This is a genomic window from uncultured Eubacterium sp. (assembly GCF_934525195.1).
In the GTDB taxonomy this organism is placed as follows: Bacteria; Bacillota; Clostridia; order Oscillospirales; family Acutalibacteraceae; genus Eubacterium_R.
In genome coordinates this window covers 1-57671 of the sequence record NZ_CAKSZA010000004.1, presented here as the reverse complement: position 1 = coordinate 57671, position 57671 = coordinate 1, and the positions used below count along the sequence as shown (strand labels likewise).

Genomic DNA, 57671 nt, shown 5'->3' with positions numbered 1-57671 from the left:
CACCAAAAGAGCTTCCGCCTTATGAGGAGGGAATGAAAACCATCGGCGTTGAGCAGTGGTATATTGATTCCTGCTATAAAATCAAATATATGTTCCCTAAGGCTCACGCTGCGGCTTATGTTATTGCCGCACTTCGTATTGCGTGGTATAAGATTTATTATCCCGTTCAATTTTACAGTGCGTTCTTCACCGTTCGTGGCGGTGCAATTGATGCCGTTGCGGCTGTTCAAGGCAAGGACGCCGTAAAACGAAAGATGAATGAAATCAAGTTAAAGGGCAATGAGGCAACCGCCAAAGAGGAATCTCAATATGTTGTTTTGCAGATTGTAATTGAGATGCTTGCCCGTGGTTATGAATTCTTGCCGGTTGACCTTAATAAATCCGATTGGCGAGTTTATAAAATCGAGGACGGAAAAATTCGACTTCCGTTTTCTGCTATTGACGGCATCGGAGAAACTGCGGCACAGGCTATTGCCGACGCTGTTCAACGAAATCCTGACGGCTTCGTTGCTTCCGATGACCTTGCAAATGAGCCGGGTGTCGGCAAATCGGTTGTTGATGCACTTCGTGCGGCAGGTGCTCTCGGTGATTTGCCCGAAACAACACAGATTTCTTTGTTCTGATTTTTACTTGACAAGTGTGCTTTATTATGTTAGCATATTAGCGTACTAAAGTGAACTATAGGAAAGGACGGTATTTCCACGGAAATATCACACATTATTATGAAAAGATACTCAAAGATTACTCCGCAGGGCAGCCGAGATTATCTGTTTGAGGAGTGCGACGACAGAAGACGGGTCGAACACGAACTTTCTGTTTTGTTCAAGGAAAATAATTACAGAAAGGTAATTACTCCCGCTATTGAATACTTCGATGTTTTTAAAAGCGACAATGTCGGCATTGAATCGGAGATGATGTTCAAAATGTCTGATTCAAAGGGCAGAACAACCGTTCTTCGCCCCGACAACACTATGCCTATTGCCCGTATGGTCGCAACACGGTTGCACGATGAGGAGCTTCCTGTCAGGTTGTATTACAGTCAGCCTGTTTTCGTCAGGGCAAAGGATTTGGCAGGCAGACCGAGTGAGATTGCTCAAAGCGGTGTTGAACTCATCGGTGACGGCTCTTTTGATGCGGATATAGAGATTGTCAAAATGGCGGTTGAAAGCCTGAAAAAATGCAACCTCAATTCATTTAAACTTGAACTCGGCAATGCGGCGTTTTTCAATGTCGTTCTCGGCAAAATGAATATTTCGCCAAATGACAGAGCGGATGTTGTCAACTTTATCGAGTCAAAGAACTATGCGGCTCTCGGTGATTTGCTCGATAAAATCGGTGACACCGCCGAAACAAGAGTAATCCGCAGATTGCCTCGTCTTTTTGGCGATGCATCTGTTATTGATGAAGCAAAAAAACTATATTCCGATTCTGCATTTCAACAGGCTTTGTTGTATCTTCAAACTGTTTACAACAGGCTATGTGATGAGGGATTGAAAGATTACATCATTCTCGACCTCGGTCTTGTAAATCGTTCAAATTATTATACGGGAATTATATTTCACGGCTACGCCGAAGGTTCGGGCATTTCAGTTCTTTCAGGCGGTAGATATGACAATCTTCTCGGCGAATTCGGTATGCCTGCTCCGGCTATCGGCTTTGCTGTTGAGGTGACTGCTTTGTGCGAGGCTATGCACGAGGTTATCAATGTTGAACGACCTATCCGTATTGCTCTCACAAAAGGCAGATTGGAGCGAAAAACCGTTGAACTGTTCAAGACTATGGGACTTGACACAAAGGAACTTGAAAATAAGGGCAGACGGCTTATTCTCCCTGTGGATAAATACGAAACCGTGCTGTCAAAAGCACCAGATGTAATCACTTATGTTGAGCACGGCGTGTGTGACATCGGCATTGTCGGCAAGGATACAATCGTTGAGCACGGCTCATCTTTTTATGAGGTTATTGATTTGAACATCGGCAAATGCAAATTTGCCCTTGCTTGCCCAAAGGGGACAGATTTCTTTTCGGGTTATAAGCGAAAAACCGTTGCATCAAAATATCCAAAGGTTGCAAAGGAATTCTTTGAATCAAAGGGTATGGATGTTGAGGTTATCAAGATTGAGGGCAGCGTTGAACTTGCTCCGCTTTTGGGGCTTGCAGACGGCATTGTTGATATTGTTGAAACAGGCTCAACTTTGAAAGAAAACGGTCTTGAGGTTGTTGAGGATATTTTCCCGATTTCCGCAAGAGTGATTGTAAATATGGCTTCAATGAAGCTTCGCAAGACTGAAATAGAAGAATTTTTGAACGATTTGGAACTTGCGTCCCGTGTTTGATAGGAGAAAAAGATGAAAATTACAAAGGCAAACGGCAAGGCAGAATATGCCGTTATGGAAAATCTGAAAAAAAGAATTGACGAAACTGACGAAAAAATCGTTGCTATCGTTTCAAATATTATAAATGAGGTTAAGGAGAACGGTGATGACGCCGTTCGAGAATTCACGGTTCGTTTTGACGGCGGTGTTCCTAAAAAGACTGTTATAGAAAAAGATGAACTTCAGGAATACCTCAATATGGTAGATGATGACTTCAAGTCTGCCATAATCAAAGCAAAGGATAATATTTATGATTTCCATCTCCGTCAGGCTCAACAGTCTTGGATGACCACCAAGGACAGCGGAGTTATTATGGGACAGAGAGTTCGTGGACTTCACAGAGTCGGCATCTATGTTCCCGGCGGCACAGCGGCTTATCCGTCATCTGTTCTGATGAATGCAGTGCCTGCCAAAATTGCAGGAGTAAAGGAAATTATTATGGTAACTCCTCCTGCAACCGACGGAAATCCCGACCCTAATATTATGGCTGCCGCTGCTGTTGCAGGGGTAGACAGAGTATTCCTTGTCGGCGGTGCACAGGCTGTTGCCGCACTTGCTTACGGAACGGAAAAAATCCCAAAGGTAGACAAGATTGTCGGACCCGGTAATATTTTTGTTGCAACCGCAAAAAGACTTCTTTACGGTGTGGTTGACATTGATATGGTTGCAGGACCGAGCGAAATTCTTATTGTTGCCGATAAGACGGCGGATCCTGCTTTTTTGGCTGCCGACCTTATGTCACAGGCAGAACACGACAAAATGGCTTCTGCAATTTTGCTCACCACTTCAATTGATTTGGCGAGAGCAACCGTTCACGAGATTGAAAAGCAGGTCAAAGACCTTGAGCGTCAGGAAATCATCCGTGAAAGCCTTGAAAATTACGGCGAAATCATTGTTTGTGACGATGTTATGCAGGCAATCGACTTTGCAAACGAGCTTGCTCCCGAACATCTTGAACTTTGCGTAACCGAACCGCTTAAATATATCGGCAAGGTTGACAATGCCGGTTCGGTGTTCCTCGGCAATTTCTCACCTGAACCGCTCGGTGATTATTTTGCAGGTCCAAACCATGTTTTGCCGACTTCGGGCACTGCAAGATTTTTCTCACCTTTGGGTGTAGACAGTTTTGTAAAGAAGTCGTCATTCATCTATTACACCCCTGCCGAGCTTCACGAGGCAAAGGACGATATTATCAAATTGGCTGAAACAGAGGGGCTTACGGCTCACGCAAATTCAATCAAAGTTCGATTTGAATAATTAACTTTTTTGTACATAAACGATTTTTTAGATAATTAAAAGGATAAAATTATGCGCACAGCATCAGTAGAAAGAAACACAAAAGAAACACAGATTAAGGCGGAACTGAACCTTGACGGCGGAGAGGTTTGCATCTCAACGGGCATCGGCTTTTTTGACCATATGCTCACAGCTTTTGCCGTTCACGGCGGATTCGGATTGAAACTTACGGTAAACGGTGACCTCGTTGTAGACACTCACCACACCGTTGAGGATACGGGCATCGTGCTTGGTATGGCGTTCAAGCAGGCGCTTGGCGATATGAGCGGAATTGAACGCTACGGCTCGTTTTTCATTCCTATGGACGAAAGTCTTGCACAGGTGTCGCTTGATATTTCAAACCGTCCGTTTTTGGTGTTCAATGCAGATTTTAAGCAGGAGAACTGCGGTGATTACGAAACCTGCGTAACAGAGGAGTTCTGGCGTGCTTTTGCCGTAAACGGCGGTATCACACTTCATATCAATGTGCTTTACGGCTCAAATGCTCACCACGAGATTGAAGCGATTTTCAAGGCAGTTGCTCACGCAATGAAAATTGCCGTTTCAAAAAATGTTGACGGCTCTGTTTTGTCAACAAAAGGAGTGCTTTAATGATTATTTTTCCCGCTATTGATATTATAGACGGCAAGCCTGTAAGACTGTTCAAGGGCGATTTTGCAACAGCCGAGCAGGTTGCGGATGACGTGCTTGAAACCGCAAACGGCTTTGTTCAGGCAGGTGCAAAATGGGTGCATATGGTTGACCTTGACGGCTCACTAAAAAAAGAAAGGGTCAACTCTCAAACCTTTGTTGATGTTGCCGCTCAAACTCCGCTCAAGGTAGAAATCGGCGGTGGTATTCGCACAATGGCAGACATTGATTTTTATGCGAACAACGGCATTTCAAGAGTGATTTTAGGCTCTGTTGCCCTCAAAAATCCTGATTTGGTGGAACAGGCGGTTAAGGAATTTGGCGAACTTATCGCAGTCGGAATCGATGCAAAAAACGGCTTTGTCGCAACTGAGGGTTGGACGGAAGGTTCGGACACTCATTACATCGACCTTGCAAAGCAGATGGAGGCAATGGGCGTTAAGACCATTATTTATACCGACATTTCAAAGGACGGTACGCTCAGCGGACCGAATGTTGAACAGCTTACAGCACTCAACGAAGCGGTTTCTTGCGATATAACAGCTTCGGGCGGTGTCACAAATATTGATGATATTGTGGCTTTGAGGGATAAAAATCTCTATGGTGCGATTTGCGGAAAATCGATTTATAAAGGCACTTTGGATTTAAGACAGGCTGTGGAGGTTTGCAAATGATGGATTTGGACAAGTATTTTAAAAAGAGCGAGCTTATTCCTGCAATTGTTCAAGAGGAGTCAACGGGCGAGGTGCTTATGCTGGCTTATATGAACAAGGAATCTCTGCAAAAAACTATTGAAACAGGTTACACTTGGTTTTGGTCAAGAAGCAGACAGAAACTTTGGAACAAGGGCGCAACATCGGGACATTTGCAAAAAATCACCGATATAAAAGGCGATTGCGATGATGACACTTTGCTCATCAAAGTTGTGCAAACAGGCGCTGCTTGCCACACGGGAAATCACTCGTGCTTTTTTAACAATATAGATTTTAACAAAGCGGATTGACAGGAGAAAATATGGACTATATCAGAAACGATTACGAAACAATCCTTGCAAGAAAAGATGCAAAAGAGGAAGGCTCTTACACTTGCTATCTTTTTGAACAGGGACTTGATAAGATTTTGAAAAAAGTCGGCGAGGAAAGCACAGAAATGGTTATCGCCGCAAAAAACGGAGTTAAGGAAGAAACAGTCGGCGAGATTTGCGACCTTATTTATCACACACTTGTTATGATGGTGAATGAGGGAATCAGCGTTGAAGACGTCGAGGCTGTTCTTCAAAAGCGTGCTGAAAAAGCGGGCAATTTAAAGAAATTTCATAAGGTAGACAAGAATTCATAATGGCGATTAAAAGATGGGTAATCAGACAGGCTGACAAGGAGCGTGCCTCCCAAATCAGCGAAAAATTTAATATTGACCCATTTGTTGCATTTTTGATGGTATCAAGGGGAATTGTTGACGACTTGGATGTTGTCAACTTTATGGCAGACGAATTTATGCTGTCATCTCCGTTTGATATGGCAGATATGGACGAGGCTGTTTTCACCGTGAGTGAAGCGATAGAAAACGGCGACAAAATCTGTGTTTACGGCGACTACGATTGCGACGGTGTTACATCCACAACTTTGCTTGTGGATTTTCTGCGTAATAAAGGGGCGGATGTTTGCTACTATATTCCGAGCCGTGACAAAGAGGGTTACGGTTTGAATATGTCTGCAATCGACACTATCGACTCTTGGGGCGTAAACTTGATTATAACCGTTGACAACGGAATCAGCGCATTTGACGAGGCGGAGCATATTTATGAACTCGGTATGTCACTTGTGATAACCGACCACCATCAACTTTCGGACGGCAGGCTTCCTGTTGCGGAGGCTGTTGTCAATCCTCACAGAGAGGAAAACACGATGGATTTCCGTGATTTTTGCGGAGTCGGTGTTGCGTTCAAACTTGCTGTTGCAATGGACGAGGATAACATTGAGGAAATTGTTGAAAACTATATTGACCTTGTTGCAATCGGCACAATAGCCGATGTTATGCCTTTAAAAGAGGAAAACAGAGCGTTTGTCCGTCGAGGAATTCAAAAGTTGAACACCAATCCTCGCAAGTCGCTTGCACCGCTTATCGGTAGAAATTCAAATGCTCTCACTTCGCAGGATATAGCGTTTCAGATTTGTCCGAGAATTAACGCAATGGGCAGAATGGGTGACGCAAAAAGAGCGGTTGATTTTCTTCTTTGCGATAATGCACAGGAGGCTGTTTCCGCTTGCAATAGCCTTGACGAAGAAAATGCAAATCGTCAAAAAATCGAGCAAGAGATTATTGATGATGTAAAATTGCAGATTAAAAAGAATCCACGGCTTGTGTCATCTCCTGTTATTGTTGTGGCAGGAAAAGGATATCACCACGGAGTAATCGGCATTGTGGCGGCTCACATTTTGGAGCAATACGGCAAGCCGACATTCATTGTCGGTATTGATGAAAACGGCGTTGCACGAGGCTCTGCAAGAAGTGTTGAGGGTTTCAATATTTTTGAGGCATTGTCTGCGTGCAGTGATGATTTGGTTCAGTTCGGCGGTCATCCTATGGCGGCAGGTATCACCCTCAATGAGGATATGATAGAAAAGTTTTCGGCTGATATAAACGAGTTTGCAATAAAAAATTATCCTGTTATGCCACAGGGTGAACTCACTCTTGATTTCAAGCTTGCACCGTCATATCTCAATGTTGACCTTGTTGACTCTCTGTCGGTGCTTGAACCTTACGGCACCGGCAATCCGCAGGCAGTTTTCGGAATATACAAATTGAAACTTTTGAGCGTTACTCCGCTCAGCGAGGGCAAGCATATTCGCCTTGATTTGCAGAAAAAAGATACAAAAATCCGTGTTGTCAAGTTTTCAACACCGTATAGTGAATTTCCGTATAAATCGGGCGATGAACTGAATTTGGCTGTCAAGGTGAGCAAAAACGCTTATAACGGCAAAATGTATTTGTCTGTGCAGGCGGTTGACATCCGTCTTTCGTCATTTGATGAGGAAAAGTATTTTGCCGAAAAATCGCTGTATGATTTGTACAGATACATGGGCAGGGTGGACAAATCTCTTTATCCCACAAGAGAAGAATGTGCCCTTGTCTATAAGTATTTGAAGAAAAATAACGGCTACCCTTATTCGCTTGAAAGTCTGTATTTCAGGCTTCAGGACAAAGTGACCTATGGCAAACTTATGTTTGCAATCAAGGCATTTTCGCAGGGTGGGTTGATAAATTATAAAAAAGGAATAACCCTTAATATTGTTAAAGAAAAAGTAAATCTTGAAGAAACTCCGATTCTTAAAGCTTTGAAGGGAAGATTGAACATTGAGTGAAGAAGTAAAAACAACACAAGATAAAAAAGAAGAAATAAAATTAGAGGATTATGACGATAAGTTTGACGAGTTCTTTGAGGAAGTAAAAAAGAATCCGAATTATAACAGCGAGCTTATCTTAAAGGCTTACAAGTTGGCATATGAAGCGCATAAAAATCAGCGTCGCCGTTCGGGCGAACCGTATATTATGCACCCTGTTGCCGTTGCAAAAATTCTCTTTGATTACGGAATGGACAACGAGTGCATCATCGGTGCGCTTCTTCACGACGTTGTTGAGGACACAACATATGACCTTCCGTTTATTCGTGAAACTTTCGGCGAGGATGTTGCCGTCCTTGTTGACGGTGTAACAAAACTCGGTAAAATTCCGCTTTCTACCAAGGAGGAAGTGCAGGCAGAGAATATCCGCAAGATGTTCATTGCGATGAATCAGGATGTTCGAGTTATCATTATCAAGCTTGCCGACCGACTTCATAATATGCGCACTCTTCAGCATATGCCTCCTTATAAGCAAAGAGAAAAATCACTTGAAACTCTCGAGATTTATGCTCCGATTGCTCACCGTCTCGGTATCCGTGCGGTTAAAGAAGAACTTGAGGATTTGGCAATTCGCTACCTCGACCCTTATGCTTATAAGGAAATCGAGAACTCTCTTTCTATGAAGCAGAATGAGGGCAAGGAATTTCTTGAGGAAATCAAGGCTCAAATCAAGAAAAAAATTGAGCCGATTATGCCGGGTGCTCAAATTACATCAAGAGTAAAATCCGTTCACGGTATTTTCCGTAAACTTTATATTAAGGGTAAAACTTTTGATGAAATTTATGATATTTATGCTGTTCGTATTATTGTGGATTCTATGATTGATTGCTATAACGCTCTCGGTATAGTTCACGATATGTTCACTCCGCTTCCGGGAAGATTTAAGGATTATATCTCAACCCCTAAGCCTAATATGTATCAGTCGCTTCACACCACCGTTCTCAGCAAAAAAGGTATTCCTTTTGAAATTCAAATTCGTACTTGGGAAATGCACCGCACTGCTGAATACGGTATCGCAGCTCACTGGAAATACAAAATCGGTAAGGGCGGAGAGGATAATTTTGACACCTCGCTTCAATGGATTCATCAGGTGCTTGAAAATGGCGACTCTGCCGACAATGCCGAAGATATGGTTATGTCAATAAAGGGCGACCTTTCTATTGACGAAATCTATGTTTTCACTCCGAGAGGCGATGTAAAGTCGCTTCCAAAAGGCTCAACTGTTATCGACTTTGCTTATGCAATTCACTCGGCGGTCGGCAACAAAATGGTCGGCGCAAAGGTTGACGGTAGAATTGTGCCGCTTGATACCATAGTTCGCACAGGTCAGGTTGTTGAGATTATCACTTCAAAACAACCGGGTAAAGGTCCGTCAAGAGATTGGCTAAAGATTGTAAAAACGGGTGAGGCTCGCTCAAAAATCCGTGCTTGGTTCAAAAAAGAAAAACGAGATGAAAATATTGTTCAGGGTAAACAGGATTTAGACCACGAATTCAAAAAGAATTATATTCGTTTTGAGGGCGACAAGTACGAAGAGTTCGTCAAGAAAATTTCGGAGCGTCAGCATTTTGACTGCGTAGAGGATTTCTATGCCGCAATAGGTTACGGCGGTGTGCAGATTACCCGTCTTATGCCGGGCATTAAGGATGAATATAACCGTAATTGGAAAGAAAAAGCTCCTGCTCCTGCACAAACAACCAATACAGTATCTAAGGTTAACCGTGAGCCGAAGTCATCGGGCGGTGTTGTTGTTGAGGGTATCGACAACTGCCTTATCAATATGGCGAAGTGTTGCAATCCGCTTCCGGGTGAGGAAATCATCGGCTTTATTACAAGAGGTCACGGCTTAACAATTCATTGCAGAAACTGTAAAAATGTGCCTGTCGATTTGGAAAACTGTGCCGAGCCTGAACGCTGGATAAAAGCTCATTGGGACAGCAACATCAAGGTTGAAGCTCGCAGTTCTCTCAACATTTATGCTATCGACCGTGACGGAATGGTGCTTGATATAACAACCACAATAGCAAGTGCCCATGTCAAGATGAACGCAATCAACGCCCGTCCTATCAATGACGGCAATTGCCTTACGTCGATAACAATTACAGTAAATAATAAGGAACATCTTGACGCAGTTATCAGGCTTCTTAACAAGATAGACGGTGTTTATCTTATTGAGAGAAGCGACCAGTAAAATATAATTTCGGAGAAAAATATGAAAGCAGTAATTCAACGAGTAAAATATGCAAGTGTAAAAATTGACGGAGAAACTGTCGGAGCGTGCAACCAAGGTTTTATGATTTTGTTGGGCGTACAGCAGGGTGACACAGAGGAGAACGCAGAAAAACTCCTAAAAAAAGTGCCGGTTCTTCGTATTTTTGAAGATGAAAACGGCAAAATGAATAAAAGCCTCCTCGATGTAAACGGCGAGGCACTTGTTGTGTCGCAGTTCACGCTTCTTGCCGATTGTTCACACGGCAGACGACCGTCTTTTATCAATTCCGCTCCGCCTGATATTGCGAATGCTCTGTACGAATATTTTGTTCAGGGAATGAAAGACGCAGGCGTTTCAAGAGTGGAAACAGGTGAGTTCGGCGCAGATATGGCGGTTGAACTTCTCAATGACGGTCCTGTCACTATTCTTCTTGATTCAAAGGAGCTTCATTAATGAAAGTTATCAGCGAAAAATTCGGCTCAATGGATAATAATTGCAGTCTGATTATTGATGAAAAAACAAATCAATCCGCTTTGGTGGATTGCAACGAATTCAGTCAAAAAATGATTGATATGATCGGTGATACCGACCTTAAATATATACTTTTGACCCACGGCCATTTTGACCATATAATCGGTGCAAGGGACACAAAGGCTAAGTACGGCGCAAAGGTCGTCATCAGCAGCGAGGATGAGCCTATGCTCTCATCTTCAAAGCTTTCTCTTGCGGCGTTTTGCAATGCTCCTCAAAATGATGTTGAGGCTGATATTATTGTTTCTGACGGTGACGAAATCACCCTTGGCGACACCGTGATAAAAGTTATGTCAACTCCGGGGCACACTTTGGGCAGCGTTTGCTATATTGCAGAAAACTGCATTTTTTCGGGAGATACTTTGTTTTATTGCTCCTGCGGAAGAACGGATTTTCCGTCAGGCTCTCCCGAACAAATGATGTCGTCACTCCAAAAGTTAAAGGCTCTTGACGGCGACTACAAAGTGTATACGGGCCATAACAACCTTACCACACTTGATTTTGAACGAAAAAACAATCCGTATATGAAATGATTTTATGATAATTAAGAATATAAACCACAACGCATCCTATCACACAGAAAAAATCGCAGTTATGTTTTTCCCTTTGGAAAAGCTGAAGTTTGACGGCGACGATAATGTTGTGATAGAAACCAAAAAAGAAAATAATCTCCTTTCGGTCAGAGTAAAAGCCTACTCACGGTTGCTCGAAAAAACATATGAGCTCAAAGAAAATGACGATGTAACTCATTCGTTGTCAATCTTGCTCTATGATACTTTGAGCGAACTCACAGGCTACACACTCCCTTGGGGAATACTTTACGGAGTCCGTCCTGCAAGGCTTATGCACTCAACTGTTGAAAAAATGGGTGTTGACAATGCGGTCAAAAAGTTCCTGTCCGACAAGGTGGAACAGAAGAAAATTGACCTTGCTCTGTCTGTTATGAAACGGGAAAATAAGATAATCGCACTATCTCGTGACAATTCGTTTTCGCTTTATGTGTCAATCCCGTTTTGTCCGAGCAGATGTTCCTATTGTTCGTTTGTGTCACACAGCATTGTAAATGCAAAGGACTTGATTGCTCCGTATGTTGAACTGCTTTGTAAGGAACTTGTGCATATCGGCAAAATTGCAAACGACCTCGGATTGAGGCTTGAGTCAATCTATTTTGGCGGCGGAACTCCCACAACTCTTTCTGCCGAACAACTCGATATGCTTCTTTCAACAATTGAGGGCAATTTTGATTTGTCAACTTTGAGGGAATACACGGTTGAAGCAGGCAGACCCGACACCGTGACAGAGGCAAAACTCAACGCTCTTATGTCGCACCATGTGTCAAGAATAAGCATAAATCCGCAAACTTGCAATGATGATGTGCTAAACGCAATCGGCAGACGGCACACTTCTTCCCAAACGGTAGGAGCCTACGAACTTGCACGCAAGATTGGGTTTGATAATATCAATATGGACTTCATCGCAGGGCTTAATACCGACACTCCGGAGAGTTTCAAACGAAGCATTGACACAGCCGTGTCGCTTGCTCCCGAAAGTATCACGGTGCACAATTTGGCGCTGAAATCCGCCGCTTTCCTGTGTACCGAAAATGAATTTTTCGATTTGACCGAGCGTAGCAACGCTTCAAAAATGGTGGATTATTCATACAAAACTATGATTGAAAACGGCTATAATCCGTACTATATGTACCGTCAAAGCAAGTCACTCGGCAACCTTGAAAATGTCGGTTATGCAAAAGACGGCTTTGATTGTTTATATAATGTCTTTATGATGGACGAAACGCATACGGTGCTTGCCGCAGGTGCAGGAGCGGTCACAAAACTCAAAAATCCGCAAACTGCTCATATTGAAAGAATATATAATTATAAGTATCCGTATGAGTACCTCAACAATTTTGAAGAGGTTTTATCACGCAAAAAAGGTATAATTGATTTTTATAGTGAATAAATTTGTATAGATACACTTATGACAGTATGTACAAATTTCACTAATAATCACATTTGGTATTGCATTAAATTACATATTGTAATATAATGATATCAAAGAGGTGTAGTTATGCGAAATTTTAACGATGTATTGAATTCTGTTGACGAAGCTATCAATAACGCAAAAAAGAATGGTTCTATTGACGAAGTCATCAACAAAACAAAGGAATATGCCAAAAAGAGTGCACAGGCAATAGAAATTTCCCGTAAAAGAATAGAACTTCTTGATACAAAGACCAAGCTTGCCAAAGCATACGAAAAATACGGCAAACTTCAGTTTGCTGTTTATGACGGCGGTGAAGTCAGTCAGGATGACCTTGAGGCAACATGCGAAGAAATCATTATGCTCAAAAGTCAGTCGGAGTTTTTAGAGGCTGAGATTGAAGCGTTTAAGGAAGCGGTTGCGGCTCAGGTTGATGCCAAGGTTAATCCGAAAAAAGACGAAGATGTTGTTGTTGACGACATCAATGTAGAAGTTGTTGATTCCGAATCCGAATAATATACAAATATTTTAGACGGTGTATTTGCACCGTCTTTTTTTGTTGGTGATTTTGTGTCCTTAAAGAGTAAATATCTTTCATCGGCTTTTGTTTTGCTTGTGTCCACGGTGATTGTCAAGGTTATCGGAGCGGTGTATAAAATTCCGTTGACCGCATATATCGGCGGAGTCGGCAGGGGATATTTTGCCTATGCCTATAATCTTTGTTTGCCTGTTCACGCAATTACTATGGGTGCGTTCCCGATTGCATTGTCAAAACTTGTCAGCACCTACAATTCAAAGGGCGACACTCAAATGGTGTTGTCGCTTAAAAAAGGTTCACTCGGCTTGTTTACCGTTGTCGGTGCTGTCGGTATGCTTGTTTTGATTTGTGTCGCAAAGCCTTATTCCGATTTGATTGCTCATTCACCAAAGGCACTTTACACCGCCCTTGTGCTCGCACCGTCTGTGCTGTTTTCCTGTATGGGTGCGTCTTATCGAGGATATTTTGAGGGCTTTTTGAATATGCTACCGACTGCTGTCAGTCAAACGGTTGACGCACTTTTCAAAATGATTTTCGGTTTGCTGTTTGCAAAGTATTCAATGGCATATCTTTTTAAGGAGTATTTGCTGTCGGGCAAGGTGCTTGGAGAATTTGTGATAAATGACGAGGTAGCTTTGTCGCTGATTTATCCTTACACATCGGCGTTTGCAATGCTCGGTGCAACCTTGGGCGCTTTTGTCAGCCTGTGCTTTTTGTGTGTCTATTCAAAAATAAACAGCCCGAAAATTGCCACTCCGCTTGAAACTAAAACTGCAACTAAGGAACTTTTGATGTTCTCATTTCCGATTATGGTCAGCACGGGCGTGCAAAGTGTCTTTCAATTTTTGGACACCGCATCAATTCAAATTGCCATTGGAAAAATTGATTTAATTGCGTTGAAAAATATGTTTTCTCAGTCGTTGAATATAGTCAGCATTTCGGATGCAGATTTGCCTACTTATGTATATGGTGTGTTTTCCGCATCACTTGATTTCAAAAACTTAGTACCGGGTGTGACTATGGCTCTCGGTGTTTCTGCCGTTCCGGCAATCAGCAGAGCCTTTGAGCAGGGAAGCGGTCAACGATTGTCGGCGTTGGTGAATTCTATATACAAATACACCTCCTTGCTGTCGCTTCTCGGCGGTGCTGTGCTTTATCTTTGCAGCGAGGAAATCCTAACACTTTTTTACGGCAAAAACTCGTATGACATTGTTGTTTCGTCAGTCAATTTGGTCAAGTATTTTGCACTTACGGTTGTGCTTTATTCGCTTGCGGGCACAGCGGTTTTTGCCGTTCAGGCTATCGGATGTGCAAAAAAATCAATTGCGCCTTATATTGTTTCGGGTGTTGTCAGGTTGGTACTAAACTTTCTGTTGGTGTCCAACGAACGCCTTGTTTTGTACGGTGCGGTAGTTTCGGGTGCGGTCGGATATGCGGTGATTACCGTTTGGAATACAGTTGTTTTATGTAAAAAAGCGAAAATTAAATTTGACTTTTTGAGGTCAATGATTTTCCCGACGGGAATTTTTTCCTTCACTCTATACTTAAGCAACTTACTTTTTGGTCAAATATCCCTGCCATCTTCGATAATTGCCGTGATAATAATTAAATGTGTGATTTATGTCGTTTTATTCTGTATTTTGTGTTTTTTGTGCGGTATGCTGAATTTTAGAGAGTTTTTTTGTTATCTTGTTTCTAAAAAAATTAGTCTAAAACCTTGAAAAACCCGCATAAATAGTGTATATTACTAAAAGACACATAACGAGGAAATGACTTATGGCAGAAGAATTTGTATTGAAAGATAAATATAATATGGATGACTTTGTTGCCATTATCAAAGTTCTTCGTGCACCGGGCGGTTGCCCTTGGGACAGAGAACAAACTCACGAATCTATAAAAAAGAATTTTATAGAAGAAACCTATGAGGTTGTTGAAGCAATCAATAAGCAAAGCCCCGATATGCTTCGTGAAGAACTTGGGGATGTTCTTTTGCAGATTGTGCTTCATACCGAGATGGAAAGTGAAAAAGGCAATTTCACTTTTGATGATGTTGCAAATGACATTGTGCAAAAACTTGTTGTTCGTCATCCTCATGTTTTCGGTGAGGTTGTTGCAAACAATACTGCCGAGGCACTCAATAGTTGGGATGCCGTAAAACTCAAAACTAAGGGACAAAAAAATCAAACAGAGTCTATGCTCAGCGTGCCTCGTGAACTTCCTGCACTTATGCGTGCACAGAAAATTCAGCACAAGGCGGCAAAGATTGGCTTTGATTGGGACGATGTCGGCGGTGCGGTCGATAAACTCTATGAAGAGATTGATGAGTTAAAAACAGCAATGGAACAAGGCAAAAGGCTTGATATTGAGGATGAATTCGGAGATGTTCTTTTTTCCTGCGTAAATATTGCTCGATTTATTGACGTAGACAGCGAGGAGGCACTTACCGCAGCTTCTGACAAGTTTATGTCACGCTTTTCACTGGTTGAGCAAATGGCAAGTGAACAAGGAATAGATATGAAATGTTCATCAATAGAAGAACTTGAAAGGCTTTGGGACAAGGCTAAGAAAATAAAAAATTCCGAGAAATCGGTAATGGAGGATTAATTATGAATAAAACTGAATTGGTTGCAGCTGTAGCTGCAAAGGCAGAATTATCAAAGAAAGACGCAGAAGCAGCAGTAGCAGCAACATTTGATGCTATCACAGCAGCTCTTGCAGAGGGCGACAAGGTTGCTCTTGTTGGCTTCGGCACATTTGCAGTTAAGGAAAGAGCAGCTCGCACAGGTCTTAACCCTCAGACAAAGGCTAAGATTGAAATCCCTGCATCAAAGGCTCCAAGCTTCAAGGCAGGCAAGGCACTTAAGGACGCTGTTAACGCTTAATTATTTGCAATAAAATTCAAGGTGTCTTTCGGGACACCTTGTTTTATTTAAAGGAGTATTTTATGCGACTTGATAAATATTTAAAGGTATCTCGCATCATAAAACGCCGAACTGTTGCCAATGAGGCTTGCGATGCAGGCAGAGTTGAGGTCAACGGAAAGGTGGCAAGAGCATCGTATGATGTCAAGATCGGCGATGTCATAAAAGTGTCGCTCGGCTCGAATGAGCGTGAGTATGAAGTGCTTGAGGTTCTTGAGCACGCACTGAAGGAAGATGCCGCAAAAATGTATAAATCATTGTAATTTTTAGAGTGCAGAAGTTCAATCTGTACTCTATTTTTTTATCAAATTTGAATATTGTTTAATGCACAGATTATGTTATGATGTAATTGTTCGAACAAATATAATATTTTCGAGGTAATTATTATGAGCAACAGATATGAATTGAACAAGAATCTTGCACAAATGCTTAAGGGCGGTGTAATTATGGATGTTACAACACCTGAACAGGCAAAAATTGCGGAAGAAGCCGGCGCTTGTGCGGTTATGGCACTTGAGAGAATTCCTGCCGATATTCGTGCCGCAGGCGGTGTTTCAAGAATGAGCGACCCAAAGATGATTAAGGGTATTCAGGAGGCTGTGTCAATTCCGGTTATGGCAAAGTGCCGTATCGGTCATATTGCGGAAGCACAGATTTTGCAGGCAATTGAGATAGATTATATTGATGAAAGCGAGGTTTTGTCACCTGCCGATGACCTTTATCACATTGACAAAACCGAGTTTGATGTTCCTTTTGTTTGCGGTGCGAGAGATTTGGGCGAGGCACTTCGCAGAATTGCAGAGGGTGCTTCGATGATTAGAACAAAGGGCGAGCCGGGCACAGGAGATGTTGTTCAGGCTGTCAGACATATGAGAAAGATTAATGCCGAAATGCGCCGTGTTCAGTCGCTTCGCAAGGATGAACTTTTTGAGGCAGCAAAGGAATACAGAGTGCCTGTTGAACTTATCAATTATGTTCACGAAAACGGCAAACTTCCTGTTGTAAACTTCGCCGCAGGCGGTGTTGCAACTCCTGCCGATGCCGCACTTATGATGCAACTCGGTGCAGAGGGCGTTTTTGTCGGTTCGGGAATTTTCAAATCAGGCAAGCCTGCAAAGAGAGCAGCCGCAATCGTAAAGGCTGTTACTAACTATAACGACCCTCAAATCCTTGCTCAACTCAGCGAAAATTTGGGCGGAGCAATGGTCGGAATTAACGAAAACGAGATAAAAATCATTATGGAGGAAAGAGGACAGTAATCCTCTGAATAATTATGAAAATCGGAGTTCTTGCGTTGCAAGGTGCTTTTGAAGAACATATCAAAAAACTGCACGAACTTGGGGTTGAAGCATACGAAATTCGACAGCTCCGTGACCTTGATGAAAGACCCGACGGTTTGATTATTCCGGGCGGTGAAAGCACGGTTATGAGCAAGCTCCTCGACGACCTCGGTATGCGTAACAAGGTGCTTGAGTATGCACACGGCGGAGTGCCTGTTTTCGGCACTTGTGCGGGACTTATTCTGATGTCTAAGGAAACGGGCGACCCTCGTTGCACAGGACTTGGATTGATTGATTGCACGGCAAAACGCAATGCCTACGGCAGACAGCTCGGAAGCTTTGATACCGTTGATGAATTTGGAAATTTGGGCATAATTCCTATGGTGTTTATTCGTGCACCGTACATCAGTAGAGTCGGTGATGGGGTTGATGTCCTTGCCACGGTGAATGAAAAAATCGTTGCCGTGCGTCAAGGAAATTTCCTCGTGACGGCTTTTCATCCCGAACTGACTGACAATTTGTCGGTTCACAGATATTTTATTGATATGATAAAAGCATAAATGAAAGCAAAAAAATAAGACCTGACTTGCAATTGAGTCAGGTCTCAGACTGTCGATAAAGCCTCTGAAACACGCCAAAATATAATCAACCGAATTATGCCTCCTCTTTTAGTAAAAGGGGAGGTGGCAACACGAAGTGTTGACGGTGGGGTTTTAAAAATGCCGTAGGTATTGAACCTACGGCATTTTTGGCGTTTTTCGTTTTTTGCGAACAAGCGGTACCATCGTACAGCAATGTTCGCAAGAAAACGAAATTCAGAACCTTTCTCAACAATCTATAGCGTGTCGAAAAAATATTTTTTCGACACGCTATAGGTATTTTTTATTCACTTTTTGTTGAGTGATTGATTGCTTCTTGTTCTGCAAGTCTGTCTGCACGCTTGTCTGCAAGTTCAACAATCATTTGTTGCTGAAGTTTGCCGTAGATAGGGTAGAAGACAAATGACAATCCGTAAAGTCCTCTTGCAAGAGCCGGCAAAACGCAGAATATTGTCCAAATGCCGTTGAGCATTTTGGGGTCTGTTTGTGGAATTGCATTGCCGAGTTGATCGGTAAGCGGTATGTAGTTAATCCAAGTAAGTACCATACCCGAGAGCCAGCCTGTAACCGATGTTGCTAGCTTGGTGAAGTAACCTTGAACTGTTGTAACAAGTGCTTCGTTTCTGAGTCCGTGCTTCCACTCCATATAGTCAAGAGCTTCTGCCGTAACGATTTGTCCGGAAACGTTGAGGATTTTGTTTGGCAAACCGCAGATTGTCAAACCTAAGATAACCCATGCAAGGTTCAAGATTTTGTTGTCTGCAAAACTGTCTCCGAAAGGATGATATCCGATGAAATATAAAGTCATATACGCAAAGAAACCAAAAAATCCTGCGATGATTGATGTTGTACGGGCTCCCCACTTCTTAACCATTTTTGCTGAAAGCGGAACCATAATGTAGTTTGGTATACCTGTGAAAAGTCCGGAAACAGTTCCATTCATAAGCGAGCCGGTGTTGTTGAGCCAAAAGTATGATTCGGAAGAACCGCCGACAGACTTGAACGCATTGAAGAAGTTTGCAAGGATAACCACAATAAGCGGTCTGTTTGTAATGATGTTTTTTAGAGATTCGAGTGCAGAAGTTTCTTTCATTTCTGCACGGCTCATCAACGGAACACGCTCTCTCATATTGAAAAAGCCGAACACTGCAAAAAATGCCGCAAGAATAAGCATAAATCTTGCAAAGCCGCTGTAAACGCCCTGCATAGAAATGCTTTTGTTGATTTTCGGAAGCAGAGTAACCATAACAGGAACGAGTGACGGGATCCAAGTGCCGAACAATTCAAAGAACTTTGTTATTGTGATAAGGTTGTCACGCTCATTGGTGTTTGGTGTGATGTTGTATATCATAAGGTTCCAAGCACCGAAATAACTCATTCCGAGTCCGTAGATAACTATGGCAATGGCTGACCAAGCAGCTTTGCCACTTTCACTAAAGCCCATATTTGGTGCCGTGAACATCATATATCCGCCAATCAACCACAAAGGCAACGGCAAGATGAAATAAGGTCGTATTCTGCCCCAACGGGTTCTTGTTCTGTCAATAATAAGACCCGATATTGTATCGTCAACCGCATCATATAATGATGAAAAAAAGTTGATGTTAGCATATACTGTTGGGTTAAGCTTTAAAAACTGAATTAAAAAGAATTCCTTGAAAGCGGTGACAAATTGGTCTAAGTTCTTCCAACCGAAGTTAACAAGAACATATGCCGCAATTTCTTTTGGAGTGAGGTACCTTTTTCTTGTGTAAGCAAGCTTGTCAAGTTCTTCCTCGCTCGCAGCGATTTCATCAGTAGATACAGTGTTTTCCAATTGCATCCCTCATTTCTGTTTTTTTATAAAGATATAAATAAATATTATCATAGTAATTCAATAAATTCAATACTTTTTTTGAATATATATATATTAATGTCAAAAATTTAATTATTAGGTAAATAATGTTGACAAGTGATATAAAAAATTATATTATATATAATAACTATATAGAAACGAATAGAGGTAAAAATATGGCAAACACATGTCCTAATTGCGGCAAAAAACTTCATTGGTATGATATAAAAGCCGAGTGCCCTTCTTGCGGCATCAATATTCCAAACTATAATTGGGAGGAACGGCTTGAAGCCGATAATCAATTGGCAGAACAAAAATTCGCCGTTTTTTACCGTGCACTTAACAGAATAGCGTATTCAATTTGGGGAACAAAATTGAGGATTGTAAGAATTATCTTTTCCGTTTTGCCTGCCGTCGGATTTCTTTTGCCGTGGGCAACTCTCAAAGGCGATGCCGACAGCGTAGGACTTGATTTGTTCGGTATGAGCAGCAAGATAACTCTTATTGATTTGCTTAAAGACTTTTTCGGAAATTTCAATGTGTACATAACTAATATGAAAAGCGAGCATTTTTCGGGAACACTCAGCCTCACGATGTATGCGATGATTTTTATGATGTTGTCGCTTTTGCTTGCGGTCATTGCATTTTTCCTTATTTTTATTCTTTCAAAGCATTTCAAAACAAAGGCAATTACGGTCTTTGATTGCTTGAGCGTTGTGTCAGCCGTGTGCAGCGCTGTTTGCTTTGCCGTGGGCGCCAATGCCGCACCGAAAGCAGATGCAATAAATTTTGGCACTTTTTCTTTGAACAATGCAACAGGCAGTGTCGCTTGGGGATTTTATATTGCGCTTGTGCTTTTGATTTTGGATGTTGTTGCAAATGTCGCAGTTTGCAAATCACCTGCAAAATCAGATGAACAGCTTGAAGCCGAAAGACTTGAACGCAAGGCTGCTAAAGAGCAAAAGGAATATGAAATCGCTCTGAAAAAAGAGATTGAAAGAGAAGAAGCAGAAAAGAAAGAAAAAGAAGAGCAGGCAAGAATTGTTGCCGAGGCAAAGGCAAAACTTGCCAAGCATGAAAATAAAAAGAAAAAATAATTTTTGAGGTAATTCAAATGGATAAACAAAACAAACAAAATAATCAAAACAAACAGACAAAATACATTGCCGGCTCAAAAGTTCGTGTTTCGACAGTTGCAATCGTTTCAGTGATTCTTGCCGTATTGCTTGCTTTGTCGTCATTTGGTTTGGCTGTTTTCAGTGCAACCCCGTTCCAATTAAAGGATGGTAAGGTTGATGTGTATGAACTTAAATCAAAGCTTTACACTGAAGCTATCGTTAAGGCTTTGCCAAAGAAAATCACAGGCGACGACGGCGGTAAAAAGATAGATTTTTATCTTGAGGTAAATGATAATTACGACCCGTCTGAGGATGCACCTGTTGAGCAATACAGAGTTTATTATTATCTTAACGGCAAAAAGGTTATAGCTACCAACGGTGTATATAAGGGCAATTACGAAACAATGTATCCTCTTATCGGCTTTTTCTGGCAAGGTATGGATAACCTCAAAGTTTTGAAGAAAGTATTCACTGCATTAATTGTTCTTGTATGCTGTGCGGTTTTGGCTTTCTTGATTTGGCTTATTGTTCTTCTTGTAAGAATAAAAGAAGAAAGACAATTCAGTGTAAGCTATCAAGAACAAAAACTAATTAAGGAAGCTGAAAAGAAAGCAAAAAAGTATAATAAGGAATAGTTTTATGGGCTTGCCCTTGTCGGCGAGCCTTATTTTAAACTAAGTCATAAAGGGGATTATTATGGATTACAAAATGCTTTTCTCTCCTATGAAAATAGGCAACACAGAGATTAAAAACAGAGTTGTAATGGCTCCGATGTGTATGGGCTTCGGTCAGTTTGACGGCAAGGTTACCGATGTTATGGCAGATCATTATGTTGAACGTGCAAAGGGCGGTGTCGGTCTTATTATCACCGAGATTACCCGTATCAATGATGTGACCGGTGCATCTTCGTTTGGTCAAATGGCGTTGACTCACGATTCTCAAATTGCTCCGCTCAAAAATATGGTTGATCGTGTTCATTCCTACGGTGCAAAAATATTTGTTGAGCTTCACCATCCGGGCAGACAAAACCTCGGTCTTATGATGGGCACTGTTCCGCTTTCGGTTGCTTGCGATAAAATTATGGGCAAGGCATATGCAAAGCTTCTTACCGGTGCAATTATTCCCCCGGGAAAGAAACTTCAGGATAAGGACATTGTTCCTCGCACCGTTGCTCCGTCAAAATGCGAAAAGTCAAAAATGGCGGACAGCGTAAACAGAGGACTCACCAAAACAGGCATCAAAAAGCTTGTTCGTCAGTTTGTTCAAGGTGCTGTCAGAGCACAAAAGGCAGGCTGTGACGGTGTTGAACTTCACGCTGCACACGGATATCTTATTCAGCAGTTTTTGTCACCAAACACTAATCGCAGAAATGATGAGTACGGCGGTTCTCTTGAAAATAGAATGAGATTCCTCAACGAAATCATTGACGGAATAAGACTTGCTTGCGGCGACGATTTTCCTCTTGTTGTTCGTCTTTCGGTTGATGAGATGTATGCAAAAATCGGTCAGCCGGGCAAGGGCTACGATTTGCAGGAAGGACTCAAGATTGCCAAGGCACTTAATGATAAAGGTATAGACGCCATTGATGTTTCATCAGCGGCTTATGATACATTCAACTATTGGCTTGAACCGACAACTTTCCCACTCGGCTGGAGAAAGTATCTTGCCGAGGAGGTCAAAAAGGTTGTTGATATTCCTGTTATTGCAGCAAACCTCATCCGTTCTCCTGAACAGGCAGAACAGCAATTAGAGGACGGTATTCAGGATTTCATTTCTCTTGGCAGACCGCTTCTTGCAGACCCTCATTGGGTTAATAAGGTTAAAGAGGGCAAGGAAGATACAATCAAGCGTTGCGTATGTTGCCTGTACTGCTTTGAAAGTATGGAAAACAACGCTTATGAATATACACACGGCAGATGTTCGGTCAATCCGTTCATCGGCAGAGATTCTCTTGAACTTGAAAAGAACGGCAACGGCAGAAAAATTGCGGTTGTCGGCTCAGGCGTTGCAGGTCTTACTGCTGCCGAACTTCTTTCAAGACGAGGCTTTGATGTCACCGTGTATGAAAAGGAAAATACTGTCGGCGGTCAGATTAATCTTGCCGATAAGCCGCCACACAAGGAAAAACTCCATTGGTGTGTTGATGATTTGTACACTAACGCAAAGAACAACAGTGTAAAGTTTGAGTTTAATACCGATGTTACAAAAGAGTTGCTCGACAAAATCGCTCCTGATTTTGTTATCAATGCAACAGGCGCAAATGCAGTCTTTCCAAAGGCTTTTGCAGGTGATAATGTCAGCACTGTTACTGAAATTCTTAACGGCTCAATTAAACTTGAGAATAAGAAAGTTGCAGTTATCGGTTCGGGTATGACCGGACTTGAAACTTCGGAACTTTTGTGTGAGATGGGCAATAAAGTTACCATTCTTGAAATGGCAGACACCATTGCACCGGGCGCATATTTCCAACAGCTTGATGATGCTTTGCCAAAGCTTAAAGAGGCAGGCACAGTGTTTATGCCTTCAACAAAATTGCTTGAAATCACCGCTGATGGCTTAACCGCAGAAAGCACAAAGAACGGTGACAAGATAAAACTTGATGTTGATTTTGTTGTTCTTTCAATGGGTTGCCGTCCTGATAACGCACTTTACGAGCAAATCAAGGACAGCACAAAATACAAAGTTATTAATATCGGCGACAGCGTTAAGGTCGGCAGGATTGCAAATGCCACCGAATCCGCTTTCCAAGCTGTTATGTCAATAAAATAAATAATAAAAAGCAAAGAGTATAAGGGGTATTTATGGAAAAAAAATTTGTTTGGGAAGACCCGAAAACGGTCTATATAAATAAGGAAAAAGGGCATGCCATTGCGATGCCTTTTGATACTGTTGACGACGCACTTTCGGGTGAACAATCAAAGTATAAGCAGAGCCTCAACGGTAAGTGGAAATTCCATTGGCAGAGAGGTCTTGAAAATCAGCCTGATGGCTTTGAAAAGCCAAGCTACGATGTTTCCGGTTGGGACGAAATCTCTGTTCCGTCAGTTTGGCAGTGCGAGGGATACAGTGTGCCTTACTATTATGCAAGTACATTTCCAAGAGCATTCAGCCGTTCAAAGAGTCGTATTCCGTCAATCGACCATACTATGCAGGAAATCGGTTTCTATCGCAGAAGCTTCAACATCAGCAAGGATTGGGACGGCAGAGATGTATTCCTCCATTTCGGTGCGTGCAAAGCTGCTCTTGAAGTATGGGTAAACGGCGAATATGTAGGCTATTCAACAGGTTCGATGACTCCTCACGAGTTCGAAATCACAAAGTATCTCAAAGACGGCGAAAATACAGTTGCAGCAAAAGTTTATCGTTATGCCGCATCAACTTATCTTGAAGATCAGGATATGTGGTGGCTTTGCGGTATTTATCGTGAGGTATATCTTTTTGCAGAACCAAAAGTCAGACTTTTCGACTTCTATGCAAAAACTGACCTTGATGAAGAATATAAGGATTCAACACTTTCAATCGATTTTTATGTAAACAACCGCCTTGAAAAGGACGCTTCTGTTACTGTTAAGTCTTACCTTATCAGCGACACGGACAAGATTATTGAACTTGATGATGTTTCTGCAAAGATTGCAGGCAACAATGATGTTGTTTTGAGCATTAAAAATGAGATTAAGAACCCTAAAAAATGGTCTGCAGAAGCACCAAATCTCTACCGTCTTGTTATGCAAATTCTTGACGAAGACGGCAATCTTATTACTGTTAAGACATATGACATCGGCTTTAAGAAAGTTGAAATTGTCGGCGAAAAGATTTTGTTCAACGGTATGCCTTTGATGATTAGAGGCGTAAACCGTCACGATTTTGATATGGATAACGGTTGGAATGTACCAAAAGAAAGATATATTCAGGACCTTGATCTTATGAAGATGGCAAATGTAAACGCTATTCGTACTTCTCACTATCCTGATGATCCGTATTTCTATGAACTTTGCAACAGATACGGTTTCTATGTTATGGATGAGTGCGATTTGGAATCTCACGGTGTTCGTCGTAAGGGTGTTCCGGGTTCAAATCCGCTTTGGACAGATATGGCTGTTGACAAGATGGAGAGAATGGTTCTCCGTGACAGAAATATTCCTTGTATCTTTATGTGGTCACTCGGCAACGAAGCAGGCGACGGCGACAACTTTATGAAGATGAAGCAGGCTGCTTTGGCTCTTGATGACACTCGTCAGTTCCACTATGAGGGTGACTTTGACCTTACAAAGAGTGATGTAATTTCTCGTATGTATCCTGATGAAGCTACTATGAAGAAACTCGGCAACAGAGAGCCTATTACAATCTCTCTTTATGACAATATTGCAAATCAGCTTGCAGCCGATTCAAAGCCGATTCCGGCTGAGAAGTACACAAAGCCTGTTCTTCTTTGTGAATATGCTCATAGTATGGAAAACTCTATGGGTAACTTCCAAGAATATATGGACGACTTTGAAAAGTACGACAATATGTGCGGTGGTTTTATTTGGGACTGGGTTGACCAAACTCTCCATGTTGTTGATGAAAATGGCAAGGATAACTATCTTTACGGCACAGACTTTGAAAAGGACGAGCCACGCCATTGGTACAGCGGTATCAATACAACCGCAATGACAGGTTCAAATACTTATTTCTGTGCAAACGGTGTTATTTCTGCACTTCGTGAGCCACACCCACAGTATTTTGAGGTTGCTCACGTTTATCAACCAATCGTAACAACTGCTTATGACCTTTCTAAGGGCAGATTTAATGTTCGTTCAAGATTCTTGTTCACCGATGTTTCCGCTTATAAATGCAAGTGGAGAATTGAGTGCGAGGGTGATGAAATTCAGTCGGGCGAAATGGATAAGTTCTCTGTTGCTCCTCTTCAGGAAAACTTTATTGATATTCCTTATGACTACGCTTCACTTCCACAAGATAAGGAATGTGTGCTTACTATTTCATTCCATTCAAAGAAAAAGACTCCGGGCATTAAGTCAAATGCTGAAATTGCTTTTGACCAATTCATTCTTAATACTCCGACAAAGCCTGTAATTTCCAAGGAAGGCAAAGCACCTTCAACTGAAAAGAAGGGCAACAATGTTGTTGTATCGGGTGACAACTTCACAGTTAAGGTTGACAACGGTGCAGTTACATCATATGTTGTTGACGGCGAGGAACTCCTCAGAGCGCCTATGGCTCCAAACTATTTCAGAGCACTTACAGATAACGATATTGACTTCCTCAACTTCGTTTCTCCGTTCCTCTTTATTCATCCTTATTATAAGTGGAAGCGTGCCACAAAGGCTGTAAGAGCACTTAAGACTACTATCGAGGAAAAGGATAACACAGTTAAGGTTAAAGTTGCTCTTGATGTTCAGTTTATGAAAAATGCGTTTGTATCATATACTGTTTATCCTGATGGCAAACTTGCTGTATATCACAGTGCAGTTCCAAAGGCAGCACTTCTTCGTTTTGGTTTCCAATGGAATGTTGACAAATCGTTGACCCAGATTTCTTGGTACGGCAGAGGTGAAGCTCCGTCTTATCCTGACAGAAAGACAGGCTACAAGATTGGCAAATATTCATTGCCTATAGATAAGTTTGAATACACATATATGCGTCCTCAGGAATCTTCAACTCGTGCAGATGTAAGATACTTTACATTGACCGACAAGAAGGGTAGCGGTATCAAGGTAACTGCATATTATGATAAGCCGGTATTGTTCTGTGCACTTCCTTACACACCTTTTATGCTTGATAAGTATGAGCATGTAACCGATATTGACAGAACTCACGACATCACCGTAAATGTTGATTCATCACAGTACGGTATTGGCGGTGATATGCCGGGTCAGGCTTTCGTTCGTGATAAGTATCAGGTTAAGGCAGGCGAAAAGCAGGCACTTTCATTCCTTGTTGAGCCTTATAAGAAATAATTGAATTATGAAAAGAGTATTCACCTGTATAGGGTTTTCTATGGCAACGACGCTGTTTGCGCTTTGCTTTGTAAAATATGAATACATATTTCTGTTGACAGTAGGACTTGCGGTTATTTTTATCGCAAGTCTTATTATGCCAAATTTCAGACAGGCTGTTGTCGTGCCGTTGTCCCTTGCGTCAGCGGTGTTTGCCTGTCTTTTATTTGTTGCCACAACGCAAACCACAGTCGAACCTGTTAGGTCGCTTGAAAATCAAACTGCCGAATGTGAGTTTTATGTTATAGATAACGGCACTGTTGGCGACCGTTCAAAAACATATTCGGCAAAGATAGTCAAAATGGACGGCAAAGATGTAAACTTCAAATCTGCCTTGTATTTGGATAAAAGAGTAAATCTTCGTCCTTACACTATGGCAAAGGGAAAAATGAAGTTTTATTCAGTCGGCAAAAATGGGTTTTCGAGCTATGGAAAATATGCAGACGGTATTTATATTTCTGCCAAATGTAACCTGACGGAATGTTTTGGCGAACGGGTCAATTCACCTATGAGATATGTTGTTGCGCTCCGTCAAAACATAAGGGATAAGCTTTCGTATCTTATGGCAGGCAAAGAGGGCGGATTGTCTGTTGCACTCATAACAGGCGACAAATCGTATCTTGACAGAGATGTTAAAACAGCATTTATGTATTCCGGAACTTCGCATATTATGGCTGTTTCGGGTTTGCATTTGAGTGTCATAATCGGCACACTTCTGTTCATTCTTAAAAAGCTGAAAATCAGCCATAAGATTTCAAGTCTTGTGTGTATTGCGTCAGTCATTTTGTATATGGGCTTGGCAGGTTTTTCCGGTTCTGTAACAAGAGCAGGAATAATGCTGATTGTTATGCTTTCGGCGGGATTGTTTTCTATGAGAGGTGACAACCTCAATTCGCTCGGCGTTGCGGTAACAATTATGTGTATTTTCAATCCGTATTGCGTAACTGACGTCGGAACTGTTTTGAGCGTTTTGTCGGTATTGTCGCTTTTAACGCTTAATCCGTTCTTTTCTTCAAAACTTCAAATGCATTATGCCGACCCACTTGACAAAACTGCAAAGGAAAAGTTTGCAGATTGTATCTATTCTGTTTTTCGTACATTTTATACGTCGGTTTGTGTGTTTTTGTTTACAATTCCTGTTTTGTATATGTTCTTTGGATATACAAGCATTGTAGGTATGGTTTCAAATCTCCTGGCTGTACCGCTGGGCAGCTTGTGTGTTGTTATGTCATTTTTGACATATTTTGTGTCTCTGATCAGTATAACACCGTTGACCGCTTTTGCGGTGCTTCTTGCAACAAAATGCAATGCTTTGCTGATAAAGTTTTGTATGCTTTTTAAAGCGCTCAACAATTCCGTTATTGCTTTTGATTATGTGTTCGGATTGTGTCTTGCAGGCGTTCTTGTGCTGGTTGGACTTGCTTTTGTTTTCGGCAATAAGCAACTGTTCAAAAGAACAGCGGTAATTTCGCTTGCGGTTGTTGCGGTTTGTATGAGTGTTGCGTTTGCTTGTGATTATAATTCTCTCACTCTTCGTGTTTTTTCTCACGGTGCAACCGTCGGCACTTATAAAAATATAACCGTTGTTTATGGCATAAACACTTCCGATGATTTTTATTCGGTCAGCAGATATTTGCAAAACAATGCAATTTCGGTTGACTATCTTGTTACTCAGAGGTCGTATTCATATCCTGCAAAACTGAGCAATTACACAAATGTAAACACATTGCTTTGTGATGAATTTGAAGATTGTATTCTTGTCGGCGGCAGATATAATAATTTAGAGGTTCAAAATAGTTATAATGTTTCACTTGATGACAGCTTTGCTTTTTGTTATAATCAAGGAGATATGGTTTTTCATTTTAATGGTGCAACAATAGGCTCAACCGATGATTGCGATTTTAAAATTTCATCGTCAAAGATTGTAGATTCAAACGGCATTGTTGAACTTGATGACAATCCGGTGGTTTATAAAATAAATGACAAAAATTCTTTTAAGGTAAGGAGGCTTAATCAATGGCAAAAGTAGGAGAAGCGGAACTTAAAAACCAAATAAAATCCGGCGACTTTTCAAATGTCTATATGATTTACGGTGAAGAAGATTACCTAAAGGAATTTTATGTAAATAAACTCAAAGCCAAACTTGTTGAGCCTGCGTTTGCCGACTTCAATTTTCATCAGTATGACGGCAAAAAAACTCCGATTTCCGAGATTTTGAATGATGCTGATATGATGCCGATGATGGCTGAATATTCTTTTTTGCTTGTTAATGATTATCCTTTTGACAAAAGCAAGGAAGACGTCGAAAAGGTAAAGGATTACCTAAATGATATTAATCCGAGTGCCGTTGTTGTGTTTTTGTTCACTCAAATTGAGGTCAATGCAAAGTTTAAATCTCTTGAAAATGCGATTGCAAAGGCAGGAACGGTTGTCAATCTTGAAAAAAGAACCGAGGGTGAACTTGCAAAACTAATTATTTCTTCCGCAAAAAAAAGAGGCTGTTCAATAGATACAGCCAATGCAAAATATATGATTTCGCTTGTCGGGAACGATATAAAAACCGTTTTTAACGAACTTGATAAAATGTGCTCTTTTGTCGGCGAAGGTGAGATAACACGCAAAATCATAGATGATTTGGCTGTCAAATGCCTTCAGGCAAGAGTGTTTGATTTGTCAAAGTTTATCCTTGCAGGCAACAGCGACGGTGCTTACGAGGTGCTTCGTGTACTTTTTGCACAAAAGGAAGAACCTATTGCCGTGCTGTCGGTCATTTCTTCTTGTTATATTGATATGTACAGGGTAAAATGCGCCATCGCTTCGGGAGAGGGCGAAAATTCGCTTGCAGGTTATTTTAACTATAAGGGCAGGGAGTGGCTCATCAGAAATGCTGTACGTGACAGCAAAAAACTCAGTCTTGAAAATCTGCGTTGTGCAATTGATGTGCTCTCAAAGACCGATGAACTTTTGAAGTCCACATCTATTGATAAAAACCTGCTTCTTGAGGAAACTGTTATGAAACTTTTGATGTTGAGGAATGGCTGATGGAAGAAAAAATCAAACTTACCGAAGCTGTTATAGTTGAGGGAAAATACGATAAAATTAAGTTGTCAAACATTCTTGATGCGTTTATTATTGAAACCAACGGTTTTGCAATATTTAAGGATAAATCCAAACTTTCTTTCATTAAAAAGCTCGCAAAAGAGAGGGGGATAATTATCCTTACAGATTCTGATCACGCAGGCTTTATGATAAGAAATTATATTTCTTCGGGCGTGCCAAAGGAACAAATAAAAAATGTTTATATACCCGATATTTTCGGCAAGGAAAAACGTAAGGACACTCCGTCAAAAGAGGGTAAATTGGGCGTTGAGGGTATGACAAAGGAAGTGATACTTGCTTCTTTGGAAAAAGCAGGCGTTTCGTCAACTCATTCTGTTTGTGAAAATCCCGTTACCACCGTTGATTTTTTCGATTTAGGTCTGACCGGCGGAACAAATTCAAAGGCAAAACGTAAAGCTGTTTGCAAGGCTCTTGATTTGCCCGAATTCCTTTCAACTTCGTCACTCATTTCTTGCATAAATAATTTTATGACAAAGGAAGAATTCTTTGACCTTTGTAATAATTTTGATTAAATTTATAAATGATGAAAGCACCGAAATCCTGATGACTTTGGTGCTTTTGCTATTTCACTATTTCAATTTTTGCTCTTTGTTCCTCACCGCAAGGCTTTATATTCGTGTACCCCAAATTGTATATGTCTGTAAATTTACACTCCAAATCAAACAACTGCTTTACTTCGTTCGATTCTATGTTGCCGTATTTTGTGATTATCGGCAGGGTAGAGGTCTTTTTCATTTGGGCGAGTATTTCTCTGCCTTTGTCGTTGAAAGCCAAAATATGCAGATACTGTGGAGATTTCGGAATGTCCTTTGTAATTCCGAGATATGAACGCAGAATTATTCGTCTGATTCGGGAATGAGTGTATCTCTTTGTTTTGATGTTGTCGTACAATTCTTCAAGCGTCAACGACTCGGCAACTGCCCTTACAATCCTGTTTTCGAGTCCTTCTCCGACGTCTTCAATTTTCAAAAAATCGTCTGCCGTCATTGTACGGAGCTTGTACAAAATTGCCTTTTCGCAGTTTTTCATTGATGAGATTTCGTCAGCGCTTAGATGTTTTCGGATTTCGCTTGCGGAGTATTCGCCGTCGTCTGTGTCGTGGCCTTTGCCGATTCTCTTTATCGCCATTGCTTCAAGTTTTGTGTATGTCAAATACTCAATTGCAAGTATGTTATTTGGTGTGTCAAGCAGTGGAGAATTAACGGCGTTTTTGCGTGCGGTTGGGTAGGAAACTCCTTTTTTCAGTTCCTCTTTAATCAATTCGTCCTTGTCCTGTATTTCTTTTGCAACTGCCTTTAATTCGTCAACATTGTCGCATTCCGCACCGAATGCAAGACAATCGCAAATGCCTGTTGCCTCCAAAATTTCAACGCCGGCTTTTGCGTATCCCTGTGCGGATTGAATTGTGCACAATGCCGGGATTTCTATCACAAGGTCGGCGCCGTTTTCAACAGCCGTTCTTGCACGGGCGTATTTGTCGTATACAGCAAATTCTCCTCGCTGAACGAAGTTACCGCTGAGTGCGCATATAATGGCTGAGTCGCCGTTTTTGCAACTGTCAAAAAGATGCTTATGCCCTTTGTGCAGGGGGTTAAGCTCGCAAATAATACCGAAATTCATTTTTTTACCCTTTTTATCTTGATTTACTCTTGACATTCTTAATTTATAATATTATTATTATTTATATACTATTCTATATTATTATAAAGAAAATTTCAAGTGCGGAGGAAACATAGATGAAAATTCTTGTAATTAACTGTGGTAGTTCTTCTTTGAAGTATCAGCTTATTGATATGAAAGACGAGTCTGTACTCTGTAAGGGTGCCGTTGAGCGTATCGGCTTAAAGATTACTGGCGGAGAAGAAAATGTTATCATAAAGATTGACGACAAAAAATATACTTACGATAAGGAGTTGCCGACTCATACAGATGCATTCAACGAAGTTAAGTACATCTTGTGTGAGGGTGAACACAAGGTTGTTGACAGCTTCGACGAAATCGATGCTATCGGTCACAGAATCGTACAGGGCGGCGACAGATATACACAGTCTGTTATCGTTACACCAAAGGTTTGCGATGAGGTAGAAGAGCTTGCTCCTCTTGCACCGCTTCACACTCACGCTAACATTGCAGGCTACAAGGCTTGCCTTAATGTTGTAGGTCCTGATGTGCCTCAGGTATTCGTATTCGACACAGCGTTCCATTCAACAATGCCGCCAAAGGCATATATGTATGCTTTGCCTTATGAGTATTACGAAAAGTACAGTGTTCGTCGTTACGGCTTCCACGGTACATCTCACAAGTTTGTTTCTCACAGAGCAGCAGACAGAATCGGCAAGAATATTAAGGATCTTAGAATCATCACTTGTCACCTTGGCAACGGCTCATCAATCGCTGCGGTTGACCACGGCAAGGTTGTTGATACATCAATGGGCTTTACCCCTCTTGATGGTTTTATGATGGGCACTCGTTCAGGCGGCGTTGACCCATCGGCAGTTACTTTCATTATGAAGAATGAAAATCTTTCTCCTGACGAGATGGATGCAATCCTCAACAAGCAGTCAGGTGTTCAGGCTATTTCAGGTATCTCATCTGACGACCGTGATATCTGCAAGGCTCAAGAAGAGGGCGATGAGAGAGCTATCCTCGCTCACGAAATGCAGGCTTACGAAATTGCAAAGTTCATCGGCTCATATGTTGCTGCAATGAACGGCGTTGACGCTATCGTATTCACAGGCGGTATCGGTGAAAACGGTGTATGGCTTCGTTCAAAGGTTTGCTCATATCTCGGCTATCTTGGTGTACACATCAATGAAGCTGTTAACTCAAAGACTCAAAAGGGCGCTGAGGCAGAACTTACAGAGCCAACAGACGACGTTAGAGTATTCATTCTTGCAACTGATGAAGAACTTATGATTGCAAGAGATACAGAAGAACTTGTAAAGTCATTGTAAATAATTTTTTATCGCATAAGTATTACGAAAGGAGAATAGCATATGCCAGAAATTAAGTACGAAATCACAGAACACCTCGGTGTAATTTCCGAAACCTCTCGTGGTTGGACAAGAGAAGTTAATATGATTTCTTGGAACGGCAGAGAACCAAAGGTTGATGTAAGAGATTGGTCACCTGACCACTCAAAGATGAGCAAAGGTCTTACCTTTACAAAGGAAGAACTTGTTGAGCTCACAAAGATTGCTGAAAAGATGTAATGTCAATAGGCGGAACTTTTGTTCCGCCTTGATGTTGTTTTAGCACAGATTAAATAAATTATAATTTGGCAACTTTTGTTGCCCGATTTGGAGAATATAACTATGGAATGGACATCATTAAATGATATAAGAGAAAAGTATTTGTCATTTTTTGAAAGCAAGGGACACCTTCGTTTGCCGAGCTTTTCATTAGTGCCAAATAACGATAAGAGCCTTCTTCTCATTAACTCGGGTATGGCTCCTATGAAAAAGTATTTTACCGGTGAGGTTACCCCTCCGAGAAGCCGAGTTACAACTTGCCAAAAATGTATCAGAACTCCTGATATTGAGCAGGTAGGCAAGACTGCCCGTCACGGCACATTCTTTGAAATGCTTGGCAACTTCTCATTCGGCGATTACTTCAAAAAAGAAGCAACTGCTTGGGCTTGGGAATTTTGTACCGAAGTTCTCGAAATGCCTGTTGATAAGCTTTATGTCACAATTTACGAAAACGACGATGAAGCATTTGAAATTTGGACAAAGCAAAACGGCGTAGACCCGTCACACATTGTTCGCCTTGGCAAAGAGGATAACTTCTGGGAGCACGGTTCAGGTCCTTGCGGTCCATGCTCAGAGATTTATTTTGACCGTGGCGAAAAGTACGGCTGTGGCTCTCCTGATTGCGGTCCGGGTTGTGAGTGCGACAGATTTACCGAGTTCTGGAACAATGTATTCAGCCAGTTCAATAATGACGGTCAGGGCAACTATACCGAACTTGCACAGAAGAATATCGACACAGGTATGGGTCTTGAAAGACTTGCTTGCATTATGCAGGGCGTTGACAATATCTTTGAGGTTGACACCGTTCAAAACACAATGAAGAAAATTTCGGAGATCGCAGGCGTTAAGTATCACGATGATGCAAAGAACGATGTTTCGCTTCGTGTAATTACCGACCATGTTCGTTCATCAACATTTATGATTGGTGACGGTGTAATCCCGTCAAATAATGGCAGAGGCTATGTTCTTCGCCGTCTTATCCGTCGAGCTTGCCGTCACGGCAGACTCTTGGGTGTTAATGAGCCGTTCCTTTATAAGGTTTGCGAAACCGTACTTGAAGATAATAAGGTTGCTTATCCTGAACTTCAGGACAAGGCTGAACTTATCAAAAAGGTTATTTTGTCAGAGGAAGAGTCTTTCGGCAAAACAATCGATGCAGGTCTTGCAAGACTTGATGAATATATCGAAAACACCGAGGGCACTGTGTTCTCAGGTGAAGATGCGTTCAAACTCAATGATACTTTCGGCTTCCCGCTTGACCTTACAAAGGATGTTCTTGAGGAGCGTGGTATGACTGTTGACGAGGAGAAGTTCAACGAACTTCTTGCAAATCAAAAGGCTACTGCCCGTGCTGCCCGTAAGGATGCGGGTGCAGACGCTTGGAAGAATACAAGCGTAAAGATTGACGCTGAAAAGACTGTTTTCACAGGCTATACCGATTTCACTGCCGAGGCAAAGGTTCTTGCTCTTGTAAATGCAGACGGCGAACTTGTTGATATGCTCGGTGCAGGCGAAAAGGGTTCTGTTGTTCTTGACAAAACTCCGTTTTATGCAACATCGGGCGGTCAGGTTGCCGATACAGGTGTAATCACCGCTGACGGTGTTGAGTTTGATGTTGAGGACACTTCAAAGAATGCAGACGGCATCTATATTCATAGCGGTACTGTTAAAGAGGGCGTTGTTTCAGTCGGCAACACAGTAAATGCTCAAATTGACGCAGATAGAAGAAAGTCTGTTATGCGTAATCATACAGCGGCTCACTTGCTTCAAGCCGCACTCCGTGAAGTCCTCGGCACTCATGTTGAACAGGCAGGTCAGCTTGTAAACGATAAAGAGGTTCGTTTCGACTTCACTCACTTCAATCCGCTCACAACAGAGGAACTCAATAGGGTTGAAGCTATTGTAAACAAAGAAATTCTTGCTTGTGCTCCTGTTTCTATGCAGGAAATGCCTATTGAAGAAGCAAAGAAGATGGGCGCTATGATGCTCTTTGGCGAAAAGTACGGCGACATCGTTCGTGTTGTAAAAGCCGGTGATACTTCAACAGAATTCTGCGGAGGTACTCATGTTGCTTCAACAGGCGAACTCGGTCTATTCAAGATTGTTTCTGAAGCATCTGTTGCAGCCGGTGTTCGCAGAATTGTTGCTCTCACAGGTACAGGCGTTCTCAATTATCTCAACGAGTGTGAGGACACCGTTAAGTTTGCTTCTGCAACATTCAAGTCTGCCGACAATGAAGTTAAAGACAGAATTACTGCCATCGTTGCCGAAAATAAGGCAAAGGATAAGGAAATCCAAAATCTTAACGCAGAAATGACAAAGCTCAAGAGTGCCGATATGTTCTCGTCAGCTGTTGATGTTGACGGTCTTGAACTTTACATTGCGAAGGTAGAGGGCACAACTCCCGATGCACTTCGTTCTATGGGCGATGATGTCAAGACAAAGGGCGACAATGTTGTTGCGGTTCTTGCAGGTGTAAACGGCGATAAGGCTAACTTTGTTGCTGTTTGCGGAAAGGGTGCTATTGCCAAGGGCGTAAAGGCAGGCGACCTTGTAAAAGAAGTTGCAAAGATTGCAAACGGTGGCGGTGGCGGCCGTCCTGATTCTGCAATGGCAGGTGCAAAGGATATAACCAAGGTTGACGAAGCACTTTCAAAGGCAGAAGAAATTGTAAAGTCATTAATAAAGTAAACAATATCACCCTCAATTACGGTTCTTGTGATTGAGGGGATAAAAACTTTTGAATTGTAAAAGAATATTCGGAGGCAAAATATGTGTGTTTTTTGCGAGATAATCAACGGCAGTATACCGTCAACAAAGGTATATGAGGATGATATGATGGTTGCTTTCAAGGATCTCAATCCTGTTGCACCTGTGCATTTTCTCTGTGTTCCAAAGGAGCATATCGAAAGTGCAAATGCACTCAATGAGGAAAATGCAAAATATGTCAGCCATATATTTGAAAAAATCCCGGAGATTGCAAAATCGCAGGGAATTGAGTCATACAGAATTATTAATAACTGCGGTTCGGATGCCGGTCAAACTGTTATGCACTTGCATTTTCATGTAATCGGCGGAACAGAATTAGGGGAGAAGTTAATATGAAAGACACTTATACATTAAAAATCGGTGGAATTGAAAGAGAACTTCAAAAGTTCCCTGTGTCTGATAAAATGGACATTGCGGCATTCATTCTTTTTGGTGATGTTGAACTTACAGAAGTTTGTGCAAGAGAACTTCTCAAGAAAGTTCCGGAGTTTGATTACATAGTAACTCCTGAGGCAAAGTCAATCCCTCTTGCATACGAAATGAGCCGTATGAGCGGTAAAAAATACATTGTTGTTCGTAAGGGCGTAAAGGTTTATATGGACAACCCTGAAAAAGTTGTTGATGTTTCTCTCACCACTCAAAAAGAACAGGCTCTTTACCTCGGCCACGAGGATGGCGATTTGCTCGACGGCAAGCGCGTTCTCATCGTTGACGATGTTGTGTCAACAGGCGGTAGTTTAAAGGCTGTCAAGGAGCTTCTCGCAAAGTTCAATGCAAATGTTGTTGCTTCTTGCTTCCCGCTTGCAGAGGGCGATGCGGCAGACAGAGATGATATTATTTATCTTGAAAAATTGCCTTTGTTCTTTAAATAAAATATCCAAGGCTGTGATTGCAAATTTGCTTTCACAGTCTTTATTTTTTAAAATTTTTTTAATTATTTTTGTGGTTGTTGACATATGTCAAGATTACTTATATAATGTAAAAAAATAATGTCATAATAAAGGAAGTGAACTCTGTGAAAAGAAGATTAATTGCAATGTTTTTGTCTATCTGTCTTGTGTTTTCGCTTATTCCTGTTTCGGTTCAAGCGAACTCAAAACCTAATATTCAGATAGGTGATTATGTCAAAATGGGCACATACAACGGCAGTTCGATTTTGTGGCGATGTGTTGATTTTGACGAGAACGGTGCACTGATGCTTTCCGATAAGCTCGTGGACACCTTGGCATATGACGCAAAAACGAATGACAACAGCAATTCAAAATCACACAGCAGAAGCTATAAGCGTGACGATTACGGCTCCAATTACTGGAAGGACAGTAATATGCGTTCCTGGCTTAATTCAACAGCAACTGCGGGAAAGGTTGACTGGCTTTGTGGAAATCCGCCAAAAGACGGATATGTCAGCGGAACAGGTGCTTATAATAACAAAGCGGGTTTTTTGAATGAGTTTTCAAAGTCGGAAATTGCGGCTATGAAAACAGTCACACAGCGTTCTCTTGTTTCTCATCCCGAATATAACAAGGGCATTGTCGAGGGTGATGCAAATTCAGATTTGTACTACTATACAAACATTTCAGATGCGGTAGCAAACTACGACAGTTCGTATTTTGAAACAACAACAGAAAAAGTATTTCTTCTTGATGTAAAGCAGGCTAATGCTGTGTGGAGAAATCTCCAAGGCTATTATCGTGCCTATAATAATAACGGTATGGCTTGGCCTTATTGGCTTCGCACTCCTGTAACCGATTGCAATCACGATATGCGTTATATCAGCGCATCGGGTGATGTTGGTCGTTATGCTCCGTGGTATTCCGATTTGGGCGTAAGACCTGCGTTTTATCTCGATTCCGAATACTTTGTTTCCACTTCGGGTAACGGTTCACAAAGCAATCCTTATGTCGGCTCTGCTCCGAGTAAGCAAGAGGATGACTATACAATTTCAGAACCTGCCGAGGACGCAAATCCCGATTGGAATGTCAGCACCGAGCAAAGCATTCAACTCACTCTCGGTCCTTGGTATTCTAAAGACGGAAAATATTCTAACCCTACCATCCCTGTTTATACTATTCAAAAGACTCGAAGCGACCTTGAAAATATGGTTGTTGTCGTGTGTGGCGAGGGATACACAAAAAGTCAGCAGGGCAAATTTATCAATGATGTCAAGCGACTTTGGCAGGATGCTATGAAATATGAACCTTATCGCAGTTATGCCGACAGATTCAATGTTTACGCTCTTTGCACAGCTTCCGAATCAACTTTTGACAATGGCGGAAGCACATTCTTTGATGTTATAATTGACAAATACAATTCACCTGTTATTTCTAATAACCTCCACGATAGTCAGTGGAAAAATCATATTTTTGAAAGATGTATCGGTCCTGAATTTATTGAGAAAATTCACGATGCTCATATCAAAAAAACAACCGACCCAAACACAATTCCGATGAAGCCAAACGGTGAGTGGAACGAATATGAACCGTATTATTATGTTCACAATTATATTGCACAGTTCGCTATGGTTGTAAACACAAAATCCGATTTTGGCGGTGCATATAACAACCGTGAACTTGGCTTACATTACTTTATTACATCATCAGACAGTTACCGTGCGTCAAAAACCTTTGCTCACGAGTTCGGACACGGTTTGCTCGGCCTCGGTGATGAATACAGCAACGGATATTTGCTTGAGGATAAGGAGCTTAAATCGCTCAATCTTTCTTCGGTTGAGGACCCTGAAAAGATAAAATGGCATCAGCTTTTAGGTTTCAGAAACACATATACCTGCCGTAATGCGTACGGCTCAAAAATGCTTGTTTCAAGCTATGAATGTATAATGAGAGATACAAACTATCAGTTCTGCGAAGTTTGTCGTTTGCAGGGCTTCAAGCGAATGTCACAGCTTGTTAAGGATGTTGACCTTTATGTTGCTCCTCCTGAAGTTAAGGAGTACACAGGTACTTATTCAAAACCGTCTGATTTTACCGACCTTGAGGTTAGTTCATATTATAGTTATACATATAATCGCAACGACCGTCTTTTGAGCGGCAACAGCAAAAACAGATTTGGCACTAATATGAACGGCAAAAAAATCGAGCTTCGCACCGTTATCCAAAACATTTCGGATAAGAACGCCCGTCAGCTTAAATTCAAAATGTGGATTAAACATTCCGACGGTAGCGTTGCAACCGATTCGTCGGGCAATCCACTCCAAACAACGCAAACTTTCGATATTCCTGTTTGGGATGACAAGCCGAATTTCTGGGCGCTCGGTGCTTTGGACCATATCAAAAGCGATTTCAATTCAGGCTTGAAAAGTTGTTCTCTTATTTATCAAATTCCGACAGATGCACAGCTCAGAAACGGCGACACCGTGGCTTTTCAGGTGATTGATGAGAACGGAAATGTCCTCGCCGATGACAATACCGAAACACAGCGTTACACAACCGTTACAGTTCAGTATAAATTCGAGGACGGCTCTGAAATTCCAAACACCGCCGGCGGAACATTTACCGTTCCATATGGTACAAAACTTGATTTAACACCTGCAAAAACGCTTTATGATTACGAATTTGTAAAAGCTGACGGCTTGAATACACCTATTGTTTCGGACGGCACGGTCGTTACATATTATTACAAAAGCAAAACTGTTCCTGAAAAGCCTGCTCCCGAAATCAACACGGTTTCACTTTCGCTTGAAAGCAGTATAGCCATGAACTTCAAGGTGTTCAAAAACAGTCTTTCGTCTTTTGATGACTTTTATATGACCTTTGAATGTGGCGGAAAAGAAGAAAAAGTTACGAGTTATAAGCAAGACGGAAACTATTATGTGTTCTCGTACAAAGGCATAAATCCGCAACTTATGAATGACAAGGTGACTGCTGTTTTGCACGCTAAAAACAGCAAGGACGAATATACAAGTCCCGAAAAGGTGATGAGCGTCAGAGAGTATGCCTATACTATGCTTGACAAATATAGCTCCGATGAGCATTCAAAACTTCGCACTTTGCTTGTGGATTTGCTCAACTACGGTTCGGCGACACAAAAATATGTCGGTTATCAAACAGACAGTCTTGCAAATTCCGACCTGACTGCCACTCAAAAAAGTTGGGCAAGCAAGGACACAAAAGAATTCAAGAACATCAGAAATTATGATTACAAGACCATAAGCAATCCGACTGTACAATGGAATACTTGCGGTTTGGTGCTCGGCAATGCAATTATGTTCAAGGTGAAGTTCACGGCGGACAATGTTGAAAACAAAACCGTTGAAATCACTCTCAGAAACGCAAAGTTCACCTATGATAAAAATGATTTTAAAGCTAACGGTGACGGCACATATTATGTGTATTGCAACGAACTTTTTGCACACGAAGTTAGTGATGAGGTTCTTCTCACGGTTTATGAAAACGGTGTTCCTTGCAGTAACACAATGCTTTTCAGCGTTGAATCCTATGCCCGTTTGGTTAGGGATAATTACAAGGGTACACCTCTTGACGAAATGATAACAACAATGATGCTGTACGGAAACAGCGCAAAAGAATACAAAAATGTATAAGGAGACTGAAATGAAAGAATATACAAAGCCACAGGCTGAACTTCAAGAGTTTGCTATCTGTGATGTTATTACAACAAGCAGAGGCCCTGTTGAAACACCTGATTTACATTAAATTTAAGTTTTAAGAGCGACTGTAACGGTCGCTCTTTTTATATAATATATAAATTAATAATTGTGTTGAAAAAATCGGCATAAAATGTTAAAATATAATGTAATGCTTTGTGCATAATAGTACAGAGGTGCTGTTATGTGCAAAGAAAACGAAGATTTTAACGAAAACAACAATAACGGTGAGCAAGGCTCAACCTTTGAAACAGGCTCAATAACGGTCAAAAAAGACGGGCATTTCATTCATTGCCTGACTGTTATCGGTCAAATTGAGGGGCATTATATTTTGCCGAGCCAAAATAAAACCACCAAATATGAGCATGTTATTCCGCAGCTTGTTGCGATTGAGGAGAGCAAGGAGATTGACGGATTGTTGATTATACTCAACACCGTTGGCGGAGATGTTGAAGCGGGGCTTGCTATTGCAGAGCTTCTTTCAACTATGAAAACTCCCACTGCTTCGCTTGTCCTTGGCGGAGGTCACAGTATCGGCGTTCCGCTTGCTGTCAGCTGTAAGCGTAGCTTTATAGTGCCTACCGCAACGATGACCGTGCACCCTGTTCGTATGAACGGAACGGTTCTCGGTGTTCCGCAAACTCTTTCGTATTTTGAAAAAATGCAGGATAGGATTGCAAGGTTTGTTGAGAATAATTCGCAGATTACTGCCGATGAATTCAGGGCATTGATGATGAAAACAGGCGAATTGATTATGGATGTGGGCACGGTGCTTGACGGCGAGGAGGCTGTCAAATGCGGACTCATTGATGAACTCGGCGGTTTGTCGGACGCACTTGACTATCTTGAATCGGTGATTGAGAGGGAAAACTGATGCTTTATACCGTTGTTGACATAAATGATGTTTTCTATAAAAACGAAATGATTATTTCCAAGCCTCGTTCCACCAATCCATATGATTATATCAGGACAGGCTATTATCTTGATAACGCTCAATTTTTCGGAGGAAAAAACAATGTCGATTTTAACTGCAATATTTCAGGCACTATTCCAAGCTGTGTGCCGAATTTTTCCAATAAGTGAAACTGCCCATTCCTCAATTTTTCACGATTTTGCCGGTAGATTTTCGGGTGAGTGCTCGTCCCTCACCGGTATTGTACATATAGGTATCGCTGTTGGCATAGTAATTGCTTCATATAAGCTGTTTTTGAAAATGTCTTATGAGCTGTTTTCAACTGTCGGCGATGTGTTCAAAAAAAGACTAAAGGGAAGCAAACCGAGCGGTGCAAGGCATTATATGTATATGACTCTTATGAGTTTTTGCCCAATGCTTTTGTGGCTCATTCCTTGCGGTAAATACGGACTTCTTTATAATGTCCTTCGTATGACTCAGTTCAACAAAACACTTCTTGATGACGGTCTGTTCCTTGCAATCACGGGCGTGCTCCTTATTCTTGCATCTGTTCAACTTGCAAAATCAAGCATAACAAAGCCTGTTGCGGAACTTCCTGCAATCATTGTCGGAGCGTTGAGTGTGTTTTTGATTCCTGTATCGGGATTTTCGTTCATCGGTGTTGTGCTTGCCGTTCTTGTTCTTTTTGGTGTGAGCAAAAGGCACGCAATCAACTATGCACTTCTTATTAGCGTTCCCGTGCTTGTTGTCAGCGGTATTGTCGAGATTTGCATCAGCGTCACGCATGTCGGCGCTCTCTCGATTATTATCGGTGTTGTGATTTCAATTGTGGCTTCGTTTTTCAGCACCGTATTTCTCAAATACTTCGTCAGCAAAGGCTATTTGAAGTATTTTGGCTATTATGATGTCGCAGTCGGTATCATAATACTTGTTATCGGTATTTTTGAATTGATATTAAGAAAATAAAGTAGGTAAATTATGGCTAACAGTAAGAATTCTAAACAAAAACAGAATAAAAAGCCGACCCCTAAAAAGCCTGTCACTCATTCAAAAAAGGCACTTGCCGAATTTGAGGAGCAACAGAGGCTTATGGATCTTGAAGCGCAGGCAAACAAAAACAGAATTGTCAGCATAATTATTTTTGCATTTTCGGTTTTGTTTTTCTTTGTTGCGGTTATTCCGGGTGAGAATTTCTGGAATGATGTTCACAATGTTTACATAGGTCTTTTCGGATGGATGGCATCAATCGTTTTTCCGCTTTTGAGCCTTACTTATTCGTTCCTTGTTCAAAAAACAAAATCAAGCAAAAAGATGATTGCAGAGCCTATTTGCATAATTTTGATTGTGCTTTTTATTTCTGCGTTTATTTATATTGTAAAAGCGAAAGTCGGCGTTCCGTTCCTTGACACTTGCAAAAGCGAGTTTGCAGATGCTCCGTTAAATTTTAACGGTGGTTTTTTTGGTGCGGCATTGGGATGGCTCTTTATGACTATGGGCAAAGCTCCTGCCGTTGTAATTGATTTGCTTTTAATAATTGTTGTGATTATGCTTCTTTCAAAGGTAACGGTTAATCAGTTTTTCAAGAACACAACAAAACCTGTTCGTGCCGTTGTTGAAAAGGCAACACCTTATATCGAGGAACGTCTTGAAAGACGCAGAATGAACAATGTTGATATTCCGCTTGATGACGAACCTCCTGTTCAGGAAGAAAAGCCTAAGAAAAAGGCAAAGTCAAAGGCTGAAAATTCACAGGATGTTGAGAAAACGGAAGAACCTGCCGATGATTATTCAAAGCTTATTGCCGAAATCAATCAGGCTACAAGCAAGAACAAGCAGGGCAGACAGGATTCAAAGAAAAAGACTATTGACGATATTGTCAAAACCGCAAGCGAGGATAAAACAGAAAAGCCTGTTGAGGAAAAAGCAGAGCCTATCCCTGAATTTGTGGTTACGGAAGAAGATATGCAAAAGGAAGTTAAGGAATATAAGCTTCCGAGCGTTGACATTCTCAAAACCGTTAAACATAAATCCGCAAAAGATGTGTCTGCCGAACTTAAAAACAACGCAGAACTTTTGGTTGATACTCTTGCTTCTTTTGGTGTTCAGGCAGAAATCACCGATATTTCAAGAGGCCCGACGGTTACAAGATACGAATTGAAACCCGCTTCGGGTGTTCGTATCAGTAAGATTACAAATCTTTCGGATGATATTGCACTTAATCTTGCGGCTGTTAACGTTCGTATTGAAGCTCCTATTCCGGGCAAAGCAGCTGTCGGAATAGAAATTCCAAATACCGTTAAAAACAGCGTTTCTATGCGTGAAGTTATTGATTCTGCCGATTTCAATGCACAAAAGTCGCTTCTGTCGGCAGGACTCGGCAAGGACATTGCAGGCAAAACCGTATTTTGTGATATTGCAAAAATGCCTCACTTGCTTATCGCCGGCACAACAGGTTCGGGTAAATCTGTTTGTATGAACTCAATTATTGTTTCTATTCTTTATAGGGCAAATCCCGATGAGGTTAAGTTCCTTATGATTGACCCTAAAAAGGTAGAATTTTCAAAATATGAGAACATTCCGCACCTTCTTGTCCCGGTTGTCACCGACCCGCGCAAGGCTTCGGGTGCACTCGGATGGGCTGTGTCTGAAATGCTTGAGCGTTATCAAAAGTTCAGCGACACTGGCGTGCGTGATATTGAGGGCTACAATCGTTATGTCGAAAAGCATGAGGATATGAAGCCTATGCCGAAGATTGTCATTTGCATTGATGAGCTTGCCGACCTTATGATGGCTGCTCCAAAAGAGGTTGAGGACAGTATTTGTCGTCTTGCACAGATGGCTCGTGCCGCAGGTATGCACCTTGTCATTGCAACTCAAAGACCGTCTGTTGATGTCATCACGGGTCTTATCAAGGCAAACATTTCATCTCGTATCGCATTGACTGTTTCTTCCGCAATCGACTCTCGTACAATTCTCGATTCCAGCGGTGCGGAAAAACTTCTCGGTATGGGTGATATGCTGTATTCTCCTATCGGTTCAAACAAACCGCTTCGTGTTCAAGGCTGTTATATCAGCGATGACGAAGTTGAGGCGCTTTGCGAATTTATTAAAAATCAGGGCGAAAGCGAGTACAGCGAAGAAATCCAAAAGGAAATCGAGAGCAAAGCCGTTCAGGAAAAAACTTCAAACAAGTTTACCGACGGCGGTGATTCGGGTGAAAATCTCGACCCTCTGTTTGACGAAGCGGTCGATGTCGTTCTTGAAAACGGCAAGGCTTCAACTTCTTTCTTACAGCGTAAGCTCGGAGTCGGCTATTCAAGAGGCTCAAAGATTATGGACCAAATGGAGGACAAGCACATTATCGGTCCTGCCGAGGGTGCAAAACCAAGAAAAATATTAATCACAAAACAGCAGTGGATTCAAATTCAGGCACAAGGTCCTGCTCACGATTTCACGGCTGACAATACAGAGCAGTTGGAATTCGGCTCTGACGAAGTAATAGATAATCAAGATTTAAACGAGGACAGCTATGAATAAATTTCTCCCCGTAAATCAAAAGGATATGTTCGAGAGAGGATGGGAACAGCCGGATTTTGTGTATATTTCCGGTGACGCTTATGTTGACCATCCTTCTTTCGGTGCGTCAATAATCACCCGTGTCCTCGAAGCAAAAGGTTACAAGGTAGCTGTTTTGTCACAACCCGATTGGCGCACAACAAAGGATTTTGAACAGTTCGGCAAGCCTCGCTTGGGTTATTTCATTTCAAGCGGTAATATCGATTCAATGGTTGCTCATTACACTGTTGCAAAAAAGCCTCGTTCGGTTGACGCCTACACAGCAGGCGGTAAAATGGGTAAGCGACCTGACAGAGCGGTTATTGTTTATTCAAATATTGTAAAACAGCTTTATCCTGATGTGCCTGTAATTATCGGCGGACTTGAAGCATCACTTCGCCGTTTTGCACATTATGATTATTGGGATGACGCTGTTCGTCCGTCAATTCTCCTTGATTCAAAGGCTGATTTGCTCATTTTCGGTATGGGCGAAAATCAAACCATTGAGATTGCAGAACGACTTAATAACGGTGAAAGCGTTGACACAATGCACGATATTCTCGGCACGGTATACGCAGTTGACACAAAGGACACCCCGTATGTCGGCGTTGAATGTCCGTCGTTTGAGAATGTTTGCTCATCAAAAAAGGAATATGCAAAGGCTGCAAGGATTGAACAAGACGAGCAAGACCACATCAGAGGCAAGGTTATTAAGCAGAAACACGGCAAAAAAATGGTTGTTCAAAATCAGCCGATGCCACCGCTCACAACTAAGGAACTCGATTGGGTTTATTCACTTCCGTATATGCGTGCTTATCATCCTATGTATGAAGCACAGGGCGGTGTTCCGGGTATTCAAGAGGTTGAGTTTTCAATCACTCACAACCGTGGTTGCTTCGGTGCTTGCAATTTCTGCTCAATCGCTTTTCATCAGGGCAGATACATAACCACAAGAAGTAAAAAAAGCATTATGATTGAGGCTGAAAAACTCACTCATATGCCTAATTTTAAAGGGTATATTCACGACATTGGCGGACCTACCGCTAACTTCCGTCAGCCGTCTTGTATGTTTCAGGAGGAGCACGGACTTTGTAAGGGCAAGAAATGTCTTGCACCAAAGCCTTGCAAAAACCTTGTTGCAAATCACGAGGAATATCTTGATATTCTCCGCAGTGTCCGTCAACTTCCGGGCATCAAGAAAGTGTTTATTCGTTCGGGTATAAGATACGATTACCTTTTGCAGGATAAGGACGACAGCTTTTTCAGAGAACTTGTAAAATACCATGTATCGGGTCAGCTCAAGGTCGCTCCCGAACATTGTTCTGCCGCTGTTCTTGACAAAATGGGCAAGCCACATATTGAGGCTTATATTGAATTTTCAAAGCGTTATTTTCAGTATACGGGCGAGATTGATAAGGAGCAGTATTTGGTTCCGTATCTTATGTCGAGCCATCCGGGTTCAACCCTTAATGATGCTGTTGATTTGGCACTTTTCTTGAAGAAAAATCATATTCGTCCTGAGCAAGTTCAGGACTTCTATCCTACTCCGGGCACAATTTCCACCACAATGTTCTATACGGGGCTTGACCCGTACACAATGGAGGAAGTTTATTCGGCTAAAAATCCGCACGACAAGGCACTCCAAAGAGCACTCTTGCAATATTATAACCCAAAGAATTTTGCTCTTGTTGAGGAAGCACTAAAAAAAGCAAAGCGTTTTGATTTAATCGGTACAGACCAAAATTGTCTTGTTCGCCCTCAAACTCCGAATTATCAAAATCGTAATAATTCGGGCAATAACAAAAACAATAGGAACAACAAGAATAATAGAAGCAAGCAAAATTTCGGCGGTAAAAAGCCGAATGATTATGGCAGAAAAAAGAAAAGCAGATGAACACAAAAGCACAAACATTATTTATGATAGGCGTTGCTCTCTTTGTTATGGCGGGGATTATTGTTTATGTGTCGCTTTCGTCACCGGGTGTTTACAAGGAGGTTGAAACATTGCCTCAAACATCCGCTTCACAGAGTTTGGCGGTTGATGAAAAAGCAAAATCTTCCATATCACAGGAAGAAACAACGGCAAAATATAAAACGGAAACAAATGTAACTTATCCTTTAAACATCAACACGGCAACTATTGATGAACTTGTCACTATCAGCGGACTTGGCGAAAGCAGGGCAAGCGCAATAATTGAATATCGTGAGTATCTCGGCGGATATACAAGCGTAGAGCAGATTAAGGAAATCAGCGGTATAGGTGAAAGTACATATGCAAAGCTTGCACCTTATTTGACGGTGTAGATATGATTAAAGATTTACTCAAAGCATTTTCGTGGTGCGTGTTCACTCGCCGTTGTGATATTTGCGGTGAGGTTGTACCGCTTGGGCAGGCCAGATGTGATGATTGCCGAAAAGCTCCCAAAATCAAGGGCGAAATCTGCACAACCTGTGGCGCTATGAAAAAGGATTGCAGATGCAAGAAGTCACATCACAAGCCAGAATATGAAGAATTTGTTGCTCCGTTTTATTATGACGGCAATATTAAAAAAGCTGTTCACAGATTGAAGTTTTCGGAATATTCCGAATTATCAAAGGGAATGGCTGTCGAAATTGCAAAAATGATTAAAACAGAATTTAAACACATTAATTTTGATGCGATAACCTATGTTCCGCTTACTGAAAAGAGGCAAAAGGCAAGGGGATATAACCAGGCTAGGCTTATAGCCGAGGAACTGTCAAAGATTTTAGGAGTTCCTCTTGAAGACACATTCTATAAAGCGTACGAAAATCCGCCTCAGCGAAATCAATCTGCACGGCAAAGACGAGCAAATGTGTTTGCTGCGTTTGATATAAATGATAACATTGACCCGACAAATAAAACTTATCTTGTTGTCGATGATGTAAAAACAACGGGCGCAACCCTTTCCGAATGTGCCGCCGTGCTTGATTGCTACGGCGCAACAGCAACCTACGCAACAGCATTTGCAATGCGAAAACCGAATACTAAAGATAAAACGCAGTAGATGAAAAATCCACTGCGTTTTTTGTTAATTAGTAAGAAACTATGAATCAAGCAACTTCTTCTGCTCTTGCCATAGCTTCCTTGAAGTCGTGCTGTTCTGTAAATACATCCTGCTTGTAAGGATTGATGTGCTTTTGTCTTGACTTCTTGATGATTGCCATAATGCAGATTACATTTGCAACGATAGCAAGTACAGAGATGATGCCTTGTGCTTTAGGGTCTGCATCAGCCTGTGTGAGTGCAAGGTTTGCGTCCATAACACCGTTTTGGATTGTTGTTCTGATTTCTTCGCCTCTTGCACCGTAGATTGACGGAAGAACGGTGAAGATACTCTGATTGAGGAATGTTGGGCAAACTTGTGCAAACATACACCAAAGTGCAAGTGTGTTTGCTCTGTTTTGAATCCAACCGCCCTTGTTCCAAAATGCGTTTGCAAATGTCGGAGCAAGAAGAAGTGCAACACCGCAATACCAAGTGTGAAGCGGAAGATTGTTGTATGTATATGCAAAGTTCCAAATGTCGTATGCAATGATAAAGCACCATGTCATATCAGGCCAAAGCATATCCTTTTGATCCTTTGATGAATATATACCCCACCAACTTGTCATACAGAAAATATTGATGATACCCGCAATACCGTTGAGGATGTTCCACCATCCGCCGTAGAGCCAAACACCTTCGTTTGAGTACCACCAGCCACCTGCGATTGAACCTGCTTGGAAGCCCTTTATAGCTGATTCAAAGTCAGAAGCAACTGCAATAAGAATGTTGATTGCAACGATTACAAACGGGAAAACCTTGAACCAATCTTTTTTTCCAATGCCCCATTTGTACTTGATGAACATAAATCCGATACATCCGATTGTTGCGGCATACAACTTGGCGTAATGGAACCAACCGCCCATTTGCACTACCGTTTGGTTGTTGACTGCCCAATCGGCGCCTTTTGCGTTACCTATTGCAAGAGCAATAAAGTAAACTGTGAGCACAGCCTGAACAACGAAGAAACAGAAAATTCCGCCTGCTTTTGAGCGCCTTGCAACTTCGTTGAGAAGCACAAGTGCGGCAAATACCATCACCCAACCGAGAAGTTGGTATATAGAGGTATCACCATAAATTTGGAAAAACACGAGTAATCCTCCTTTGATAAATAATATATTTACGGTTCAAGTAAGTGAGCCGCTAAGCTTTCAAAATTATTTGTTCTTTGATGCTTTCTTGATTTTGATTTGACGCTTAATCATATACGGCAAAATCTTCTTCATCTTGTCCTCTGCCTTAACCATATTTGAGCAGTTAGGGCGTTCTCTGACAATCTTAATTGCATCAAATTCACACTTTGTTGTGCAAATACCGCAACCGACACATCTGTTTTTGTCAACGATTGTTGCACCGCAGCCGAGGCAACGGGCAGTTTCTGTCTTAACTTGTTCTTCTGTGAGGAATTTGTCGTCATCTCTGAAGCTGAGTTCTTTAACCTGCTTTGTAGCCTGCGGAATTTGGCGTGATGAATTGTCGTAGCTTTCAAGCACAATGTCGTCCTTGTCAAGCTCAACATAGTATCTTGGGTTTCTGCCGATTGTAAGTGATGAATGTGGCTGAACAAATCTGTGAATAGAAATTGCAGCTTCTTTACCTGCCGCAATAGCATCAATAGCAAAGCTTGGACCTGTGTATGCGTCACCGCCGACAAAAATATCCTCTTGTGCTGTTTGAAGCGTCTTTTCATCAGCCTGAAGTGTGCCGTTTCTGTTGATTATAGTTGCGGCACCGTTAAGCAAATTGCCCCAAACAATGCTTTGACCTATACTTAAAATAACGTTGTCACATTCAACTGTGATTGTGTCGTCCTCGTCATATACAGGAGCAAATCTGCCTTGTTCATCCTTAACCTGAACGCACTTCTTGAATACAATTGCCTTAACTTTACCTTTTTTCTTGATGATTTCCTTTGGACCCCAAGAACAATTAATCTTTACTCCGTTCTCTTCGGCTTCTTCAATTTCGTAGTCAGACGCAGGCATTTCGTTTCTTGCTTCAAGGCAGAACATCTGAACATTCTCGCCGCCGCATCTTCTTGCAACTCTCGCAGCATCAATAGCAACATTGCCGCCACCGACAACTACAACATCTTTGCCGAGGTCAAATTTTTCTGTTGCGGCACATTCGTGGAGGAATTCAACAGCTGTGAACACACCCTCTGCGTCTTCGCCCTCAATGCCTGCTTTTCTGCCGCCTTGTGCACCTACGGCAATGTAGAATGCTTTGTAGCCCTGATTGCGAAGTTCGTCAAGAGTTATGTTCTTGCCAACCTCAACACCGCATTTGATTTCAACACCAAGCTCCTTGATGATGTCAATTTCGGCAGAAATAACATCTTTTTCAAGCTTGTAGTTTGGAATACCGTAGCGTAGCATACCGCCGGCTTCTTCGTTCTTTTCAAATACGGTTACATTTACATAGCCTTTTTCAGCAAGATAATATGCACAGGAAAGACCTGAAGGACCGGCACCGATGATGGCAATTTTCTCGTCAAATTGACCTCTGACGCTCGGAACAACTTTTTTCGGAACAAATCTTGTTTCGGCGTCCAAATCCTTTTGTGCAATGAATTTCTTGATGTCGTCAATGGCAACGGCTCTGTCAACAGTACCTCTTGTGCAGGCATCTTCGCATCTCTTGTTGCAGATTCGTCCGCAAACGGCAGGGAACGGGTTTTCCTTTTTGATGAGTGCAAGAGCGTCTGTGTATCTGCCCTGAGCAGCCATTTTTATGTAACCCTGAACCGCAATGTGTGCGGGACAAGCTGTTTTGCATGGAGCAGTGCCCGATTCGTGAGTGTTGATACGGTTCTTATCTCTGTATTCTTCTTCCCACTTTTCAGGTCCCCATTTTGTTTCATCAGGAAGTTCTTGTTTTGGATATTCAACTTCACCGTGTGATGTGCAAAGTTTTTGACCAAGCTTGAGTGCACCGGCAGGACAGTGCTCAACGCATCTTCCGCAAGCAACGCAGTTGTCTTTGTTTACATCGGCAACATATGCACTTCTGGAAAGGTTAGGCGTGTTGAAAAGCTGTGATGTACGCAATGCGTAGCAAACATTTACATTGCAGTTGCAAATAGCAAAAATCTTGTTTTCGCCGTCAATGTTTGTGATTTGGTGCACAAAACCGTTGTCCTCAGCTTTTTGGAGAATTTCAAGTGCTTCCTCCTTGGTTATGTATCTTCCGCCCTTGTTTGTTTCAACAACATAGTCTGCCATATCACCCACGGCAATGCACCAGTCGTTTGTGTCGTCTGCACAGCCCTCGTCATATGTCTTTCTTGAACGGCGACAGCTACAAGGGGAAGCCGCATATTTCCCGTCATATTTGTCAAGCCAATATGAAATATGTTCAATGTCAAGCGATTGATTTTGTGTGTCAATAGCCTTTTCAACAGGAATAACATGCATACCGATTCCCGCACCGCCTTCAGGCACCATCGGAGTAACTTTTTCAAGCGGAATACGGCTCATTCTTTCAAAAAATCTGCCCATTTCGGGGTGCTCGGTAAGCACATCTTCGCTCATATTTGTGAATTCGGCACTTCCCGGAACATACATAGGAAGCACCCATTGCTTTTCGTGCTGTGGATTTTCCCAGTTGTATTCAAGAATACCGACTTTGCTCAAATCGTGAAGCAATTGCTCAAGCTTTTCATCTGTCATATTAGGCATTTTTTTGGACAGTTTTTTCATATCCGCCCAGGTTCTCGGCTTTCTCTTGCCCATAAGAAGTGCAAGTTCTGCCATCTCGTCTGTGCATATCGGAGCAAGTCCCCAGTATTCAGGAGATTCCTTTGTGATTTTTTCCTTGCCGATTTTAACAGGCAATCTGTCTGTTATGAGCTTTCCAAGTCTTACGATAGGCTCACGGAGAGACTCGTCATTGTTCATTGTGTCAGGAACAAATCCTGCAAGTTTGTCTGCCATAGTCCACCTCATAGTATTTATTACATTATTTATATTGTATTATGTAACCTTCGTTTGCCCTTATTTTATTACACTTGTATAAAAATGTCAATACATAAATTATACCAATTTTATTTGACAAAAAAGTTTTAATAATTATAATAGAATATGGTGTGCCAAAGCATTGCTTTTTTCACTCAGCCAAACTTAACACCTGCCCGTAGCACAGCTGGATAATGCATCCGACTCCGACTCGGAAGATCACGAGTTCGAATCTCGTCGGGCAGGCCATTTTTTTAGTCGTATTTTAAGATTTCGGTAAAATAAATGTAAAATTTTCTTGACATTTATTATATATTATAAGATAATTTATATGCATATAAATATTATAGACATAGACTAATTTTGTGTAAGAGGAAAATGTATGGGTATAACTAACATCATCAGCCTTCTCGGCGGCCTTGGTTTGTTTTTGTTCGGAATGAAATATATGTCCGACGGCTTAAATCAAGTCGCAGGTAAAAAGATGAAATTGCTTCTTGAAAAACTTACTCGCAATAGATTTAAGGGATTTTTACTCGGCGTTTTGGTAACGGCTGTTATTCAGTCATCATCTGCCACAACCGTTATGCTTATGGGCTTTCTTAATGCCGGCATTATGGATTTGGCACAGGCAACAGGGGTTATTATCGGTGCAAATATCGGCACCACAATCACCGCTGTTCTTATTGCTATTGATGTTTCTGCCATTGCGCCGTTTTGTATTTTTATCGGAACGGTTATGGCTCTGTTCAGCAAAAAACAAACGCAAAAGTTTATTGGGCAAATCATTCTCGGCTTCGGCGTTTTGTTTTTTGGCTTGAAGTATATGAGCGGTCCTGAGGCTATGGGTGTGCTCAAAACAAGCGCAGCATTCCAGACCTTTATCACAAAGGCAAACAACCCGTTTTTGGGGCTTTTGATTGGCTTTATTATGTGCTCGGTTCTCCAAAGCTCAAGCGCATCAATCGGTGTTTTGCAGGCTTTGGCTATGACAAGCGCAAGCCTTATGCCGATGAAATTTGCAATTTATCTTATTATCGGCATAAATGTCGGCTCGGCTATGCCGTTGTTCCTTTCTGCTATCGGGGCAAAAACAAACGCCAAGCGTGCAGCGGTGATTTATTTTATTTTCGACTTTGTGGGTATGCTGATATTCACACCTGTTGCACTCATATTCCCGCAGTATGCCGAGTGGATAACGACTTTGTCGGATAACGGTTCGGTGCAGGTTGCCATTGCACACATCATTTTCAAGGTGGTTACTGCCTTTGTTATGTTGCCGTTCATCAAATGGGTTGTTAAACTCAGCGAGGTTATTATCAAACCAAAAGAGCACGACACTCGACTTCGCTTTGAATTTATCGATAAGAAAATCAGCGATAATCCTATTTCAACCGCTCTCCAAATCGGTAGTGAGGTTGAGCGTATGGCAAGACTTGTCAGACATAATTTTGTCATTGCCTGCGAGGGATTCCTTGTTATGGATAACAGCAAACAGCGTGAACTCGAAGAAAACGAAGAACTTATAAATTGGCTTAATCATAATATTTCCGACTTTATGATAACCGTTACGTCAAAAGAGATTACCGGCGATGTATCTGAATATCTCGGTAAGATGTTCCATGTTATCACTGACCTTGAAAGAATAGGCGACCATGCGCAAAATATTATGAGGAGAGTCACAACCGCTAAGGAAGAAAATTACGCAATATCGGATAGAGGTATTGCAGAATTTAAGGAGATTTATGAGGTTGACCTTGAACTTCTCGACCGTGCGCTCGGTGCTTTCACAAACAAACATTTGACCGATGCCGAGGAACACCAACTTCATTATCTTGAAGATACAATCGACTATCTCACATTGCAGGCACAGGATAATCATGTTCAGCGACTCCGTGAAAAGAAGTGTCACACCTCATCGGGTGTTATATTCACAAAGGCACTTCAAGACCTTGAAAGAGTCGGCGACCATTCATACAATATCGCTTGGGCTGCAAGAATTGATAAGAATTTGATTAGACAGATTTAGTGATTATTAAAAATAATATATAGGAGAAATATATTATGGAGGAGATAAAATAATGGCAAACATCAGAGAGGTAATTGACAGTTTTGACTTCAAGGGAGATTTTGTTGATGTAGAGGAATTCGGTTCGGGTCACATCAACAAGACTTATCTTGTGACTTTCAACAACAACGGAGAAGAACAAAAATACATTCTTCAACAGCTCAATGCAAATGTTTTCAAAAATATCGAGCAACTTATGAAAAATGTTTTTGCCGTAACTTCATATCTTCGTTCTGTTATTAAGGAAAACGGCGGTGACCCTGACAGAGAAACCTTGCACTATATCCACACAAAGGACGGCGACGAATTCTATAAAGCAACAGAAGATGATACATATTACAGAGCATATATTTTTGTTCGTGATTCTGTCAGCTTCAATACTGCCGAAAATGCAGATATGTTCAAATCAAGCGGTGAGGCTTTCGGCAAGTTCCAAAGACTTTTGTCCGATTTTAATGCGGAAGAACTTACAGAAACAATTCCGCACTTCCACGATACTTTGTGGAGATACAATAACGAGTTTGTTCCTGCTCTTGAAAAGAATGCTTCGGGCAGACTTGATACTTGCAAGGCAGAAGTTGATTTTGTAAATAAGTATGCCGATGAAATGGGCAAGCTTACTGCAATGACCGAGAGAGGCGAGCTTCCGCTCCGTGTAACTCATAACGACACAAAGCTCAACAATGTTATGTTTGACAAAGACACTTGCAAGTGCATTTGCGTTATCGATCTTGACACGGTTATGCCGGGTCTTGCACTTTATGATTTTGGCGATTCAATCCGCTTTGGCGCTTCAACTGCTGCCGAGGACGAAACCGATCTTGATAAGGTAGAAATGGATTTGGATTACTTCAAGGCTTATGCAGAGGGCTTTTTGGGCGAAGCAGGCGAGTATTTCAATCAAGCAGAGATTGACAACCTTGCATTTGCTTCAAAACTTATGACTCTTGAATGCGGTATGCGTTTCTTGACCGACTACATCAACGGCGATGTTTATTTCAGAACAGAATATCCTGAACATAACCTTGACCGTGCACGCAATCAGTTCAAACTTGTTGCCGATATGGACAGTAAGATGGACAAGATGGAAGAAATTATTAAAAATATATAGAAGGCATAAGGGTGGTTATATACTGCCCTTAACTTAATTTATGAGTATTAAGAAAAACGATGATATAACATTAAAAATTGAAGATATGACAAACGAAGGCTCGTCAGTCGGTCATTATGACGGTATGGCGGTCTTTGTTCGTGGTGCGGTAACGGGTGATGAAATTGTCGCTCATATTATTAAAGCCAAAAAGAACTATGCAATAGGTATTGTAAAAGAAATTATCAATCCGTCACCATGCAGAATTGAGTCCGATTGTCCTGTGTCCGACAAGTGCGGAGGCTGTTCGTTCAGGAATATGACCTATGATGCCGAACTTCAATATAAGCAGGGCAGAGTAGCAGACGCCGTTAAAAGAATAGGTCATATTGATGCTCCGATTAAGCCGATTATCGGTGCCGATACGGTTGATAATTATCGCAATAAGGCACAATATCCTGTTTGTATCACAAACGGCGAACTTCAGGCAGGCTTTTATGCTTACAAAAGTCATAGAATTATTCCGTGTGCAGATTGCCGACTTCAGCATAGCAGTTTCAAAGATATTCTCGATATAATCGCAAAATGGGTGCGTGCAAATAATGTTACATCTTATGATGAACAAACAGGCAGGGGACTGCTCCGCCATATTTATATTCGCAGAGCACCGATGACGGCAGAAACAATGGTCTGCCTTGTCATCAACGGCAAGAGTGTGCCGAACGAAACCGACCTTGTCGCTTCTCTCAAGCAGTATGACGGCGTTAGGTCAATTTGTTTGAATATTAATCGAGAAAATACAAATGTAATTCTCGGCAACGAAACAAAGTTGATTTACGGCGAACCGAATGTTACAGATGTTTTACTTGGCAAAAAGTTTGTGATTTCGCCCGAATCATTTTATCAAATCAATCACGACCAATGTGAAAAATTGTACACCAAAGCTGCTGAATATGCAGGATTGACAGGCAATGAAACCGTTGTTGACCTCTACTGCGGTGTCGGTACAATCTGTCTTTCAATGGCAGATAAGGCAAAGCAGATTTTCGGTATTGAGATTATCCCGCAGGCTATTGAAAATGCAAAAATCAACGCTCGACAAAACGGAATAACAAATGCAGAATTTTTCTGCGGTGATGCCTACGACGGTGCAAAGGAGCTTGAAAAACGAGGAATAACTCCCGATGTCGTTATCCTTGACCCACCTCGCAAGGGCTGTCAAAAAGAGCTGTTTGATGTCGTCGAAAAAATGAACCCAAAGAGAATAGTTTATGTTTCGTGCGATAGCGCCACCCTCGCCCGAGATTTGGAAGTGCTCCAAACAAAAGCCTACCAAACCCTCGAAGTCACCCCCGTCGATATGTTTCCCCGCACTCCGCATGTGGAGACAGTCTGTTTGCTGTCAAGGAAAGATAAATAAAGGCTGAAAAATGGCCTGCTTCCGGTCTTTTTGCGCGGTTGGTATCATCAGAGGAGCCTTGCGGAAAGCTCGGTTTTCTTGTATGGAAACATATCTAATTTTCGGTCTAATTAAAGAAAAAGTGGATAGTCAGAAAAATGCGATAGGGTTTAGGCAGTGGATTAGATGTCTTAGGTTGTGGCACTGGGATTGTTGTCAGCGCCGACCGCAGTTTAAGCCACTCGATACTAAGGGGAAGACTTGGCAGTGGGATAGATGTTATGGAAGGAGAAGGATAATATGGCATTCGATTTTAAGAAAGAATTCAAAGAGTTTTATATGCCCAAGAATAAGCCTGCAATTGTAACGGTTCCGAAAACAAATTATATTGCGGTCAGAGGTAAAGGCAATCCGAATGAAGAAGGCGGTGCATATCAGCAGGCAATCAGTGTTCTATATGCTGTTGCATACACATTAAAAATGAGTTACAAGACTGATTATAAAATAGAAGGCTTCTTTGAATATGTTGTTCCGCCATTGGAAGGTTTTTGGTGGCAGGATGATGTCGAGGGTGTAGATTATACAAATAAATCTGCTTTTAACTGGATTTCTGTTATTCGCTTGCCTGATTTCATTTCTAAAGCCGATTTTGACTGGGCTGTAGAAACAGCAACGAAAAAGAAAAAACTCGATTGTTCGTCAGCAGAGTATGTTACGATTGATGAAGGATTATGCGTTCAAATTATGCACATAGGTTCTTTCGATGATGAGCCAGCAACCGTTGCTCTTATGGATACTTATTTAGAACAAAATGGGTATGTTAACGATATTAACAAAGAAAGATTGCACCACGAGATTTATATGTCTGATGCGAGAAGGGTTGCTCCAGAGAAATGGAAAACTGTAATTAGGCATCCAATTAAGAAAGCATAAAATCGGAATTTGTGGGAGGAGATTACAATGAGAAAGTGTATTCGTTGCAAATGTGAAATGAGAGAAAACTACGATGTTAAGGTCGAAGGCGGAGCTTATGGATTAAAAATCACGAAGCAAGGCGTATTCAAGGATAATCTCGGAAAGGTTCGTGTTGCAGTTTGTCCTGAATGTGGGTATCTTGAATTTTATTTGGAAGACACTTTCAAGCTGAAGAA

48 protein-coding genes, 1 tRNA gene and 1 pseudogene (1 of these 50 running past the window's edge) are annotated in these 57671 nt (G+C 41.6%); 46 read left to right on the top strand and 4 right to left on the bottom strand.

Annotated features, from left to right (window positions below; genetic code table 11):
* The 20 genes and pseudogenes from Q0E03_RS05145 to pdxT all read left to right on the top strand — a co-directional run.
* Positions 1–623: the 3' end of a PolC-type DNA polymerase III gene (locus Q0E03_RS05145; protein WP_297130019.1), read on the top strand. It extends 3316 nt beyond the left edge of the window; 623 of the gene's 3939 nt are visible here — the last part of the coding sequence; its start codon lies beyond the left edge, outside the window; its stop codon occupies positions 621–623.
* Positions 624–722: 99 nt separating this feature from the next.
* Positions 723–1682: pseudogene (gene hisZ, locus Q0E03_RS05140) on the top strand (ATP phosphoribosyltransferase regulatory subunit); the annotation flags it as partial.
* Between the two features lie 6 nt (positions 1683–1688).
* Positions 1689–2336, top strand: a complete 648-nt coding sequence (gene hisG / locus Q0E03_RS05135; RefSeq protein WP_294835883.1) for an ATP phosphoribosyltransferase — start codon at positions 1689–1691, stop codon at positions 2334–2336.
* Between the two features lie 12 nt (positions 2337–2348).
* Positions 2349–3632, top strand: a complete 1284-nt coding sequence (gene hisD / locus Q0E03_RS05130) for a histidinol dehydrogenase (protein WP_297130017.1) — start codon at positions 2349–2351, stop codon at positions 3630–3632.
* 51 nt (positions 3633–3683) lie between these two features.
* Positions 3684–4262, top strand: coding sequence for an imidazoleglycerol-phosphate dehydratase HisB (gene hisB, locus Q0E03_RS05125; RefSeq protein ID WP_297130014.1), 579 nt, complete (start codon positions 3684–3686; stop codon positions 4260–4262).
* Positions 4262–4975: a 1-(5-phosphoribosyl)-5-[(5-phosphoribosylamino)methylideneamino]imidazole-4-carboxamide isomerase gene (gene hisA / locus Q0E03_RS05120; RefSeq protein WP_297130012.1), complete on the top strand. Its 714-nt coding sequence runs from the start codon at positions 4262–4264 to the stop codon at positions 4973–4975. The genes hisB and hisA overlap by 1 nt, the downstream gene beginning before the upstream one ends.
* Positions 4975–5304, top strand: a complete 330-nt coding sequence (gene hisI, locus Q0E03_RS05115; protein ID WP_297130385.1) for a phosphoribosyl-AMP cyclohydrolase — start codon at positions 4975–4977, stop codon at positions 5302–5304. The genes hisA and hisI overlap by 1 nt, the downstream gene beginning before the upstream one ends.
* An 11-nt stretch (positions 5305–5315) precedes the next feature.
* Positions 5316–5639 (top strand): phosphoribosyl-ATP diphosphatase, encoded by a 324-nt coding sequence (gene hisE / locus Q0E03_RS05110; protein WP_273338959.1) that lies wholly within the window; start codon positions 5316–5318, stop codon positions 5637–5639.
* A complete protein-coding gene (gene recJ / locus Q0E03_RS05105) occupies positions 5639–7663 on the top strand; it encodes a single-stranded-DNA-specific exonuclease RecJ (protein ID WP_297130011.1) in 2025 nt (674 codons plus the stop codon). Before hisE ends, recJ begins: the two co-directional genes overlap by 1 nt.
* Complete coding sequence (locus tag Q0E03_RS05100) at positions 7656–9893, top strand: bifunctional (p)ppGpp synthetase/guanosine-3',5'-bis(diphosphate) 3'-pyrophosphohydrolase (protein WP_297130009.1); 2238 nt, start codon at positions 7656–7658, stop codon at positions 9891–9893. Before recJ ends, Q0E03_RS05100 begins: the two co-directional genes overlap by 8 nt.
* Before the next feature lie 21 nt (positions 9894–9914).
* On the top strand, positions 9915–10367 hold the full coding sequence (gene dtd, locus Q0E03_RS05095; RefSeq protein WP_297130007.1) for a D-aminoacyl-tRNA deacylase: 453 nt from the start codon (positions 9915–9917) through the stop codon (positions 10365–10367).
* Positions 10367–10978, top strand: coding sequence for an MBL fold metallo-hydrolase (locus Q0E03_RS05090; protein WP_294835811.1), 612 nt, complete (start codon positions 10367–10369; stop codon positions 10976–10978). The genes dtd and Q0E03_RS05090 overlap by 1 nt, the downstream gene beginning before the upstream one ends.
* Before the next feature lie 4 nt (positions 10979–10982).
* The gene (gene hemZ, locus Q0E03_RS05085; RefSeq protein ID WP_297130005.1) at positions 10983–12407 is read left to right on the top strand and encodes a coproporphyrinogen dehydrogenase HemZ; all 1425 of its coding nucleotides are present in this window, start codon (positions 10983–10985) and stop codon (positions 12405–12407) included.
* A 108-nt stretch (positions 12408–12515) separates the two neighbouring features.
* Positions 12516–12944: a hypothetical protein gene (locus Q0E03_RS05080; protein ID WP_297130003.1), complete on the top strand. Its 429-nt coding sequence runs from the start codon at positions 12516–12518 to the stop codon at positions 12942–12944.
* A 54-nt stretch (positions 12945–12998) separates the two neighbouring features.
* Positions 12999–14687, top strand: coding sequence for an oligosaccharide flippase family protein (locus Q0E03_RS05075; RefSeq protein ID WP_297130001.1), 1689 nt, complete (start codon positions 12999–13001; stop codon positions 14685–14687).
* 55 nt (positions 14688–14742) lie between these two features.
* Entirely contained in the window at positions 14743–15570 is an 828-nt protein-coding gene (gene mazG, locus Q0E03_RS05070) for a nucleoside triphosphate pyrophosphohydrolase (RefSeq protein WP_297129999.1), read from the top strand.
* Positions 15571–15572: 2 nt separating this feature from the next.
* Positions 15573–15848, top strand: a complete 276-nt coding sequence (locus Q0E03_RS05065) for an HU family DNA-binding protein (protein ID WP_078768023.1) — start codon at positions 15573–15575, stop codon at positions 15846–15848.
* Between the two features lie 62 nt (positions 15849–15910).
* Positions 15911–16150 carry an RNA-binding S4 domain-containing protein gene (locus Q0E03_RS05060; protein ID WP_297129997.1) on the top strand — a complete coding sequence of 80 codons (240 nt, stop codon included), beginning with the start codon at positions 15911–15913 and terminating at the stop codon, positions 16148–16150.
* 120 nt (positions 16151–16270) lie between these two features.
* The gene (pdxS, locus tag Q0E03_RS05055) at positions 16271–17146 is read left to right on the top strand and encodes a pyridoxal 5'-phosphate synthase lyase subunit PdxS (RefSeq protein ID WP_367270235.1); all 876 of its coding nucleotides are present in this window, start codon (positions 16271–16273) and stop codon (positions 17144–17146) included.
* Between the two features lie 14 nt (positions 17147–17160).
* Positions 17161–17727, top strand: a complete 567-nt coding sequence (gene pdxT, locus Q0E03_RS05050) for a pyridoxal 5'-phosphate synthase glutaminase subunit PdxT (protein WP_297129994.1) — start codon at positions 17161–17163, stop codon at positions 17725–17727.
* A 322-nt stretch (positions 17728–18049) separates the two neighbouring features.
* Here pdxT and Q0E03_RS05045 read toward each other — a convergent pair whose 3' ends face one another.
* Positions 18050–19582, bottom strand: coding sequence for an MFS transporter (locus tag Q0E03_RS05045; RefSeq protein WP_297129992.1), 1533 nt, complete (start codon positions 19580–19582; stop codon positions 18050–18052).
* 194 nt (positions 19583–19776) lie between these two features.
* Here Q0E03_RS05045 and Q0E03_RS05040 point away from each other — a divergent pair, with 194 nt between their 5' ends.
* The 7 genes from Q0E03_RS05040 (at position 19777) to Q0E03_RS05010 (ending at position 30346) form a co-directional block, all read left to right on the top strand.
* Positions 19777–20697, top strand: a complete 921-nt coding sequence (locus Q0E03_RS05040; protein WP_297129990.1) for a hypothetical protein — start codon at positions 19777–19779, stop codon at positions 20695–20697.
* A gap of 17 nt (positions 20698–20714) precedes the next feature.
* On the top strand, positions 20715–21353 hold the full coding sequence (locus Q0E03_RS05035; RefSeq protein ID WP_297129989.1) for a hypothetical protein: 639 nt from the start codon (positions 20715–20717) through the stop codon (positions 21351–21353).
* A 61-nt stretch (positions 21354–21414) separates the two neighbouring features.
* Complete coding sequence (locus Q0E03_RS05030) at positions 21415–23487, top strand: NAD(P)/FAD-dependent oxidoreductase (RefSeq protein WP_297129987.1); 2073 nt, start codon at positions 21415–21417, stop codon at positions 23485–23487.
* A 32-nt stretch (positions 23488–23519) separates the two neighbouring features.
* A complete protein-coding gene (locus Q0E03_RS05025; protein ID WP_297129986.1) occupies positions 23520–26675 on the top strand; it encodes a glycoside hydrolase family 2 TIM barrel-domain containing protein in 3156 nt (1051 codons plus the stop codon).
* 7 nt (positions 26676–26682) lie between these two features.
* A complete protein-coding gene (locus Q0E03_RS05020) occupies positions 26683–28743 on the top strand; it encodes a ComEC/Rec2 family competence protein (RefSeq protein WP_297129985.1) in 2061 nt (686 codons plus the stop codon).
* Positions 28731–29756 (top strand): DNA polymerase III subunit delta, encoded by a 1026-nt coding sequence (gene holA, locus Q0E03_RS05015; RefSeq protein WP_297129983.1) that lies wholly within the window; start codon positions 28731–28733, stop codon positions 29754–29756. The genes Q0E03_RS05020 and holA overlap by 13 nt, the downstream gene beginning before the upstream one ends.
* A complete protein-coding gene (locus tag Q0E03_RS05010) occupies positions 29756–30346 on the top strand; it encodes a toprim domain-containing protein (protein ID WP_297129981.1) in 591 nt (196 codons plus the stop codon). The genes holA and Q0E03_RS05010 overlap by 1 nt, the downstream gene beginning before the upstream one ends.
* A 49-nt stretch (positions 30347–30395) precedes the next feature.
* Here Q0E03_RS05010 and Q0E03_RS05005 read toward each other — a convergent pair whose 3' ends face one another.
* Entirely contained in the window at positions 30396–31454 is a 1059-nt protein-coding gene (locus Q0E03_RS05005) for a nucleotidyltransferase family protein (protein ID WP_297129979.1), read from the bottom strand.
* A 116-nt stretch (positions 31455–31570) separates the two neighbouring features.
* Here Q0E03_RS05005 and Q0E03_RS05000 point away from each other — a divergent pair, with 116 nt between their 5' ends.
* The 13 genes from Q0E03_RS05000 to Q0E03_RS04940 all read left to right on the top strand — a co-directional run bounded on the left by Q0E03_RS05000 (position 31571) and on the right by Q0E03_RS04940 (position 47969).
* The gene (locus tag Q0E03_RS05000; RefSeq protein ID WP_297129978.1) at positions 31571–32788 is read left to right on the top strand and encodes an acetate/propionate family kinase; all 1218 of its coding nucleotides are present in this window, start codon (positions 31571–31573) and stop codon (positions 32786–32788) included.
* A gap of 42 nt (positions 32789–32830) precedes the next feature.
* Positions 32831–33046: a YdbC family protein gene (locus Q0E03_RS04995; protein WP_294835781.1), complete on the top strand. Its 216-nt coding sequence runs from the start codon at positions 32831–32833 to the stop codon at positions 33044–33046.
* A 102-nt stretch (positions 33047–33148) separates the two neighbouring features.
* Positions 33149–35776, top strand: coding sequence for an alanine--tRNA ligase (gene alaS / locus Q0E03_RS04990; protein ID WP_297129976.1), 2628 nt, complete (start codon positions 33149–33151; stop codon positions 35774–35776).
* A gap of 81 nt (positions 35777–35857) precedes the next feature.
* Entirely contained in the window at positions 35858–36190 is a 333-nt protein-coding gene (locus Q0E03_RS04985) for a histidine triad nucleotide-binding protein (protein ID WP_297129974.1), read from the top strand.
* Positions 36187–36726 (top strand): phosphoribosyltransferase family protein, encoded by a 540-nt coding sequence (locus Q0E03_RS04980; RefSeq protein WP_297129972.1) that lies wholly within the window; start codon positions 36187–36189, stop codon positions 36724–36726. Before Q0E03_RS04985 ends, Q0E03_RS04980 begins: the two co-directional genes overlap by 4 nt.
* A 143-nt stretch (positions 36727–36869) precedes the next feature.
* The gene (locus Q0E03_RS04975; RefSeq protein ID WP_297129970.1) at positions 36870–40412 is read left to right on the top strand and encodes a M64 family metallopeptidase; all 3543 of its coding nucleotides are present in this window, start codon (positions 36870–36872) and stop codon (positions 40410–40412) included.
* A gap of 247 nt (positions 40413–40659) precedes the next feature.
* Positions 40660–41349, top strand: a complete 690-nt coding sequence (locus Q0E03_RS04970; RefSeq protein ID WP_294835768.1) for a ClpP family protease — start codon at positions 40660–40662, stop codon at positions 41347–41349.
* Entirely contained in the window at positions 41349–41558 is a 210-nt protein-coding gene (locus Q0E03_RS04965) for a hypothetical protein (RefSeq protein WP_297129967.1), read from the top strand. Before Q0E03_RS04970 ends, Q0E03_RS04965 begins: the two co-directional genes overlap by 1 nt.
* Entirely contained in the window at positions 41491–42354 is an 864-nt protein-coding gene (locus Q0E03_RS04960) for an undecaprenyl-diphosphate phosphatase (protein WP_297129965.1), read from the top strand. Before Q0E03_RS04965 ends, Q0E03_RS04960 begins: the two co-directional genes overlap by 68 nt.
* A gap of 12 nt (positions 42355–42366) precedes the next feature.
* Positions 42367–44925, top strand: coding sequence for a DNA translocase FtsK (locus Q0E03_RS04955; protein WP_297129964.1), 2559 nt, complete (start codon positions 42367–42369; stop codon positions 44923–44925).
* Positions 44918–46837, top strand: a complete 1920-nt coding sequence (locus Q0E03_RS04950) for a YgiQ family radical SAM protein (protein ID WP_297129962.1) — start codon at positions 44918–44920, stop codon at positions 46835–46837. The genes Q0E03_RS04955 and Q0E03_RS04950 overlap by 8 nt, the downstream gene beginning before the upstream one ends.
* The gene (locus tag Q0E03_RS04945) at positions 46834–47247 is read left to right on the top strand and encodes a helix-hairpin-helix domain-containing protein (protein WP_297129960.1); all 414 of its coding nucleotides are present in this window, start codon (positions 46834–46836) and stop codon (positions 47245–47247) included. Before Q0E03_RS04950 ends, Q0E03_RS04945 begins: the two co-directional genes overlap by 4 nt.
* A 2-nt stretch (positions 47248–47249) precedes the next feature.
* Positions 47250–47969, top strand: coding sequence for a ComF family protein (locus Q0E03_RS04940; protein ID WP_297129958.1), 720 nt, complete (start codon positions 47250–47252; stop codon positions 47967–47969).
* 46 nt (positions 47970–48015) lie between these two features.
* Here Q0E03_RS04940 and Q0E03_RS04935 read toward each other — a convergent pair whose 3' ends face one another.
* Together Q0E03_RS04935 and Q0E03_RS04930 are read right to left on the bottom strand one after the other, a co-directional pair.
* The gene (locus tag Q0E03_RS04935) at positions 48016–49098 is read right to left on the bottom strand and encodes a DUF5692 family protein (protein WP_297129956.1); all 1083 of its coding nucleotides are present in this window, start codon (positions 49096–49098) and stop codon (positions 48016–48018) included.
* A gap of 66 nt (positions 49099–49164) precedes the next feature.
* On the bottom strand, positions 49165–51942 hold the full coding sequence (locus tag Q0E03_RS04930; RefSeq protein ID WP_297129954.1) for an FAD-dependent oxidoreductase: 2778 nt from the start codon (positions 51940–51942) through the stop codon (positions 49165–49167).
* Positions 51943–52135: 193 nt separating this feature from the next.
* Between Q0E03_RS04930 and Q0E03_RS04925 the strand changes: the two genes are divergently transcribed.
* The 6 genes from Q0E03_RS04925 to Q0E03_RS04900 all read left to right on the top strand — a co-directional run.
* Positions 52136–52212 (top strand) — tRNA-Arg (locus Q0E03_RS04925).
* Positions 52213–52345: 133 nt separating this feature from the next.
* Positions 52346–53992 carry a Na/Pi cotransporter family protein gene (locus Q0E03_RS04920; RefSeq protein WP_297129952.1) on the top strand — a complete coding sequence of 549 codons (1647 nt, stop codon included), beginning with the start codon at positions 52346–52348 and terminating at the stop codon, positions 53990–53992.
* A 52-nt stretch (positions 53993–54044) separates the two neighbouring features.
* Positions 54045–55142, top strand: coding sequence for a phosphotransferase enzyme family protein (locus tag Q0E03_RS04915; protein WP_297129949.1), 1098 nt, complete (start codon positions 54045–54047; stop codon positions 55140–55142).
* A gap of 40 nt (positions 55143–55182) precedes the next feature.
* Positions 55183–56541 carry a 23S rRNA (uracil(1939)-C(5))-methyltransferase RlmD gene (gene rlmD, locus Q0E03_RS04910; protein WP_297129947.1) on the top strand — a complete coding sequence of 453 codons (1359 nt, stop codon included), beginning with the start codon at positions 55183–55185 and terminating at the stop codon, positions 56539–56541.
* 279 nt (positions 56542–56820) lie between these two features.
* Positions 56821–57453 (top strand): GyrI-like domain-containing protein, encoded by a 633-nt coding sequence (locus tag Q0E03_RS04905; protein WP_294835738.1) that lies wholly within the window; start codon positions 56821–56823, stop codon positions 57451–57453.
* A 27-nt stretch (positions 57454–57480) separates the two neighbouring features.
* Positions 57481–57671: nucleic acid-binding protein (locus tag Q0E03_RS04900; protein ID WP_297129945.1), on the top strand; the 191-nt coding region annotated here is incomplete at its 3' end.

Coding starts and splice junctions, on each gene's coding strand:
- hisG (WP_294835883.1), top strand. CDS start 1,689: ATGCACGAGGTTATCAATGTTGAACGACCTATCCGTATTGCTCTCACA.
- hisD (WP_297130017.1), top strand. CDS start 2,349: ATGAAAATTACAAAGGCAAACGGCAAGGCAGAATATGCCGTTATGGAA.
- hisB (WP_297130014.1), top strand. CDS start 3,684: ATGCGCACAGCATCAGTAGAAAGAAACACAAAAGAAACACAGATTAAG.
- hisA (WP_297130012.1), top strand. CDS start 4,262: ATGATTATTTTTCCCGCTATTGATATTATAGACGGCAAGCCTGTAAGA.
- hisI (WP_297130385.1), top strand. CDS start 4,975: ATGGATTTGGACAAGTATTTTAAAAAGAGCGAGCTTATTCCTGCAATT.
- hisE (WP_273338959.1), top strand. CDS start 5,316: ATGGACTATATCAGAAACGATTACGAAACAATCCTTGCAAGAAAAGAT.
- recJ (WP_297130011.1), top strand. CDS start 5,639: ATGGCGATTAAAAGATGGGTAATCAGACAGGCTGACAAGGAGCGTGCC.
- dtd (WP_297130007.1), top strand. CDS start 9,915: ATGAAAGCAGTAATTCAACGAGTAAAATATGCAAGTGTAAAAATTGAC.
- Q0E03_RS05090 (WP_294835811.1), top strand. CDS start 10,367: ATGAAAGTTATCAGCGAAAAATTCGGCTCAATGGATAATAATTGCAGT.
- hemZ (WP_297130005.1), top strand. CDS start 10,983: ATGATAATTAAGAATATAAACCACAACGCATCCTATCACACAGAAAAA.
- Q0E03_RS05080 (WP_297130003.1), top strand. CDS start 12,516: ATGCGAAATTTTAACGATGTATTGAATTCTGTTGACGAAGCTATCAAT.
- mazG (WP_297129999.1), top strand. CDS start 14,743: ATGGCAGAAGAATTTGTATTGAAAGATAAATATAATATGGATGACTTT.
- Q0E03_RS05065 (WP_078768023.1), top strand. CDS start 15,573: ATGAATAAAACTGAATTGGTTGCAGCTGTAGCTGCAAAGGCAGAATTA.
- Q0E03_RS05060 (WP_297129997.1), top strand. CDS start 15,911: ATGCGACTTGATAAATATTTAAAGGTATCTCGCATCATAAAACGCCGA.
- pdxT (WP_297129994.1), top strand. CDS start 17,161: ATGAAAATCGGAGTTCTTGCGTTGCAAGGTGCTTTTGAAGAACATATC.
- Q0E03_RS05040 (WP_297129990.1), top strand. CDS start 19,777: ATGGCAAACACATGTCCTAATTGCGGCAAAAAACTTCATTGGTATGAT.
- Q0E03_RS05035 (WP_297129989.1), top strand. CDS start 20,715: ATGGATAAACAAAACAAACAAAATAATCAAAACAAACAGACAAAATAC.
- Q0E03_RS05030 (WP_297129987.1), top strand. CDS start 21,415: ATGGATTACAAAATGCTTTTCTCTCCTATGAAAATAGGCAACACAGAG.
- Q0E03_RS05025 (WP_297129986.1), top strand. CDS start 23,520: ATGGAAAAAAAATTTGTTTGGGAAGACCCGAAAACGGTCTATATAAAT.
- Q0E03_RS05020 (WP_297129985.1), top strand. CDS start 26,683: ATGAAAAGAGTATTCACCTGTATAGGGTTTTCTATGGCAACGACGCTG.
- holA (WP_297129983.1), top strand. CDS start 28,731: ATGGCAAAAGTAGGAGAAGCGGAACTTAAAAACCAAATAAAATCCGGC.
- Q0E03_RS05010 (WP_297129981.1), top strand. CDS start 29,756: ATGGAAGAAAAAATCAAACTTACCGAAGCTGTTATAGTTGAGGGAAAA.
- Q0E03_RS05005 (WP_297129979.1), bottom strand. CDS start 31,454: ATGAATTTCGGTATTATTTGCGAGCTTAACCCCCTGCACAAAGGGCAT.
- Q0E03_RS05000 (WP_297129978.1), top strand. CDS start 31,571: ATGAAAATTCTTGTAATTAACTGTGGTAGTTCTTCTTTGAAGTATCAG.
- Q0E03_RS04995 (WP_294835781.1), top strand. CDS start 32,831: ATGCCAGAAATTAAGTACGAAATCACAGAACACCTCGGTGTAATTTCC.
- alaS (WP_297129976.1), top strand. CDS start 33,149: ATGGAATGGACATCATTAAATGATATAAGAGAAAAGTATTTGTCATTT.
- Q0E03_RS04985 (WP_297129974.1), top strand. CDS start 35,858: ATGTGTGTTTTTTGCGAGATAATCAACGGCAGTATACCGTCAACAAAG.
- Q0E03_RS04980 (WP_297129972.1), top strand. CDS start 36,187: ATGAAAGACACTTATACATTAAAAATCGGTGGAATTGAAAGAGAACTT.
- Q0E03_RS04970 (WP_294835768.1), top strand. CDS start 40,660: ATGTGCAAAGAAAACGAAGATTTTAACGAAAACAACAATAACGGTGAG.
- Q0E03_RS04965 (WP_297129967.1), top strand. CDS start 41,349: ATGCTTTATACCGTTGTTGACATAAATGATGTTTTCTATAAAAACGAA.
- Q0E03_RS04960 (WP_297129965.1), top strand. CDS start 41,491: ATGTCGATTTTAACTGCAATATTTCAGGCACTATTCCAAGCTGTGTGC.
- Q0E03_RS04955 (WP_297129964.1), top strand. CDS start 42,367: ATGGCTAACAGTAAGAATTCTAAACAAAAACAGAATAAAAAGCCGACC.
- Q0E03_RS04950 (WP_297129962.1), top strand. CDS start 44,918: ATGAATAAATTTCTCCCCGTAAATCAAAAGGATATGTTCGAGAGAGGA.
- Q0E03_RS04945 (WP_297129960.1), top strand. CDS start 46,834: ATGAACACAAAAGCACAAACATTATTTATGATAGGCGTTGCTCTCTTT.
- Q0E03_RS04940 (WP_297129958.1), top strand. CDS start 47,250: ATGATTAAAGATTTACTCAAAGCATTTTCGTGGTGCGTGTTCACTCGC.
- Q0E03_RS04930 (WP_297129954.1), bottom strand. CDS start 51,942: ATGGCAGACAAACTTGCAGGATTTGTTCCTGACACAATGAACAATGAC.
- Q0E03_RS04920 (WP_297129952.1), top strand. CDS start 52,346: ATGGGTATAACTAACATCATCAGCCTTCTCGGCGGCCTTGGTTTGTTT.
- Q0E03_RS04915 (WP_297129949.1), top strand. CDS start 54,045: ATGGCAAACATCAGAGAGGTAATTGACAGTTTTGACTTCAAGGGAGAT.
- rlmD (WP_297129947.1), top strand. CDS start 55,183: ATGAGTATTAAGAAAAACGATGATATAACATTAAAAATTGAAGATATG.
- Q0E03_RS04905 (WP_294835738.1), top strand. CDS start 56,821: ATGGCATTCGATTTTAAGAAAGAATTCAAAGAGTTTTATATGCCCAAG.